The sequence below is a fragment of the Sodaliphilus sp. genome, assembly GCF_045598405.1.
GTDB classification, from domain to species: Bacteria; Bacteroidota; Bacteroidia; order Bacteroidales; family Muribaculaceae; genus Sodaliphilus; species Sodaliphilus limicaballi.
In genome coordinates this window covers 1-54,905 of sequence record NZ_JAZLLZ010000016.1, presented here as the reverse complement: position 1 = coordinate 54,905, position 54,905 = coordinate 1, and the positions used below count along the sequence as shown (strand labels likewise).

Here is a 54,905-nt window from a genome sequence, read left to right as displayed (position 1 = left end):
GTTAAAGGTTAATGAAGTGTATGTTTTGATACTATAGGTTATTAACTTCCCAAATGCTATAATGGTAACATTTCTATAACCAATAAACAATAACCAATAACCTTTCAAATTGAGCAAGTTAGCAACTTGCGAAAGTTGAATAATTTAGTATAACACTATGGCTAAGATTACCAACAAGGAGTATGCAGTGCCGTTCGTGCTGGTTACGACCTTGTTCTTCATGTGGGGTTTTGCCCGCTCAATACTTGATGTGCTCAACAAGCACTTCCAGCAGATACTGGACATCACCATAGCTCAAAGCACGGGAATACAGGTGACGACTTATCTTGCCTATTTCTTGATGGCTATTCCTGCGGGGTTATTCATCAATCGATTTGGTTACAGGCGTGGGGTCGTCTTCGGGCTCTCCTTGTTTGCATTGGGTGCATTCTCGATGGTCGTTGCTAGCGGAATGTGCCGCTTCGAGGTGTTTCTTGCCGCCCTGTTTGTGATAGGGTGTGGCTTGGCATTCCTCGAGACGAGCGCTAATCCTTATAGCACAGAACTTGGACCGCAGGAAACCTCGTCAAGTCGATTGAACTTGTCGCAGGCATTCAACGGACTGGGTAGCAGTCTGGCACCGGCACTTGTGGGCGGATTCCTCTTTGCCGGAGGGTCGGTTGATTTGCCCTACATGGTGATGGGGGCAGTTGTCGTTGTCGCTGCTATTGTGTTCTCAATGGTGAAACTGCCAGAGATAAAGCACGATGACAGTGATGCCGAGAATGAGCAGTCGGGTCTCGGCAACCTTGCCATGCTGATAAAGAACAAGACTTTCATGCTGGGTCTTGTAGCGTTGCTGTCCTATGAAGTAGCCGAGATTTCCATCAACAGCTATTTTGTGCATTTCACCACGGGCATGGGATGGTTTGACAATGGCACCGCATCCACTGTGCTCACTGTGGCGCTGATGTGTTTCATGGTGGGGCGTTTTGTGTGCTCGGGCATCATGCAACGAGTGCGTGCCGAGCGTGTGCTTCTCGTGTGTGCAGTGGGCACAGTGCTTTGCATGGCCATGGTGCTGCTGTGCGGCAACTCCCGCCTAGGACTATATGCGCTCATTGCCAACTATGCTTTTGAATCGATAATGTTCCCCACTATTTTTGCACAGTCGCTCAAAGGTTTAGGGTCACTCACCAAGACGGCCTCATCGATGCTCATGATGACTCCTGTGGGCGGTTGCGCGTTCCTTGTTGTGGGATTGGTGGCCGATGCTGCTGGGTTCATTGCTCCGTTCTTTATCCCGCTAGCTGCATTTATCATAGTTCTCATTTACACACTTACCATTAACAGAAAAAACAATGCGTGACGACATCTGCTGCATAGGCCACATAACTCATGACCGCATCATCACTCCGCGACTCGTGGCCGAACTCCCCGGAGGCTCAACTTACTATTTCTCCCACGGCATCAGTCACCTGCTTGATGAGTGTTCGGGCTTGACCTACAGGCTCGTGGCATCGCTTGCCCAGGAGGATATGCAAGCCGTGGACGACATTCGTGCCCGTGGTATAGAGGTGGAGGTGGTGCCTAGCAGCCACACCGTGTTCTTTGAGAACATATATGGCGATAATGTGAACGACCGCAAGCAGCGAGTGCTTGCCAAGGCCGACCCGTTCACCGTGGAGTCTCTTGCCAGAGTAGATGCCCGTTACATAGTGCTAGGCTCATTGCTTGCCGACGATTTCCCGCTCGACGTGGTGAAGATGCTTGCCGGTCGCGGCACTCTCGTGGTTGATGCCCAGGGGTACTTGCGTGAGGTGCACGGCGACAAGGTGCATGCATGTGACTGGGCCAACAAAGAGGAATTTTTGAAATACATAGACATTCTCAAGGTTAACGAGCATGAGGTGCGCGTGGTGAGCGGCGAGGAAGACCTGCTGCTGGGTGCGCGTCGCCTAGTGGAGTGGGGTGTAAAGGAAGTGCTGCTCACGCTGGGAAGCCTAGGCAGTTATGTGGTGACTGCCGATGAGACAATCGCCATACCTGCGTTTGCCCCGCGTGAAGTGGTTGATGCCACTGGTTGTGGCGACACCTATGTGATGGGCTATTTGTTTAAGCGCGTGCAAGGGTGCGGCATCAAGGAGGCTGCCACATTTGCCGCAGCGGTGAGCACGGTGAAGATTGAGAAAACCGGGCCGTTCACGGGCACACAGGCTCAAGCCCTGGCACGCATCTAGTAATTATTTATCAACACTCAATCATCGAGGGTTGACGCGTAGTAGTGGTAATCGTTGGAAACCACTGATATAAACGTGTAGGGATCCATACCCATGGGATCTATGCCCAGGTGGTTGATGATCTTGTTGGCTAGTTGTCGCACCAGTTCGTCGCGATTCTTGTTCTCGGTGTAATAGGTGCGTGAGATGAGTTCCACTTGATTGAGTGTGAGGTTTGCCGCCTCGGGGTAGGTGGGTTTGTAGCCTTGGGTCACAAAGTGCGTGTCGGTGAGCAAGTAACTGTAGTTGTTGGTCTTATTGATTTTGAGCACTACAGTTCCAGCCGCAAGGTCTCCCATGCGCTGGTTGTTGGTGGTGAAAAGCACGAAAAGCACGCCTATGCCGCTCACGTCAATGAGTGAGAACAGCCACCTCATGGTATATGCGCCTATCGATGGTGTGGTGCCGTCGAGCATTTTCACTTGTATCTTCATGATTTTCTTGCCTAGGCTCTGACCGCGGTTGAAGGTCTCGCACAGCGGGTGGTAGAAGAGGCCGGGAAGCATGATGAACAATACGATTAAAACCAATACGTAGTCTTCAATCCCTAGTCTTTCAACGAGGTCAAGGATTTGGGTCAATATGAAAATATAGGTTATGACACCATAGACAAAACTAAGGAAGACGTAGTCAATAATATATGCTGCAATACGTTCTCCTATGCTGGCAGGGGTTTGACTGATTGACACATATTGTCCTGTAATTATCTGTGAGGTGGCCATGTAAATCAAATTAATCTTAAAAAACACATATTTTATCGCAAAAGTAATGATTTTTTTAGTATATTTGCACAAAATACAACAAAAAAAACACAAAAGCAATTTATCAGCATGAGAGAAGCAGTATTCATCAAGCAGAATCTGCGCAAGTGGAAAGAATATGAACAGGTGATAGATAGTGCCGAGGACGAATCTCCCGACAGACTTGCCGACATATATACCGACTTGACTGCCGACCTGGCATTTGCCCAGACGCAGTATCCCAAATCGCGTGTGACCGAATACCTCAACGGCTTGGCATTGCTGCTGCACAACAGCATCTATGACGGACGCCGCGAGAAGTGGTCGCGCATCAAGGACTTTTGGCTCTATGAGGTGCCTAGGGCCGTGTATGACTCACGCAAGGCATTGTGGATTTCACTCGTTGTGTTCCTTGTGAGCACAGCAATGGGTGTCATCTCTCAACTTGGCGATAGTGATTTTGCCCGAGTGATTCTGGGTGACTATTATGTAGATATGACAATCCGGAACATACAGTCGGGGCATCCCACCGATGTGTATAACACACAGTCGCAGATGCCCATGTTCTTGAGCATAGCCTATAACAACATCATGGTGAGCTTCAACGGTTTTGTCCTGGGTATATTCACAAGCTTGATGCCCGGGTATTACCTATTTGCTAACGGCATCATGTTTGGCTGTTTCTCATTTTTCTTCTATGAGTATGGCGTGTTTGGCGAGAGCTTGCTCACGGTGATGCAGCATGGCACGCTTGAATTGTCGGCCATCGTCATCGCTTGCGGCGCAGGCATCACGATGGGCAACTCATGGCTTTTCCCTGGCACCTATAGCCGCATGAGGGCATTCCTCATGGGAGCGAAACGAGGCATGAAGATAGTGATAGGCCTTGTGCCTGTGTTTCTTGTGGCGGCATTTATCGAGGGATTTTTCACCCGCGAGACAGGATTGCCCATAGCTATACGCATCGCTGTGGTGGTGATCAGCGCGGCTTATATCATTGGATATTTCATCGTGTGGCCCGCAATTTTGCACCGCAGGAGTACTAAAAAGACCGAGCAACTATGAAGAAGCGTGATAAACAACCCGAGAAGATAATGCTATATTCTCAACGCACGTCGGGCGAGAATGTTAACGCTGCCCTCGACTTTGTTAAGGGCAACTGGCGTTGCTGGCTCAAGTATATCACCGTGTTCACGTTGCCGTTCTGCATAATCCTGGGCATGGCTGTTGATATCTACATTGACCAGATGATTAATGACGGTATCCTGGGCGAACTCGATTTCTTCGGCTCTGTGTCGGCGATGAGCATCTATGTCGTTGCCCTGGCAATAGTGTGTGCTGTGACCATTGCGTTGCTCAAGATACATCAGCAGCGGGAAAATGGACTTGACGGCATAACGATCAAGGAATTATGGCCCGTGTTACGTCAATGCCTCATTCGCATCATTCCCAGCGCGCTCTTTGCCTCCGTCGTGATTGTGCCGCTATACATTTTCTTGAATGTGATTTTGCTCTTTGTCTTGCCCGGAATCGGATTGATAGTGTCTTATTGCATGGTGCTCCCAGTTTTGATGATTCCCATCGTTTATCTTTATGAAAGCAAGACGGAGTTTAGAGAATCAATATCAAGAGGATTCAAGCTGGGATTTTCCCAGATCATCAGATTGGGTCTCGTGGGATTTCTCATCTTGATTGTGTCGCTGATGGCAGGAGGCGCCTTGTCGATACTCTATGCGTTGGTAATGGTGATAAAGGAGGAGTTGTTTAATGGCTATGACTTCATGAGCACTCTGATGGACCTCTTTACCCATGTGATGTGTGTGGCCGACACGCTTGTGATGATGCTTGGCGTTTCAATCAACGTCCTAGCTGTTGCATTCCACTATGGCAGTGTTGCCACTGAGAAAGATGACGCCTCGCTTGAGGTGGAAATTAGTAATTTTGAAAAGTTGTAATAAGTTATGAGTACGCAACTTACCGACACGATAATTGCTAACCAAGAAGTTATCGAGGCAATTCGCAACAACTCTGCCTATGCCTACGAGAAGCAGGTCGTTCCGAATAAGAAGTCATTTATCGATCATATTCTAAACGCTATAGGAGACCTGCTGAATTCGCTCATTCCTGATGTGAGTCCAAAAGATCCCGAAAACAACATGTTGTGGATCGTTATCACGCTGGGAGTAATCTTGGTTGTGATATTGCTCGTGGCTCACTTCAAGTTCAACTTGTTCAAGTTTGCAAGGAAAACAAAAGTTGAGAAGGATTATGAAGTGGAACTCGAGGACATCAACACTATTGAGTTTGACACGTCAATCGCCCGTGCACTTGCGGCAGGCGATTATCGCGCAGCATGCCGCTATATCTACCTCAAGACGCTCAAGGCGTTGAGCGACTCGGGTGCAATCGACTGGAAGATATTCAAGACTCCGTTGCAATACACCCGCGAGGTGCGCGACAGTGAGTTCCGCACGCTCACCAATCATTTCTTGCGCATCAGGTATGGCGACTTTGATGCCACCCGCGCTCTCTTCGACGAGATGAGTGCCCTGCACGACGTGATCGTAGAGAAGTATGCGGCAACCGGAGAGCCTGCTGTTACCCAAGCAAGCGATGAGAAAGGAGGAAACGAGGCATGAAAAATACCTATATTTTCATAACAGCGATTGTGCTGTTGTTCGTGGGTGTGCTGTTGCTTGAGAGCGTATTGCCGATGAACTTTGATTGGGGAGAAAATTATGACCATGCTTCCGATCAACCCTTCGGATGCAAACTCTTTGATCAGGTAATGGAGAAATCATTGCCTAAAGGCTATGTAGTGGACGGCCGCACACAAGCCGAGTGGTCGCGCATCGACACAACACGCCTCACGTTTATTGAGGTGGGTGGTTATGTTGACTGCGAGTATGTTGAGACGCTTCTCGACCGCGGTGACAATGTGCTTATTGCTGCTGGTCTTACTTCGACCTGTATTGATTTGGGATTTGATGCTGTGGATTCTTACACTTATCTTAGTTCGCTTAGGCGAAATGAAGCCATGCCCGTGAAATGGTGTGCCGATGGCGTGACATTCCCGCTTAATGGTGCATTTGTGTCGGGTGGTGGTGTGAGCCATGACACAACGTTCACTATTATAGCAGACTACCCGAGGGATGGGTATGGAATACACATAGGTCTGGAAAAGGATTTTCAAGAAAAGAATAAACCATATAACTATGATGATAGCGTTGCCACTAGTGATGACTACGATGAGTATGTTGTTCCTGATGATTACGATGCTGATGATTACGATGCAGAGTACTTGAGGCAGACGCTTGCTGTGATGAAAGACTATGGCAAGGGCAAGGGACGCCTGGTAGTTGTGGGTTGTCCTTACTTGTTCACTAACTATGCTATGCGCGACACTGCCATGCAGATTCTGTCGATGCGATTCATTTCGCTTGTGGCGCAGTACCCGGTGGTGCGCATCGACTCATCGACTAGAATATATGCGGGAGGCGAAGACGAGGAGTATGCCGAGAAGGTGAAGTATTCTTCATTGCGCTACTTCCTCTCGCATGCGCCGCTGCGATGGGCACTGTATCTCTTGCTGTTTACCATCGTTGCCGGCATGGCATTCACCGTGCGCCGACGCCAGCGTGTCATCCCGGTGATTAAACCGCCTGTCAACTACACAATGGCTCTGGTGCACCACTTCGGCTCGCTTTACTTCAACCGGGGCGACCACCACGACCTGGTGTGCAAGAAATATATGTACTTTGCCGACACTTTGCGCCGCGAAGTGATGGTCGATGTCGATGACCTTGACCACCTTGAAGGGGAGGTGGCTATACTCTCGGCCCACACCGGCATTGAAGCAGTGTTGTTGAGGAAACTCCTCGACGAGGTGCACATGAATGTGTATGGCGAGCACAAGTTAAGCGCACGCCAGATGGTGCGCATCATTGACATGATGAACGATATTCAATCTAAAATTTAACTTGATAATAAAAACAAAAATATAAAAGAAGATATGGAACAAATGGAACAACAGCGTCTTGACTTGAGTCAATTCTCGCAACGCGTAGATGAATTGCGTGATCGCATAGGCAAAATCATTGTAGGACAGGAAGAAGTTGTGGACCTTGTGCTGACGGCTATCATTGCCGACGGACATGTGCTGCTTGAGGGTGTGCCTGGTGTGGCCAAGACTCTCATGGCCCGCGTCATTTCGCGTCTGGTTGACTCCGAATTCAGCCGCATACAGTTTACCCCCGACCTGATGCCTAGCGATGTGCTGGGAACCACGGTGTTCAACATGCAGTCGTCGCAGTTTGATTTCCATCCTGGACCCGTGTTCAGCGACATCGTGCTCGTGGATGAGATTAACCGCGCTCCCGCCAAGACACAGGCTGCCCTCTTTGAGGTGATGGCCGAGCGCCAGGTGAGTATCGACGGCACCACACACCGCATGGGTGACCTATATACAATCATTGCAACCGAGAACCCCGTGGAGCAAGAAGGTACCTACCGCCTGCCCGAGGCACAGCTCGACCGCTTCATGATGAAAATCGTGATGGGTTATCCCACTGCCGACGAGGAAGTTGAAGTGCTTAATCGTCACCAGAACAACTCTAAACTGGTGAAACTTGAAGGCATTGAGCCGGTGATCACACGCGCACAGCTGCTTGAGTTGCGTGCCATGATGGACCGTGTGCTGGTTGACCCGTCGCTGTTGCGTTACATCGTCAACATTGTGCAGCAGACCCGCAACAGCCGCACCGTGCTGCTGGGTGCGTCACCGCGTGCGTCGGTGGCTATGCTCCAGGCTTCCAAGGCTTTCGCGCTTTTGCATGGGCGCGACTTCGTGACCCCCGACGACATCAAGGCTGTCACTCCCTCTATCCTGCAGCACCGCATCATGCTCTCGGCCGATGCCGAGATGCAAGGCTACACCGTGGCAAAGGTTGCACAGACCCTCATCGACAAGATTGAAGTACCCAAGTAATCAATACTCTTAACAGTAAACGATGTTTATTCGTGCACGATTTTATTATATAGTCGTTGTCATCATCCTCACGCTTGGTGCAGGTCACTGGTGGTCGCCGCTCTTTGTGGTGGGCAAGGTGATGCTTGCGTTGCTTGCGCTTGTGTTTGTTGCCGACTGCGTGCTGCTGTGGCATCGTCGTGGCATCACTGCTTCGCGTGAGTGCTCCGAGCGTTTCTCCAATGGCGATGAGAACGACGTGCTGCTACACATCGATAGCACCTATGCCATGGGCGTGAAGCTGGACGTGATAGACGAGATTCCTCCGGTGTTCCAGCGTCGCGACATCCAGTTCGCCATGTCGCTGGCAGCTGGGCAGAGCGGCAGCATCACTTACAAGCTGCGTCCCACAGAGCGTGGCGTGTACTCGTTTGGTAAGATAAGGGTGTTTGCAAGGTCGTTCCTGGGGATGGTGATGCGCCGTTACACGTGCGGGGAACCTCTGGACGTGAAAGTTTATCCCAGTTACTTGATGCTCAACCGCTACGAGCTGCTTGCCATGCGCAACAACCTCACCGAGCTGGGCATTAAGCGCATACGCCGCGCAGGCAATAACACCGAGTTTGAACAAATCAAAGACTATGTGCAGGGCGACGATTATCGCACTATCAACTGGAAGGCAAGCGCGCGCCGCCACCAGCTCATGGTCAACGTCTATACCGACGAGCGCTCGCAGCAGATTTATAACGTGATCGACAAAGGCCGCGTCATGCAGCAGGCTTTCGACGGGATGACGCTGCTTGACTACAGCATCAATGCTTCGCTCATGCTTTCATACGTGGCCATTCGCAAGGAAGACAAAGCTGGACTTGTGACTTTCGATGACGAGCTGGATTCTTATATCCCAGCCGACAAGCGTCCTGGCTACATGCAGAACATTCTCGAAGGACTGTATGCACAGGAGACGACATTCGGCGAGAGTGACTACTCATCGCTCTGTGTCAACGTTAACCGCTTGATAAGCAAGCGCAGTCTGCTCGTGCTCTATACCAATTTCTCTGGGGTGGCATCGCTCAACCGCCAGTTGCCTTATCTGCGCCAGCTCAACAAGCGCAACCGTCTGCTTGTGGTGTTCTTTGCCGATGCCGAGCTTGTGGATTATCTCAAGAAACATCCGGCCGACACCGAGGAATACTACCACCACGTCATTGCCGAGAAGATGGCCTACGAGAAGCGTCTCATCGTGAACACGTTGAGGCAGCAAGGCATCTACGCACTGCTCACCACTCCCCAAAATCTCTCTATCGACGTCCTCAACCGTTATCTCGAAATGAAGAGCCGCAACCTCTTCTAGTTTGCACAGCATGGAATCAATTAAATACATATATAAAATAGGTTATGGTCCGTCAAGCAGCCACACGATGGGACCCAAGGCTGCTGCCGAGCGTTTCAAGGCATTGCACCCGGGAGCAGCGTCTTTCACTGTGTATCTCTATGGTTCGCTGGCTGCGACGGGCAAAGGACACATGACCGACAAGGCTATCGTTGACGTGCTTAGCACTGTGGGAAAAACCTCTATCAAATGGGAACCCGCAACCGTGTTGCCTTTTCACACTAACGGAATGAAGTTCACCGCACTCGATGCCCAGGGCACCGTGATGGGCGAGAAAACCTATTACTCGATAGGTGGCGGCGACATCGTGGAGGAAGGGCAAGAAAGGGTAGAGCACCCCGATATTTACAAACTCCACACTATCAAGGACATCAAAGCATGGTGCCAGCGCACTGGACGCACCTATTGGGAATATGTGGATCAGCATGAAGGCAGCGAGATATGGGACTACCTGCATGAAGTGTGGCAGGTGATGAAGGAAAGCATTCAGCGCGGACTCGAAGCCGAGGGCGTGCTGCCAGGCGGACTGGGTGTGCGACGCAAAGCGGTGAGCTACTACGTCAAGTCGTCGGGCTACACCGGCAGCCTCAAGAGCCGTGGCACAGTGTTTTCCTATGCGCTTGCAGTGATTGAGGAAAACGCATCGGGCGGCAAGATTGTCACAGCACCCACATGTGGCTCGTGCGGCGTGCTACCTGCTGTGCTCTATCACTTGCACAAGACCAAAGATTTCTCCGAGCAACGCATTTTGCGTGCTCTGGCCACAGCCGGCATCTTTGGCAACGTGGTCAAGGCCAACGCATCGGTCTCGGGTGCCGAAGTGGGGTGCCAAGGCGAGGTGGGAGTGGCTTGCGCTATGGCTGCCGCTGCTGCCAACCAACTCTTTGGCGGCACTCCGTCGCAAATCGAGTATTCGGCCGAGATGGGGCTTGAACACCACCTCGGGCTCACATGCGACCCTGTGTGCGGACTCGTGCAGATCCCATGCATAGAGCGTAACGCCTATGCCGCTGCCAGAGCACTCGACGCCAACCTGTATTCAACCTTCAGCGACGGCCAGCACTCGGTGAGTTTCGACCGCATTGTCGAGGTCATGAAACAGACCGGCCACGACCTGCCGTCGCTCTACAAGGAAACCTCCCAAGGCGGCCTAGCAGTAATAAAAAAATAAAATCCCAGAGGAACAAGTGTAAGTAGAAGGATAAGTAGAAGACTGTCGCACGAGCCCCTCCAGTCAGTTCTCGCTTTGGCAAGCAAGCCCCCGTGCCAGCAGCGTCAGCTGCTGGTCCCGCTGCTGGTTCCCGCTGCTGGTTCCCGCTGCTGGTCCCGCTATCGGTTCAGTTCAGTTCTCGCTTCGGCAAGCAAGCCCCCGTGCCAGCAGCGTTAGCTGCTGGTCTCGTTGCTGGTTCCGTTGCTGGTCCCCGTTGCTGGTCCCGTTGCTGGTCCCCGCTATCGGTTCAGTTCTCGCGGTTTCTCCCGCGAGCCTTGTGCCATTGAAATTATCCCTTCGAGGTGAGTTCCAGACCCACGATGCCCACGAGGATGAGCAGGGCGAAAAACATTCTGAGCAGCGATGCCGAGTCGTTGAAAAACGCGATGCCCAGCACGAATGTGCCCACGGCACCTATACCCGTCCACACGATGTAAGCCGTGCTCACAGGTATAGTACGCTGCGCCAGGTACAGGAACACACCGCTCAACGCCATACTGACGACGGCGAGCGAGATGTAGGTCCAGAACCGCTCGGGGTGGAGCCCCGAGAGTTTGAACCCCAGCGGCCAGCCCACCTCAAAGACTGCTGCTATTATAAGATATAACCACGCCGACATTATTTTGCTTCGAGATGTTTGAGAATCTGCTCGGCGTGTATTTTGGTCTTGATTTCCTTGGGCGTGAAGATTTTCTCTATAACGCCTTCCTCGTTGACCAGATAGGTGGTGCGCAGGGTGCCCACTGTGCGTCGGCCGCATGCCACCTTCTCGCCCCATGCGCCCAACTGCTGGAGCAAAGTGGTCTCTACATCGGCGATAAGTGGGAATTCAAGCCCTTGTGCGTCGGCAAACTTCTTCTGCAACGCCTGGCGGTCTTTGCTCACGCCTATGATTTCATATCCTGCGGCAGCCAGTTGCTCCTTGTGGGCCTGCAGTGAGCACGCTTCGGCGGTGCAGCCGCTAGTGTTAGCCTTGGGATAAGTGTAAAGCACAATCTTGCGACCACGGTAATCGCTGCTTTTAATCTCACGTCCCTCCTGGTCAATGCCCAGAACTTCAGGAATTTTGTCTCCTACTTGCATTATTCTGTATTGTTATTGTACGTATATGTGTTTCAATAATTAAAATAACGGGAAAGAACCCAAAAAGTCTTTCCCGTTAGATCCTTACTGATTATAGCAATCAGAACTTATAGTTCGCGCCTATGCCGAATACACCCTGGTCAATGTCCTTCATGATTGAGTGACGATACTCAAGAGTCAATCCCACGTGCTCAGTGAGCTTATACTCAGCACCTGCACCAAGGTTCAAGCCAAATGCGTTGTCGTTGAACTTATCCTTGTCGCCTTCAATTCCGTGGTCCTTTAAGAATTTGTCGGCGTCAAACGTCGATCTAGCGTAGCTCAGACCCACGATAGGATAGATGTAGAGCCTCTGCTGGTACAGGTTCACGAGATACTCAGCGTTGAGGTTCATGTCCCACATGTTCACATAGTCCTTCTGGAAGAAGTAGTTCATGCCAAATTCACCACGCACATGGTCGATGGGAGTGTATTGAATACGTGCTCCGACACCGAAATTCTTAATTCCGCTGCCGTAAATGAAATTGGCGCCCACAGCGAAGTCACCCTTATCGACTTGCGCGCTGGCTGCACCCATGCCGAGGATTGCAGCACAAAGGATTGCGATAATTTTCTTCATAATCTTAATGTATTTTAATGTTATCAGTGATGCAAAGTTACAATAAAATTATTGGTTAGTCAAAAAAAAGAACAAAAAATGGCCGAAAAAGTGCAGTAAACTTGTGTGATTGAAAAGTTTTTACTAATTTTGCATTCGATTTCAAGGCAGGCAACAACGCTTTTTCCCGTTAGTCCTGTTCTGTGACCCCTGATCGTTGAAACTTCGATGTTCCTTGTGATGATGCTAAAACCAAGGGCATAAAGCGTAGGACGATATTAAATAGGTTAATCTCACAACCTCTACTCGCAGCGGCTTCTCCCCGGTGCGAATGACTGTGAACGTTAACCCCTGGAATATTGTGCTACAGTGGAGTGCCGAGTAGCTGTCTTGAAATTGAGTTAAATCAAGATTTTAAAACAACATTTGAAGATAACAACGTATGTCTAAAGTTTGTCAAATCACAGGCAAGAAGGCGATTACAGGTAACAACGTATCGCACTCAAAGAGAAGAACCAAACGTAAATTCAACGTTAACGTGTTCAACCGCAAATTCTTCTGGCCCGAGACTGGTCAATGGATCCGCCTCACCGTTTCGGCTGCAGGTTTGCGCAACATCAACCGCATGGGTTTAGATGCAGCTCTCAAGAAAGCAGCTGCTGAGGGTCACTTAACTGAAATTAGAACATTAGAAAAGTAAAAAACTATGGCAAAGAAAGCTAAAGGCGATAGAATTCAAGTCATCCTCGAATGCACTGAACAAAAGGCTAGCGGTGTTCCCGGAATGTCTCGTTACATCACTACAAAGAACCGCAAGAACACAACTGAGCGCTTAGAGCTCAAGAAGTACAATCCGTACCTCAAGAAAGTAACTGTACACAAAGAAATCAAATAATATACTGAATTATGGCAAAGAAAGTAGTTGCAACCCTTCAGACCGGTGAAGGTCGTAATTTCAGCAAGGTTATCAAGATGGTCCGCTCGGCCAAGACTGGTGCCTATGTTTTCGAGGAGAGAATGGTACCCAACGACAAGGTACAAGACGCTCTCAAGTAATTGAACAATCATTCAACCCAATACCAGCCCTGACGCAACCCCGCGCCAGGGCTCTTTTTAGTATATACCCAAACACACCGCGTTGATAAGAAATTATGGATCAGCAGATTTTTCCGGTTGGTGAAGTATAGTGGATCAGCGGTTAATTGACGACGGAGTCGTCACATTGCATCGTAACCGATGGCCGTAGACCGTCGGAGCAAAGGAACAGATAGCAACCGACCTCGAAGGGGTCGCACTTTCCGAAATTATTGTTGTCTGGTAAAAAAAGAAAATATTATATTATGTTATTATTGCTACGCATAGAAAATAGCGGATCAGCTTGCTCCGCAAGCAAAATGGAATTACTTCATAGATAAGTAATATTAATTTGTGGACGGAGTCCACCTATTAAGGGAGCCCTTTTTTTTGCCAATGGACTATATCATATCTGACGGTGTTTGATGATGTTGTAGTAAATGTCGTAACTTTTACTGGACACTAACTAATAAAAAAATTAGCGACTTTTCTGGTGAATAATTGACGACGGAGTCGTCACATTGCATCGTAACCGATGGCCGCAGGCCGTCGGAGCAAAGGAACAGATAGCAACCGACCTCGAAGGGGTCGCACATACTTGCGAAACTTATCACATACCATAAAGGCAAGGTCTGTGTGTGTCACTTATATCCCAACCATATCGTCCTGCACTCGCAGGCCTTCCTTGATTGGTGAGGCAAGAAATGGAAGGGTAGAGTAGGTGAAACATCCCTCTTGGGATGTGATATGGTAGGCAGCCATGCTGGCATGTCATGGGTACGCCTGCATAGCTGTAAAAAATATATCCGTTTTTCTTTGCTATGTCCGATTATTTGTGTAATTTAGCGCAGTAATTAACTAACAAAGGAAAATTGATAGTTATCTGTAATTTTATAAAACAGATGCCTATACCTTTAATTTGATGCTTATGATAAAAGACACTATTATTTCCCATATTAGAGTTGTAGAGAATGATGAGACACGTTGGGCAATACAGACCAATGCTGAACATCTTGAAGGAGTAGCATCACTGGCTGAACTTTATGCCAATGAGTTTGGCATGGGTTCGCTGGGACGAATTATGGGGTTACTACACGACAAAGGCAAAGAAAAGTATGAATTTCAGCAGTATATCCGTGACGTAAACGGTATTCCTGGGTGTAAAAAATATACGCAAGTAGGAAAACGCCACGCCTATGTGGGCGCATTGATTCTTAAGAAATTATACCCAATTCTTGATTCGTTGTGTGTTAATCCTATTATGGGGCATCATGCGGGTTTGTACGATAAAGATGTATTGCAAGAAAATGAGAAACAATTGATACCTGCTGATGTTACTCCTGTCCAAGCAGATGTTAAGGTAGAAATGCCATCATGGTTTAATCCTAACATTTTACGCATTAAAGATGTACATCACATAGTGCGTATGCTGTTCTCTTGCCTTGTTGATGCTGACTTCATCGACACTGAACGTTTTATGAATCCTGCTGCAAGCGAAGCGCGTGGTAATAAAAAAACGTTGACACAGCTCAAATCCTCTTTGGAGCAATTCTTGACCAAACTATCATGTGCGAAAGAAACTCCCGTAAACAAGCTGCGTCAGTCTATTCAAGAGCGTTGCAAGCTGATGGCCGAAGGAGAGAAAGAATTTTACAGTCTAACAGTACCCACTGGAGGAGGAAAAACAATCTCATCGCTAGTGTGGGCTATTAACCATGCGTTGCACAACGGTCAAAAACGCATCATCATTGCTATACCTTATACCAGCATTATCGTTCAAACTGCTGCGGTATTGAAACATATATTTGGCGAAGAAAATGTGCTGGAGCACCACAGCAACACCGACCCCGAGAAGATAAAAGACGACAGCCTGCGCCATAAAATGCGTCTTGCGATGGAGAATTGGGATTATCCCATAATTGTGACTACCAATGTGCAGTTGTTTGAGTCGATGTTTTCAAGTAAACCTTCGTCATGCCGCCGCTTGCACAACATTTGCAACAGTGTTATTATCCTTGACGAGGTGCAGACGTTGCCCACCGATTTCTTGCAACCCATAGTGGACTCGTTGCAAACGTATCACAAAATCTTCGGAGTATCGGTTTTGCTGACGACTGCAAGTCAACCCATATTGAGCGGTGTGATTAAGGGGTGTAACCCTCGTGCACAGTTCACGGCCATTGATGGCATCCGGGAGATTATCCCTGATGAGTTTTGTCTTCATGACAAATTGCGTCGTGTGGATTTGTGTATAGACAATACTAGCAGGACTTATGATGACATTGCAGCCCAACTCACACAACATGACCGAGTGTTGTGCATTGTGAACACTCGCCGTGATGCCAAGGAGATTTATACCCGCTTGCCCCAAGAGGGGATTACTTTGCACATTTCGCGCATGATGTGTCCCCAGCATGTGAGGGCAACTATTGAGCATGTCAAGCAAGCACTTTCTGATGATTCAAATACAATCGTACGCGTGATTGCCACACAACTCATCGAGGCGGGTGTCGACATCGATTTCCCTGTCGTATATCGTCAGGAGAGTGGCCTTGACTCGGTACTCCAGGCGGCAGGACGATGCAATCGCGAGGGACGTATGGATAGAGGAGTTACACATGTGTTTAGCCTCACTGCCGAGCGAGCCTTGCCACGCGGCAGCATGAGCGACGCTAATAATGCACGCCTCGCTATGGGCAACGACCACGACTGGTTCTCGCCGCAAGCAATGACAGAGTATTTCAGACAACTGTATTGCCGCAAAGAATCATTTGACAAAAAGGATATAGCACATTACCTATACAGTCCAAATGCAATGTACATAGCAACTGCGGCTAAGGAGTTTCGCTTGATTGAGGATAACGGATTTACTCTAATCGTCAATTATGGTGATAGTCCGCAACTTGTAGCTCAATTAAAGACTGAAGGTCCCTCTTATCAACTGATGAAGAAACTTTCAATGCTTTCGGTAACGGTTCATGAACGAGACATGAAGAAGATGACCGAAGCTGGTCTTGTGGAAGAAGTGATTGAGGGTGTGTATTTTGTACCCGATAGGGCACAGTATGACGACCATGTAGGTTTGTGCACCGACAGTCACTGGATGGAAGAAATATTAATAGTGTAAACAACAATAAAACTATACATTTTATGGAATATACCGACAAAGAATTTTGCCTGGAGGTGTGGGGCGACATGGCATGCTTCACCCGCCCGGAGCTCAAAGTGGAGCGAGTGAGCTACGATGTTATCACGCCATCGGCAGCGCGAGCTATCTTTGAAGCGATTTTCTGGAAACCCGCCTTCAGGTGGCAGGTAACCAAGATTGAAGTGCTGTCGCCCATCAAGTGGACGTCTATAAGACGCAACGAGGTGGGGGCGCTGGCTAGTAAATCTCCAATTTATATCGAGGACAAGCGTCAGCAGAAGAATTCACTCCTTCTCAAGGATGTGCATTACCGCTTGTGGGCTAAACTTGTTTTCATTCCCCAGCGTGACCGCAAGGAGGAAAAGCGCACTAGCAATGATGAAAATCCCATGAAGTACTACGAGATGTTTGAACGCCGAGCTTCAAAAGGGCAGTGTTTCAACCAACCTTATCTCGGCTGCCGTGAGTTCTCGGCATCATTCCGCTTGGTAAACGCTGGCGAAGCACTTACACCCGCCATCCCCGAGGACCGAGACCTGGGCATAATGCTTTATGATATGGACTTTACTAACCCCAAGGACATACAAGCCATGTTCTACCGCGCCCGCATGGAGCAAGGCGTGATTGTAGTCCCCGACAAAGACAGTGAGGAGGTGCTGAGATGATACTTAAAGCATTATATGACTATTATAATAGGTGTGACAACATGCCTGCCTATGGAATGGAAGAAAAGCAGATTGGTTTTTTATTGGTTATTGACCATAGCGGCAAATTCCTGAGATTTGAGGATTGCCGCATAGATAAAGATACTGCCAAAACATTTCTAGTCAAGAAAATGATAGGTCGCACAAGTGCTGTAGCTCCTAATTATTTGTATGATAACAGTTCCTACGTTTTTGGGTATTCAACCAAAGAAAACGGAAAAGAACAACAATGTTTTGACGCTTTCAAGGCCGAGGTCGAATCAATTGCACAACAATTTCCCGAGAATGACGATTTAAAAGCTTTGTGTCTTTTTTACGAAAAAAGCCGAGATGAAATCCTGAATGAACTTGAGCGAGACACATTATGGAGTGAGGTTATCAAGAATTTAGGAAAGAAATTCTCTTTCTTCTCATTCCGTATTGAAGGCGACACAAAGATAATTGCGCAAAAGCGTGAAATACTGCAGTTAGAAGTCCCTGTTTCCTCTGGTGATGGTACAAGTATTTGCTTGGTGTCAGGCATAAAAGGTGTTCCCGTAGAAACAACCACTGCTACCATGGTCCCTGGTAGCCAAGCAACGGCTAAATTGGTCTCTTTTCAAGTTAGTTCAGGATACGATTCTTACGGGAAAAAGAAAGGCTACAATGCGCCCATCAGTGAGGCGGCCGAGTTTGCTTACACAACGGCACTCAATACTCTTCTAAGCAAGAACTCACGTAATAAGTTCTCGGTGGGCACACGCACCTTTGTGTTCTGGGCCTCATCAAGCGAAAGGGCTGCATTACAAGCCGAAGATGCGCTGTTCTCTATGCTTGGTTTTGTAGAAAACACCGACAACCCGAATGCCAATATTGAAAATGTGCGCAAGGTGTTCAATGGAATTTATTCGGGTTCAATAAAGACATCGCTCGATGATAAATTCTATATCTTGGGACTTGCACCCAATGCTGCACGTATTGCAGTTGCTTATTGGTCGGAGACCACATTGCGCGACTTTGCTGGAATGATTTTGCAGCATTTCGATGATATGGAAGTTATTGACACCCGCAAGGAGAAACGACCATATATGGGATTGAGAGACATTTTAGGAGCAGTTACTTTGAGCAAGAAGCACACCGACGCTACTCCCAACCTGCCTGACGCAGTGGTTAAGAGTATATTCCAAGGTTTGCCTTATCCGTACACACTATTTGCCTCTGCTATACGTCGCATTCGTGCCGAACAAGAAGTGTCGTTCTATGGCGGACCTTGCCGTGTGGCTATCATCAAGGCTTATCTTAACAGATTAAACGATACAAATAACAAAAAATTAGATATTATGTTAGACAAAGAAAACACCAATCAAGGCTACCTGTGTGGTCGCCTGTTTGCAACCCTTGAAAAGATTCAGGAGGATGCCAATCACATGAGCACAATACGCGAGCGTTACATGAACGCCGCCAGCGCTACACCTGCTGCTGTATTTGCGACATTGCTCAACCTTTCGTCGCATCACAGCGAAAAACTCAATGCTGGGGCAAAAATCTACTATGAGAAAATCAAGCAGGAAATCATCGACAAGATTATGTCAGATGGCTTCCCTGCGCACCTCGATCTGCAGGATCAGGGGCGTTTCTTCGTGGGCTACTACCACCAGCGTCAAGACTTTTTCACTAGCAAAAACGTAAACAACGAACAAGAATAATACAAACAATTAAATACCTACAATTATGGCAGAATTAAAAAACAGAATCGATTTTGTTTACATCTTTGATGTACAGGATGGCAACCCCAATGGCGACCCCGATGCAGGCAACTTGCCCCGCGTTGATGCCGAGACTGGCATGGGCCTTGTGACCGACGTGTGCCTCAAGCGCAAGGTGCGCAACTATGTGCAGGTAGCAAAAGAACTTGCCAATGGTTACGATATCTTCGTGAAAGAAAAAGCGGTGCTTAACACCGAGATTGACCGAGCACACGATGATAGCGAGGTAAAAGCTGCCAAAGACAAGACCGAGGCAGCTCGCATGTTCATGTGCAAGAACTATTATGACATTCGCACATTCGGTGCAGTGATGACAACTGGCAAGAATGCAGGCCAGGTGCGTGGTGCTGTTCAGCTAACATTTGCCCGCTCGGTAGATTCAATTGCTGCAATGGAGCACTCAATTACCCGTATGGCAGTTACCACCGAGAAAGAAGCAGAGAAACAAGGTGGCGACAACCGCACTATGGGTCGCAAAGCTACTGTGCCTTACGGACTGTATGTGTGCCATGGCTTTATCTCGGCTAACCTTGCTCAGCAAACTGGCTTTGACGAGGATGACCTCCAACTGTTCTGGGATGCATTGGCTGGCATGTTTGACTGCGACCGCTCGGCTGCTCGCGGCATGATGTCACCGCAGAAACTTATCATCTTCAAGCACGATTCAGTACTAGGCAACGCTCCTGCCAACAAACTATTTGACCTCGTTGAGGTGAAAAAGACCTGCGACGGTGCTCCACGCTCGTTCAAGGACTATGAAGTGACAATAGCACCTTGCCCCTTCGGTGGAGTAACAGTAGAGGAGAAAATCTAAAATGACTTACACTGAGGATGATATGCTCATGTTGTCGGGGATACAGCACTTTGCTTACTGTCCCCGGCAGTGGGCTCTCATCCATATCGCGCAAGAGTGGAGCGACAATAGGCTAACCGTTGAGGGGCAAATCCTGCACACGCATGTTGATGACCCGTTTTATCGCAACAAAGTGGGCGAAGTGATATGCTGGCGTTCCCTTAACATTGCGTCCCGCGAATTGGGACTGTACGGGGTAGCCGATGTTGTTGAGCTTCATCCCACACAAGACAACAAGAACGCAATAGAAATAGCTGATAGCTCGGGCTGGTGGCAGTTTTTTCCTGTAGAGTACAAGCACGGGAAGCCTAAAGCCGATAACATTGACGCTGTGCAGCTGTGCGCCCAAGCAATGTGCCTCGAAGAACAGTATAATGTTGTCATTAACAATGGCGCATTGTACTATGGCGAGACCCGTAGGCGTGAGCCCGTATCCTTTGACAAGGCACTTCGTGCCGAAGTCTTGTCACTGGCCGATGCTATGCATTTAACGTTCAAGGCAGGAAACATCCCGCTGGAAGAGAAAAACGCCAAGTGCCGAAACTGTTCGTTAAAAGACATCTGCATGCCTGGTCTAAAGTCGGCTCGGGCATACCTAAAAACAGAACTGTATGAGGAAACTACTTAACACATTATTCATCACAACGCCCGAATCTTACCTGACTAAAGACGGGCAGAATGTTGTTGTGTCTATAAAGCAACAAGAGGTGTTTCGCATACCTGTGCTCAATATCGAGTCTATAGTCACTTTCGGATATGTTGGCGCAAGTCCTGGGGTAATGAAATTGTGTGCCGACTGCGGCATTGGGCTCACGTTTTTGTCCCCATCGGGTAGCTTTATAGGTCGCATGCAGGGGAAGGTGCGAGGCAACGTGCTGTTGCGCAAGGCACAATATGCACTTGCCGAAGATGCAACACGTTGCACCGAACTTGCCAAGGTGTGCATTGCAGGCAAAATACATAATAGCCGAAGCGTGTTGCGACGCTATATCCGGGACTACGGAGCATGTGGAGACGTGGAGGATGCTATACGGATGCTTGATGTCGCTAAGCGGAATGTACTGAAATCAGACTCTCGTGATTCAATTCGCGGATTAGAAGGCGAGGCTGCCAGCAACTATTTTTCGGTTTTCGGCAACCTCATCATTCACCAAAAGTCCACATTCCCATTTGCCGGGCGAAACAGAAGACCGCCCAAAGACGCAGTTAACGCAATGCTGTCTCTTGCCTACACGTTGCTTACCAGCGATGTGGTTTCGGCGCTTGAAACAGTAGGGCTCGATCCGTATGTTGGATTTCTACACACGATAAGACCGGGCAGAGCCTCGCTCGCATTGGATATGGTGGAGGAATTGCGTGCCTATCTTGGCGACAGATTTGTTTTGTCATTAATTAATCGCAAACAAGTAAGCGAAAAAGATTTCTTAAGGCAGGGAGAAGAAGGAGTTCAATTAACCGACAAAGGACGCAAGGTGTTCTTGACAGCATGGCAGCAACGCAAGAAAGAAGAGATTACTCATCCGTTCCTGTGTGAGAAAATTCCTGTAGGTCTCATCCCTTATGCCCAAGCGATGCTTATGGCGCGATGCGTGAGGGGAGACCTTGATTCTTATCCAGTATTTTTACTAAAATGATAGAACTATGTACATACTAATCACATATGACGTGAATACCGAGTCGAGCGAAGGACGCCGTCGCTTATACAAGGTTGCAAAGCTGTGCAAAGACTATGGGCATAGAGTACAGAACTCGGTTTTTGAGTGCGTACTTACCGAAATGCAGTTAACCGAGTTAAAGCATAAGATAGAGACAGTAATAGATTCTGTTCAAGACAGCATTCGCATATACTACCTGAACAAGAATCAAAACCGCAGGATAATAACGATGGGAAAAGACACATCGATAGATGTCGAAGGAACACTGATAATATAAGTGCGAACCTCTAGCGATGCAAAAAAACCGGGAATATCGCACCTATTGAAACTCAACTGTTTAAATCAAGATTGTAAAACTCAAGGTAAGATACATGGCAGTTTTCGCACATTTATAGCCATAAACATTTGACAAATAAAAACATAACAAATGTGCAGTCGTCGCCCCTCACACCGGGGCGTGGATTGAAACATCTACTTTGTTTTTGGCGCAGTTGAAGACTTTGTCGTCGCCCCTCACACAGGGGCGTGGATTGAAACTCCCTGTCAGTAGCAGCCTTAATCGCATCTTCCTTGTCGTCGCCCCTCACACAGGGGCGTGGATTGAAACGCCCATGAACGGAACAAAATTGCGCCAATGTATGTCGTCGCCCCTCACACAGGGGCGTGGATTGAAACATTAATATTGCATAATATACAAAAATCATACAAAGTCGTCGCCCCTCACACAGGGGCGTGGATTGAAACTGTATCTATGTTTTTGTTATTTGTTTCCATGGAGGTCGTCGCCCCTCACACAGGGGCGTGGATTGAAACTATAGCTTTCACAGCCTCATGCTGTGCTGTGTCTAAGTCGTCGCCCCTCACACAGGGGCGTGGATTGAAACTTTATCTCCGTAGCGGTCATTCCTGCCAGCTCTGTCGTCGCCCCTCACACAGGGGCGTGGATTGAAACACCCCACGATTGAGGGTGCGGTGGTAATGACCACGTCGCCCCTCACACAGGGGCGTGGATTGAAACATCGCTACCATGCAGTGCAAGGTGCTGGGTCTAACGTCGCCCCTCACACAGGGGCGTGGATTGAAACGCTTACCATGACACCGCTGTCGTAGTCCTCATCGGTCGCCCCTCACACAGGGGCGTGGATTGAAACCTTTACAAGATGAAACCACTAACAAAAACATTAGTCGCCCCTCACACAGGGGCGTGGATTGAAACTCCACTTGCAGTGAATCAACCGCACCAGCCAGTGAGTCGCCCCTCACACAGGGGCGTGGATTGAAACTATTGCGGTGAGAACAGACTCCGTGGCATGAGTGTCGCCCCTCACACAGGGGCGTGGATTGAAACTTGAACTGCGCTTCCACGTCCTTTGCAAGGATCTGTCGCCCCTCACACAGGGGCGTGGATTGAAACCCTACACGTTGGCTTAACTCGAGAAGTTTTTGAGTGTCGCCCCTCACACAGGGGCGTGGATTGAAACAAAGAACACAATCACAAAGGTGCTAATCTTTGTGTCGCCCCTCACACAGGGGCGTGGATTGAAACCATTGGCTCCCGAACTTGATGCAGACGGCAATGTAGTCGCCCCTCACACAGGGGCGTGGATTGAAACTTTCAGCCACCGTGCACGGCATCAATGTTGCCGTGTCGCCCCTCACACCGGGGCGACGATGTGGAACTCATTCAGAGCTCTGCTGCATCCTCTCATACTTCATTACCTCCAGGCGGGGGGGACTTGCTCGGTTGATAATGGTTCTAGGTGTGTAACACATTATTTTTGCATTCATGGGAACAACAAATTCTACCCATCGAGTACTACATGACAGTAAACCCGATAAAAGTGATAAAGGCGATAAACCCGATAAAAGCGATAAAAGCGATAAAGGCGATAAAAGCGATAAAAGTGATAAAAGTGATAAAAGTGATAAAAGTGATAAAAGTGATAAAAGTGATAAACCCGATAAACCCGATAAAAAACAATCAGTGTTATCAGTGAGATCTGCGCGGGGATATTACCCAAAATACCATTGCTGAATAGTTACCTTTTGCGCGGTGGTGTGTTAAATGTTGTTGAAGCGTTTGATAGTTTGGGTATTTTTTGTAAATTTGTGAGATGAATGAGCAATTTGAATGGGTATAGTCTATGATTACAGGAGGGGATAGCAGGCAGGTTGTTTCGGCATGTCTTGATGAGATGCTGCGCTGGGATCGCGATGGTGTGGTTCCGGCTGATGCTGCCGGCGCGGTGGAGCGGGTCATCGAGGAGGTCGCTCCCATGGCCGAACGTCTGGGCATGGCTGCCGAGCAGTTTGAGTTGCAAGAACTTGCTGTGAAACTGGGCTACCCCGACGACTATAACACCATAAAGAAGTTGCGGCTGGAGAGCGAGATGACGTGCGAGATGGTGTTCAACACTTTTGCCCTCCCCATACGCGCTATGCTCGACGAACTGGGCATAGACTATGAGATTAAGTACCGCATGAAGTCGATATACAGCATCTGGCGAAAGATGCATCGCGACAATAAGTTCTTCGACGATGTGTATGACCTCTTCGCTACGCGCATTGTGTATCGCCCCAAGGACACTATCGACGCACTGCCCATGACGATGGCCAACGCGCTAGACGTCATGCCCGAGGTGCAGGCGGCACGTGAGGCGGCACTAACCCAACTTGATGTGGAGAAATTCTATTGCTGGCGCATATACACGGTGATTTCGATGCTTTACCGCATCCACCCCGATCGCATACGCAACTGGATCTCTCACCCCAAGCCATCGGGCTACCAGGCGCTGCAATTCACAGTGATGGGGCCTGACTGCAACTGGATCGAGATTCAAATACGCTCTGAACGGATGGACTATGAGGCCGAGCACGGCAAGGCCGCTCACTGGAAATACAAGCAAGAGAACAAAGCAACGACATGACAATGCTTATGGAAGAATCTATTGCAGCTGCTATGGATCACAGCGAACTGCATCTGGTCAATGACCTCGCCCAACTGCCTCTCATGACGCAGTGGGTCGAGGAGATAGGGGAGAGGGCACAGCTTGCTCCCGGTGAGTTGTTTAACCTTACCCTTGCCATTGAGGAGGTTGTGGTGAATGTGATGAATTATGCCTATGGCGACCGCACGGGTATGCCTGTTGACCTGAAGGCTGACTTCACTGCCAGCGGGCTCGTGGTCACGCTGATCGACCATGGCATGCCGTTTGACCCCACCGCGGCCCAGGAACCTGACCTCGATCTGCCTGTCGAGGAACGCCCAATAGGCGGGTTGGGCATTATGCTTGTCAACAAACTCACTCGCAGGGTGGAATATGCCAGGCAGGACGATATGAATGTATTGACGCTTTATTTTTGATTCTTGGAATGAAACTTGACATAAATAACACTCCCGACACCATTTACGCGACCCTCTCGGGACGTCTCGACACCGCTGCATCGTCCGACTTCTCGCGTGACATGATGCCAATGATGGACGATGCCAGCAAGCACATCGTGCTCGACTGCTCCCAGCTCGAGTTCATCTCGTCGTCTGGGCTCAGGTTGCTGCTGATGCTCCGCAAGCAGACCATCGCACAAGGTGGCGATATAACCATCAAGGGCGTGAACGATGCTGTGAAGCAGGTGTTTACCATCACCGGGTTCTATGCCCTGTTTAACTTTGAGTGACCATGACCTTGCTCATTGAGGCACCGGCACGAGTGAACGCCGGCAGCTACATGCGTGTGGCGCTGGGCAAGTGGGCAAGCCGCCATGCCTGGTGGATACTGCTTGTACTGGCCCTATGCACCGTGCTGGCGTGCTATGACGTGAGGTGGTGCGTGGGGGCTATCGTGCTCTATCTCGCGGCCTTGATGATGCTGTTCACCCTGGTCTATTTCAACTATGCTTTCTCGCCGCAGGCGCGGTGGTCGGTGATGGAGAAAACCGTGTCGCTCAGCGAGCAAGGCATCCACATGTCCTTTGCCCATCCACGCATGAACGACCACCACATAGCATGGCGCGAAATCACCCGCGTGCAACTCACCCAGAGCGCAACAGTGCTCAACCTTAATGGCCCCGTCAACTTCGTGATGCTCCCGCCACTCACACCCGAGCAGAAAGAAACATTCAAGTGCCTATACCTCAACACCTCTGTGTAACAAGGAGCAAGCTTTGTGCGTGTCGGCTTTCTGCCTCTCGTTGTTATTTTCAATTATAAAAAAATCAGTGTAATCAGTGAGATCCTCGCGGGGAGTTCCATTAGTAAATAGTCACCTCATTGGTGTATAGTTGCAAAAAGGGGGACGTAAAATCTGGAATTTTTCAATGAAAACGCGTTGCGTCAAGCTGGTGCTAGACGTGGATAGACTGCTGGATGGATTGTAGTGGATTTAGTCACACACCCAGGCGTCGTGGTAACGCTCGGGGAGGGTGTGCTTTACCTTGTAGAGGTTAGTGGGGTTGTTGTCGCGAGCCACGTAGATGCAGAACTTCTTGCCGCGCTTGAGGACTTTCATCTTGCCCTCCATGTCGTGATGCGATCCCAAGTATTCCTTGACTTGCTTCTCGTTGCTCAACGATGAGATGATGAGGTAATACTTGCCGCTTCCGCTAGCTGCCTCAAAGTTGGGCTCGGTTTCGGGCTCTTGCTCCTGCGCTACGGCCTGCGTTGTGGTCTCTTGTGGCAGGGCGACTGCAAGTTCCACTCGGGTTGTGTCCCAGTTGAATGACGCTTTCTCAGGCATCTTCACGCTGGGCAACACCAAGCTGGCTTGCTGGTTGCTGAGGGTGCTCACGATGGGAGTGGTGAGCACAGGCACCAGTGCAAGCAAGAGCAGGATAGATGCTGCGATCTGGAGTGTGCGCAGTGCCACGCTGCGGCCACGGCGGCGTGCGGGGGTGGCTGGCTGAACGACCTCGGTAATGACCTGCTGCACTTGCTGCTCCTGACGTATCTGGTCAAGTGTCTTGAAATTGATGCTGCGCAAGCCGAAGTACTCGTCGTTGCATCTCTCGTGATAGAATGGGATGAAGTCGATGAGGCCGTCGCTCACGTGGAAGAAACCGAGTCGTCCCAGGGACACCTCGTTGCCCTCGTTGAGCTGCTGTTTGAAGGTCGTGACGCTGTCGGCAATGAAACGCACGGCCTCGTCGTAGGTGATGCCTTCACGGCGCACGATAGACTGTGCCAGCAAACCATCGTTGTGGTTGACCGACGCATTAAATCCCACCTTGCGCTGTGGCTTGTTGATGATGCCCGCCTCGCTGTTGTAGAACGAGTCGCTATACTGCGCAATGAGTGCTCCCCATCCGGGAATCACCACGCAGTCGTTGCTCATCATGAGATATTCTATGTGCTCGATTAGTGAAAACATCACACAAAATTAAGCAAGATTTTTCACACGGCAAAATTTTTTCAGTACTATTTTTTGCGTGAAATTGCCAACGTGTTAATAGTCAGGGAGAATTATTTTTTCAGCATAATTCCCGTGAAAGTGCGTCCCGAGTTGATGCCCAGTGCTCGTGCGCTGAAGTATGAGGCCGGGTTGCAGCGAGAGCATTTGCAAGGCGTGAATATGCGGTTTTCTTTTAAGCCTGACTTCTTGAGAATCTGTCTATTAGCGTCTAAAAGATCAAGGTGTGCTTTAAGTGTGCGTGCATCGCGTGTCAAGATGCTATTCATCTCAAAGCCAGCCTTTTCAAATTGCTCCACCACTTCGTCGCCCACCTCGAAGCATGCCTGGCAAATCGCGGGCCCCATGGCTGCGATGATGTTACCTGGCTGTGCGCCTTGCTTGGCCATGGTGTCGATGGCACGTGCTGCAATGCCTGCCACTGTGCCTCGCCATCCAGCATGCACTGCGGCAACGACTCGTGCCTCGGGGTCGGCTAGCAGCAACGGAACGCAGTCGGCAGTGTTGACGCCTATGCACACGTTGTCGAGTCGTGTGACCAGAGCATCGACACCATCAAGAGCGTTCTCTTGCTTGTCAATGTCCAAGCTCATATATCTATTGTCGATCACTGCCACGCGGCAAGAGTGAGTTTGGTGCGGCATGATGAGGCTGTCCATGTCGATGCCTAATTGCATGCACAGCATCATGCGGCTGTCGAGCACGTGCAGAGCATCGTCGCCAGTGTAGTTGCACACGTTAAACTCGCTGTACTTGTTGCGGGTATTCACATTACCGCGTTGTGTGGTGAATGCCAGCACGCCGGGGCAAAGGTCGATGGGTTGTATCATAGCAGGTTTATTTTATTTTGAATGCTCTATTTGCTTGGCTGTCTCTTCGTCCACGCCGTGCTTTATGGCAAGGTTGATGTCGCGCTGCATGTCGCCGAAGTTGAATCGCATTTTGTTGAGCTTGGCGCGTAGCAGGTACAGGAATCCATCGTCGGGGGTCTTCTCCAGGGCCTCCTGTATGTCGGCAGCGGCATTGTTGAGTTGCTTGAGCACTAGGTAGCAGTCGGCGCGGTTGCCCAGCAGGGTGGGGTTGGGGTCTTGCTTTATTGCCTCGCTCAAGTGTGCGGTTGCCTTGGCGTAGTCGCCTTGCTCCTTGTACATCATGCCCAGTCCTTCAAATGCAAGGACCGACTTGGGGTTAGCCTTCCTTATTTCGTTGAAGAGTTTCTCGGCCTCGTCGTAGTCGCCGCGGTCAAGGGCGAGCATACCTAGCGTGTATCGAGACTCGGCCTCGGTCTCATCGAGTTCTCTCACTCGCGTGAAATCGGCGACGGCAGCGTCCATGTCGCCCCGTTGCAAGTGCACAGCCGCACGGTTGAGCAGCAGGGTGACGGCGTTAGGGGTCATATCGAGCGCGAGGGTGTAGTTCTTCACAGCCTCGTTGAGCTTGCCCTGGTAGCGTTGCAGCGTTGCGAGGTTAGAGAGCAGCATCGAGTTGGTGTTGTTCTGCGGCTCGGTGGCGATAGCACGCCTGATGTAGTCCTCGGCGAGTGCCCAGTCCTGCTCCTTGATGCGCATCTGCGCCGAGTCAATGAGCTTGTAGTAAACGGCGCTAGAGTCAAGCTGCACCTCCATGGGTCGTCGCGACAAGCGGTCGTCATCGCTGCCGGGACGCTCGCCCTTTTCAATCTTCATGTTGTCCTTGGCCATCTGTGTGATCACCTGGGAGTTTAATGCGGTGAACATGAGGGTTATGGCAAGGACGATGGTGAATCGTTTCATTGTTTCGTTGTTTAATAACACTGCAAAAATAGCAATAAATTTCCTATTCTTGCTCTACATTCACATAAATTGTATTAATTTCCCCTTGTTAGGGTGTATTGTTCTTGTTCGCAATTTCACACAAAAAAAGATGTGCCGCAGCTATGCGACACATCCAATTATGAAGATTACCTAATGAATTTTATTCTCTTACAGCAACTTTCTTGTTTCCTACGATATAGATACCTTTAGATAGTCCTTCGGTTGCTGTAGCAGCATCAACGTTGCTCTTGACGAGCTGGCCGAATGTGTTGAATACATTAACCTTGCCGTTGTTCACGGTGATGTCATTGATGACGGTAGATGTGTTGTAAACGGTAACTGTGATTTCAGAGTCTGCAGTATTGTGTCCAGTACCATTAGCTTCAACTACGAGGCCTTTCTTGATCTTGATAACATATTCGCCAGCTGCAACATTTTTGTCAACAATTATGCTGATTGTTGCAACTTCACCGTCGTTACCCTTGAAATCTTTGTTGGTTGTAGAAGCACACAGAACTCTTAAGTCACCGTTTTGCAGAATGTTTGTTGAAATGCTGTGGTTCTTATATGAGGTTCTGTTGCCAGTGAGCTCAACTAAAGCTTCATTGTCTTCGTCAACAGCAAAACTAAAGCCCTCGGGCAGCTCGAAGTCGGCCTGCCACAGTGTGAAGAGGTTTTCGTTCAATACGCTGACGGGGATTACAAACGTGCTGTTTGCGTCGGTAGTTACATTGGTTGAGTAAATAGCATAGCTGCTAGTTGTTTCATCTGCGGCAGGAGCGACCTTTCTGGGTGCTGAACTCTGAGCGGCGGGGCGTTCCAGGATTTGGTTAACCTCAAGTACATAGTCAGTACCGTTAACAACACCGTCATAGTTCATGTCGGCAGCTTTTGCGATGGCACCTTCTACAGGGTTCTCAAGGATAATGTTAGAGATGTACACAAGGTCAACGCCGTTGATAGCATCGTCGTTGTTGACGTCACCGAGGGTGTAATCCTTTACGATGATCTTAGTTGCTACATTTTCTACTTTGTAGGTGGTTGCTGTTGCATTGTTCTCAACCATGAGCTGTGAGCGAATCATTAATGAGTATTCGCCATCGGCGATGTCGTTGGGAACGTTTAAGAGGATAGTTGCTACTTCACCATCATTGTCAAGGAATTCCTTGTTTGTTGTTGAAGAGCATAGGATGCGCACGCTGCCGTCTTTCAAGGTGTTTGCAGCAATGTTGTGCTTGCTCTGTGAAGTGCGGTTGCCCGAGATGCTGATTGCCAGTTCGCCTGCCTCATCGGTAGCTACGCTGAAGCCTTCGGGTAAAACCAGGTCGGTTTGCCACAGGCAGACGGGAGTAGCGTTCTTCATGTTGAGTTTCATTTCAACTTGCTGGCCCGGACGGGTCTTGACGTCATTGCAATACAGAGCGTAAGTCATTGACAAGATGTCAGTAGTGTCTTCTTCGGGCTCTGAGCCTGCAGCATCAATGTGTATTATGCAAACTACCTGTTCGCCTTCAGTGGTATAGGAGTTGTCGTCAGACGATGTGTACTTGAGATGTTGGATCTTGAGAGGATAGTCGCCGGGAAGCATGCCTTCGTCGGCAGCGATATTCAGGGTGTAGAACTGAATGGGGTTTGGTTCCTGAGCAGTCTTAGTCATGTTAGCGCCTACTACACGGTGAACTGGATAGAATTCTGCATTGTCAAAATTGTTTTTGAAAATAACTGCTGGTATTTGTGGTTTGCTTACCATAGTTATATCCTGCCCTGCCCAATCATAAACCCCGTCAATCTCAATGGGACGAATTCCCTTTCCGTTCTCATCAACGGGGAAGATAAGGTCGAACTGGATGTTGGTGAAGTCGTTTGAACCATTGTTGCGATGCAGTGTGAAAGGCACGCCGTTAATGCCTGTGGTAGCGCCAGCTTTGATTGTGAAATCGGGAGCGGTAACTACGTCGCCTTTATCGGTGTCGGGTTCTGAGCCTGCAGCTTCAACGTGAATAATGCAAACCACCTGCTCGTTGTCGAAAGTACTTAAGTCGTCGTTGTGAGAGGTGTACTTGAGATTCTTCAACACGATGGGATAGTCGCCGGGAAGCATGCCTTCGTCGGCAGCGATATTCAGGGTGTAGAACTGAATGGGGTTTGGTTCCTGAGCAGTCTTAGTCACGTTAACGCCTACTACACGGTGAACTGGATAGAACTCTGCATTGTCAAAATTGTTGCAGAAAGCCACAGCAGGTCTTTCAGGTGTGCCTGCCATAGTGATGTCCTGTCCTGCCCAATCATAAACTCCATCAATTTCAACAGGACGGAGTCCCTTGCCGTTTTTGTCAACAGGGAACACGATGTCGAACTGGATGTTGGTGAAATCGAGAGAAGTTTTGCGCTCAAGCGTGAGTTTTACTTCAGCGTTTTCTCCTGGCTTGATTGAAAAGTTCTGGGCCGTGACTTTGTCACCGACACCAGTGAATTGCGTTTCGGCAAACATGCTCAAACTAAAGCATGCCAAAACTACGAGAAATAGTGATTTGATTCTCATAATGTGGTTAGTTAAAAGGGTTAATAAAATAGGTGAGTTGTTTTTAAGCTAAATAACTGTCATCAAGCCCCATGGTCCAGTTGCTATTAAAGTATATACACAAAAAAAACGTGGGACTATATCTGCTTATCTGTCCTTAGGTATCGGCAAATACCCCACAAAAAATAAACAGCATCCCACACATTGCCGATATATCTAGTATCCCCATGCTTGGAGATAGATATAGGCATGCGAAGGCGTCTCTTGCTGCTTATCCCTTTTGTGTAAAATTTTGCCGATTTTAAGAACAAGGATAAAGCAAAAACGCTTTCATAATATGTCATCGCTACTTTGGTTACCTCTGTAACTGTGGCGAATCACTGCAAAGTTAATACTATTAATTGAATTACCAAAAAAAAAACTGTTTTTTATGGAAGAAATTGAAATAGTAATGGTAGTAATGGATTTTTTGGCGATAAAGATTATTATTTATTGTTAGATTATGTGTAAATTTGTCCCTTGTTATGACTCGAGAGTTTAGAATAATGCGCATCACGCTCGTTGGTGCTGTGGCCAACTGCCTGCTCACTATCGTCAAGATAGTGGCTGGCTTGATGGGGCATAGTGCCGCGATGATTGCCGACGGCATACACTCGCTCACTGACCTGGTGAGTGATTTTATCGTGATGCTGTTTGTCAAGATTTCGTCGCGCGACAGCGACAGTGACCACGAGTATGGCCACGGCAAGTTCGAGACCCTTGCCACATTGCTCGTGGGAGCTATCCTCATGCTTGTGGCGGTGAAGCTGTTTTACGGCGGCATGACCGATATCATAGCCTATGCTCGTGGCGAGGAACTCCCTGTGCCTGGCATGATTGCCCTTTACATGGCAGGGGTATCGATTGTGGTGAAGGAAGTTCTCTATCAGGTCACAGCCAGGGTGGGGCGTTCGGTAGATAGCCAGGCTGTGCTTGCCAACGCATGGCACCACCGCACCGACGCCATCTCGTCGGTGGGTTCGATGCTGGGCATTGCCGGTGCCATATTCATGGGGCACAGGTGGGTTGTCTTGGATCCGCTTGCCGGCTGTGTGATTAGTTTCTTCATCTTTGCCGTGTCGGTAAAGATGGTGAAAAATGCGGTGGACGAACTAATGGAGGCGTCGTTGCCGCAGGCCGAGCGCGACGAGATAGTCGAGATAATAGGCGGTGTGGCGGGCATAAACAACGTGCACGAGCTCAAGACGCGACGCAACGGGCGTGCTGTGATTATCGACGCGCACGTCGTGGTGAATCCCCACATCACGGTGCTCGAGGCTCACGAGATGACGTGCGTGGCCGAGCACAGGCTCCGGGAGCGGTTCGGAAGCGAGTCACACATATATATACATATAGAGCCGTCGGAAGATTCGCAGTGAACCTATGGGTTAGTGACTCGCGATAAGTGCGGGGCAACCGCATCAAATCAATGGGAAAATCCGGCTTAATCTGTGCTGTGCCCTCTGTGCCTTCGCTAAAAAAACAGATTTTTATATTTTCAGCTTATTTTCAGTGTATTTCAAGCGCAGCGCCACCATCTAAATACAGCCCAAGAGAAAAGGTGCTTCGCTTGAAATCAACTAAAAATTAACAAAAAAATTATTCTTTGTCAACATCCTCATGTTACACATCTTGAGGTGCCCGAGGGTGACAAGAACATCATCTTGAGCTTCCACTTCTACGAGCCCATGGTACTCACCCACAACGGTGCTCCCTGGACTCCCACAGGCAAGTACACGGGCAAGGTGAACTATCCTGGCGTGATCATCAGCCAGGAAGACTTTGACAAGCAGCCCGAGGAAATCAAGGAGCATATCCAGAAGTACACCAAGGAGTGGAACCGCGACACGCTGCTCGCTCTCATGGACGATGCTATCAATGTGGCAAAGAAATATGACCTGCAGCTCTTCTGCGGCGAGTGGGGCGTATATGAACCCGTGGATCGCGAACTTGCCTACACCTGGACACGCGACATGATCTCGGTGTTCAACGAGAACCATGTGGCATGGTGCACATGGTGCTACGACGCCGACTTCGGCTTCTGGGACCAGAAGAAGCACGCCTTCAAGGACGCCAAGCTTGTCGATATCCTCCTGGGCAAGGAGTAAGAACGGCGCCCTTTTAAGGACGGCCTGCGCGCCTATAGGGACGGCCTGCGCGCCTATTTAGGAATAAAGACTGCCCCCTACCAGAGGGAGCAGTCTTAAACTTTTAAACTCTTAAACTCTTAAACTCTTAAACTCTTAACAGTAGCCGGGTTTCTTGAGCAGGGTGAACATGTTGCGCTTGTAGGCCTCCACACCGGGCTGGTTGAAGGGGTTCACGCCGAGCATGTAGCCGCTCACGCCGCAAGCCTTCTCGAAGAAGTAGATTAACTGGCCCAGATAGCGCTCGTTGATGGCGGGGAGGTTGATGGTCATGTTGGGCACTCCGCCGTCGATGTGAGCCATTTTTGTGCCTTCCTGCGCCATGCTGTTGACATATCCCACGCGCTTGCCGGCGATGTAGTTGAGTCCGTCGAGGTCTTCGTCGTCGCTGGGAATCTCAACGGTGTGCTGCTGCTCGCCCACGGTGATCACTGTCTCGAAGATGGTGCGCTCGCCGTCCTGGATCCACTGTCCCATTGAGTGGAGGTCGGTAGTGAAGTCAACCGATGCAGGGAAGATGCCCTTGCCGTCCTTGCCCTCGCTCTCGCCGTAGAGCTGCTTCCACCACTCTGCGAGGAAGTGCAGGCGGGGATCGAAGTTGACAAGGATCTCAATCTTTTTGCCGTCTTGATAGAGCGCGTTGCGGGTGGTGGCATAGGTCATCACGGCGTCGTTGCTGCCCTTTTCCATCTCCACGGCGCCTGCTACGAGTGCACGCACGTCGTAGCCCTCAACGGCGATGGGAAGGAGTCCCACGGGAGTGAGCACCGAGAAGCGTCCACCCACGTTGTCGGGGATGACGTAGGTTGTGTAACCTTCTTGAGTGGCGAGGTTGCGCAGGGCACCGCGTGCTGCGTCGGTGATAGCCACGGTGTGCTCGGCAGCCCACTGCTTGCCCTCTTGCTGTTCAAGCATAGCCTTGAGCAGGCGGAATGCGATGGCAGGCTCGGTGGTTGTGCCGCTCTTTGAGATGACGATGATGCCAAACTTGCGGTCCTTCAAGAGGTCCATGAGGTCGTGGAGATAGTCCTCGCCGATGTTGTTGCCGGCAAAGAGGATGCGTGCTCCACGTGATTTCTTATAGGCTGCGAAGTTGTCGTTGAGCGCTTCGATCACGGCCTTGGCGCCGAGGTAGCTGCCGCCGATGCCTATGGCAACCACAAACTCGCAGTCCTGCTGCAATTTCTTTGCGGTGTTCTCGATGCTTGCGAGCATCTCCTCGTCGATAGACGAAGGCAGATTCACCCAGCCGATGAAGTCGTTGCCGGCACCTGTGCCTTGCTCGAGGGTGTCGAGGGCTGCGGCTGCGACGGGTTTCAATGCGTCGATTTTCTCACTTGCTAAATTTCCTAATACGTCTTTGTTGTCAACTGAAATAAATTTCATAACACTTATAGCTATTTGTTGTTAAATATTATTTTTTCTATATTATCTAGAGTTGCCGGTTGTGATTACTCACCAATAACTTTTTTGCGGAGTCCCCGCGCAGATTTCACTTTATAAGAACTGAAAGAAATTAAAATAATTGTAAGAAATTATTCTTCTGTCCTTCTGTTCTTTTGTCCAAAACCACAGATTATAATTTTTAGAAAGATGAAATTATTTTAATTTCTTTCAACTAAAAATCTGTGAGATCAGCGAGATCCGCGCGAGATAATCACCATTGGTGTTAAATTTCCTTAGTGAAAGCGCGGCGGCGCTTGTGCTGCTTGAAGTCAAAGTATTCCCATTGCTTCTGCACCTTGTCGTTGGTCTCAAGCTCGGGGTTGCTCTCGGCATAGACATAGCCGTTGTCAATGAAGTGGGGGACAAGATCGTTGAATATGAGTGAGTTCACGCCCTTGCTCTGGTACTCGGGCTTGACAGCGATGAGCATGAGATCCACGATGTCGTTCTTGCCCTTGAGTGCCTTGAGGAGGTGGTACCATCCTGTGGGGAACAGGCGTCCGCGGCTCTTGATAAGAGCCTTTGACAGCGACGGTATAGCGATGCCCACGCCTATGAGCTCACCGTCTTCCTTGACCACGAGAGAGAGGTCGTTGAGCGGGAGGAAGGGCAGGTACATGTTGATGTAGTGCTTGATTTGCTTCTCGCTCAATGGCGAGTAGCCGAAGAGAGTGTCGTAGGCCTCGTTGATGAGAGTGAAGATGTCGTGGCCATACTGCTCCTTAATCTGCTTGCGGCTAGTGCAGTGCACGTTGTCGATTTTATAGCGTGTCTTCACAATCTGTGCAATGCGTGACATTTTCTCGGGGGTAGCATCGGGTACCATAACCTTAAACTCAACCCAGTCGGCATCTTTGACAAATCCCAGTCGCTCCATGTGCTTGGGATAGTAAGGATGGTTGTAGATTGTGGCCTGGGTGCCGAGCTGGTCAAATCCCTCGACGAGCATTCCTTCAGGGTCCATATCGGTGAACCCGAGCGGACCGGTGAGGCAGGTCATGCCCTTGGCCTTGACCCACTGTGTTGCCGTGTCGATGAGTGCATCGACCACCTCGTTGTCGTCGATGAAGTCGATGAAGCCGAATCGTCCCTCCTTCTTGCCGTTGCGCTCGTTGACCACGCGGTTGATGATGGCAGCGATGCGCCCCACGGGCTTGCCGTCGCGATAGGCCATGAAATAGGCTGCCTCGCAGAAGTCAAACGCCGGGTTCTTCTTAGGGTCGAAGGTGTCGATGGCGTCCATCACCATGTCGGGGACATAGCACTTGCTGTCCTTGTAGAGCACGTCGATGGGGAAATGTATGAACTTGAGCAGGTTGCTCTTGGTGGGTGTGAGTTGCTTGATTTCTACCATGTGAAATAAAATGCGTGTTACTGGATTGCCTTGAGTTTATTGTTCTTGAGGTCAAACTGATAGCGTCCCTCAGAGGTGCGCATGTTGAGGATGCTGTTGTCGCTGTCGGCCCAGCCGATGTCGGTGGGTGTAGATTCGCTAGACGGCTTGTAGATGACGAAGTACTTGCGCGTGTCGAGGTTGAAGCCATAGACTCCGCCCTTGGTGTCGCTGAACACGGTGTAAGCGCTGTTCTTGATCGACTTGTGCTTGTCGTCGTTGTTGAAGATGGGCTTGTCGTAGGTCTTGGTCTTGGTGGTCACCTCCTGCCCGCTCTTGGCGCTTGTGATGGCCTCGTTGTTATCTACATTCCATTTGGTTGCAGCGTTGTCGGGGTCGTTGAGGGCTTTCTCCTCTTCCTCGGCCTCGCGGGCTTCTTCCTCGGCCTTGATTTCCTCCTCGGTGGGGAAGTAAATCACCTTGATGTTCTCGGCCTCTTGCTTGAGGAATCGTGCGGCGTTAGAGCTGATGGCCTGGAGGGGCTTGCCGTAGATGTACTGGCGTCCGTCGTCGCGGGTCTTGATGGTGCCGTCGTAGTCGATTATGGTGAGGTCCTTGCTGTGGATGTCAAAGAGTCCCAGCGACACGCGTCCTGTGCTGCCCTCGTGTGCGCCCTGTGGCATGTTCTTGTAGGCGAAGTACAGGTAGTCCTTGCCGTCGATCTGCACGGCGCGTGGCACTTGGCTCTCGCCGGCCATGAGCTCGGTGTTGTCAAATGTGAGCGAGCGTCCGTTGAGATACTTGGTGTCCATGAGCTCGAGGTGCCATGAGTTGCCGTTCTGGGTCATGCGGTAGATTTTGTAGAACGAGCGGTTGTTGGGCTCGTTGAGGAATGTGATGCCCATCACAGTGGCCTCTTTGCCGTCGGCAGCGGGAAATCCCACAGCGCAAGCGGTGTGGGCGCCGTCGCCCATGAAACTGCTGCGTCCCATCTCGGCGTTGAACAGTGCGAGGGGGTCCTGGCCGTTGATTGTGAGGCTAGAAGTGGAGTCGTTGGCCAGCGTTGAGGGGCGGTCTCGGTCGCTGCCTCCGTTGCACATGCGCAGGAGGAACAAGAGGATGATGACGCTCACGATGATGCCCACTCCCAGCATGACGTTGCGCTTGAAGTGAGAGTTGTCTTGCGCCTCGTTGTCGTTGTCATTGTCATAGTTGCTGTCGGGCGCGGGAGAGTCCTGTGTTGCTTTCTGCACTTGCCAGGGGTCCTCTACGGGCTTGGGCTGCGGTTGTGGCTGGGGCGGTAGCGGCTGGGCAACGGGACGCGGGGCTGCGGGCTGCTGCACAGCGGTTGCCGCTTCCCTTTCACGGCGCAGGCGGGCCTGGCGGTCGTTGAAGGTTTCGGCTTTCTCCATGTCATTCTTCACCATTTTGCCGCACATGGGGCAGAAAACGGAGTTGGCAGGGATGATGTTGTTGCATGAAGGGCAGTTGATCTCTTGCTTGAGAGGGGTGCCGCACTGGTTGCAGAATAATGAACCGTCAGGGACATTGTTGCCACATTTGGGACATTTCATAGTTGGAAATTATAAATGTTTTTGTGTCTGTTAATTTATCGCTTGAGGTGTAATGTAAAGTCCACACCACCTCTAAAATAACGCAAAGTTATATATTTATTTAATAAAAGACAATTAAAAAGTAATATATCGTGCAAAATCTAGTGCAAAAGTTTGCATTGAAGCAAAAAAATGGCGTAATTTTACAGATTCTATTTAATAACGACAGTAAATTATGAATACAAGAAAACGTGCAATAGTGGTAGGAGCCTCGTCGGGACTGGGCCTTGAGGTGGCAGTGCTGCTGGCTTCGCGAGGCTGGGCTGTGGGCGTGGCTGCACGCAGGCTGGACCGGCTGGAGGAATTGATGGCGCAGTGCGACGGCGTGGAGCAGGTTGCCGCTATCGATGTGACGGGCAGTGACGCGGGCGTGAAGTTAGAAGACCTCATTGAGCGCTTGGGAGGCATGGACTTGCTGTTCTATGCCTCGGGCGTGGGCAATCAGAACCGTGAACTCAAGGAAGAAATAGAACTGCGCACCGTGGACACTAACGCAATGGGGTTCACCCGCGTGGTGGGTGCCGGCTACCGTCACATGGCGAGGCAAGGACATGGTCACATTGCCGTGATCTCGTCCATTGCCGGGACAAAGGGGTTAGGTCCAGCCCCATCCTACTCCGCCACCAAGGCATTCCAGAACTGCTATATCCAGGCCCTAGAACAGCAGGCACGCTCGCGCGGACTAGACATCCGGTTCACCGATGTACGTCCGGGCTTTGTCGATACGGCCCTCTTGAATGACGGCAACCGCTACCCCATGTTGCTCTCCCCCACCCCGGTGGCACGGGAGATTGTGGCTGCGGTAGAAAGGCGTGAGCACGTGAGAGTGATAGACTGGCGTTGGCGCATAGTCACAGCACTGTGGCGCCGCATCCCCCGCTGCCTCTGGCGCCGTATGAAACTCTAAAACTAGATAAAAGGGACGGTTCTTTTTATCTAGTTTTAGTAGGTTTGAATACTTTTATTTTTAAAAATCGTTGCATCTGTGATTGGTATAGAATCATTCAAGATGTCATCTCGCCATTCTATTTCTATACCATTATAGTACATGTGTCTACCGGATATTGCATATCCATTCCTGAGATACCTAAAAGAGTCAGGGCTTGCGGTCTTGATTATGTAGTCATCATAAACGCATCCGCCATTTGATTCTGTATCCATGCATGTGTCACTAATGGGGCCATAAACATGGTTTTTGTCTTTTGCATAACATGTTCCTTGGCAAACCTTAAAAGTGCTCAGATCAACTTCTTTAATATAATATTGGTCGGTTATCTTGGACAGGACTTCATCATAAAAGTCCTTGTTAAATGTGCCCAAATAAACACGCCCGTCCACAATACAATATTCTTCGTTAACTACCTCTTTCAGGGGACTCACGTCAACCCATATCCCGTTATCCTCTATGTTATTGCTGTTGCAAGAACAAAAAAAAGTAATAAATAAAAAAATAATAGATAAATTCCTCATCTTTAAATTTTTGCTGATTTGTAATAATCTGTAAATATCTGCCAAAAACGTAAAAACTAGATAAAAAGAACCGTCCCTTTTATCTAGTTTTAGGCTTTATTTCCTTATGTTCTTGTAGAGTGTGGTGACTTTGTCGTAGAAGTTGTCGTAGTTGAGCTCGCGGTTGAAGTCGTCGTGGGCTTGCTGTCCCATTGCCTTTCTTGACTGGGGCTCGTCGATGAGCATCTTGATGGCTGCTGCGAGTTCATACTGGTTGCCGGGTGTGACGAGGATGCCGTTCTTGCCGTTGATGACATACTCGTGCTGCGCGCCGTTGCTGGTGCCTATGTGGGGCTTGCCTTGCATCATGTATTCAAGATTGGAGATGCCCAGCGCCTCGGGTGCTACCGATGGCAGGACGCCCATGTCGCACTGGCTGATGAACTTGGTGATGTTGTCGCAGAATCCCATGAGCGTGACGTTGCGCACGAGTTGGTTGGCAACGATGAATCCCTTTATCTCGGTTGTGAACTTGCGGCTGCCCTCCCCCATCACTACAAGGCGGTAGGTCTTGGGGTCGAGTTGTGTGATGGCTTTGAGCAGGACGTCGATGCCCTTGTCGTGCGACAGTTTGCCGTGATACATGATGAGCATCTGCTCGGGAGCGATGTTGAGGGTCTGCCTCAAGTCGGGCACCTGCGTGTCTTCGAGCAGCGGGTTGGGGAGCACGCTGTCGCGTATCACGCACGACTTGGTGACGTCGAGCTTGGGCGCGCTGCCTATGAACTCGTTGCGCGAGAGCTCGGAGGTGAAGATGAGGTGGTCTATCGAGTTGTAGATCTTGCGGTAGAGGTAGTTGGTGCGCGGGTGATAGATGCCGTGCACGGTCATGATGATGGTGGTGTTGCGGTTCTCGCTCACACGGCGTGCCCACACGGCGAGGAAGGCGTCGTGGAAGGTGTGCACGTGCACGATGTTGTGTCCCTTGCGCAGCTGGCGGGCGAAGCGCATGGGGCTATCGAGGTCGGTCATGCCCTTGAGGGGAAGGATTGATACGGGCACTTCGAGTTTCCTGAACTGCTCGAGCACTGTTTTGTTTTTCTTGCACACGACTTCCACGTAGAAGCGGTCGTCGTGACGCAGTCTTGAGACGAGGTCGTAGGCATATTGCTCTGCCCCACCCCAGGTTTTGCCTGATACTATATGGAAAACGTTGATCATGTCTAGTTTTTTTTAGGGTAATTGGTTGAGGAGTATGTTGGTGATTAGGTTAATGTCGGTAATGTCGGTGACTTGGTCCCCGTTCACGTCGGTGCTGGCGTTGGTGTAGTAACCGAGGTCGCCATTGAGCGCTGCGTTGACGACGAGGTTGAGATCCTCGATATCGACAATGTGGTCGTTGTTGACGTCACCAAGCAATGGTTGCTGGTAGCGGTTGGCGTCGAGGTAGCTCATGCGTTGCTCTATCCAGCTGGTGGCATATTGCAGTTCGCTGACGATGTTGAGTTCGCGGCCGTTGAGGTCGGAGTCGTGCGACCATCTTGCTTGCTCTCGTGCCACAGCGCCGCAGTCGGTGATTTCCTTGACGGCGGCAGTGTATCGCGCGATGAGGCTTTCGGTGCCGAGCACTCCCTGGCGCAGCTCGTTGTAGCGGGCGAGCGACTGCTTGTAGTAGATCGACGAGGGTCGCATGATGGCGGTGAAGATGGTGTTTCCTCCGCTGAACTTTCGCGTGGGCGACATGGTTGCGGGGTGGAAATCGGCGGGGTTCCAGTTGCCTCCCATGCTGGTGTCGAGGTCCCACACGGCCAGCGAGAGCATGGGCGATGCGGGGGTGTCGTAGGTGTACCAGTAGATGTTCTTGGCATAGTTGTCGATGCCCAGGATGGTCTGCAGGAATATCTCGTAGTCGATCATGACGGGCATGTCGAGGTAGGTGTGTGCCTTGAGGTTGAAGTCGGTCATCGAGGCTGTGTCGCAGAAGAGTATGGTCTGGCCCAGTGCGGTGCCGTAGTCGGTGGGGCTCACCTCGTCCAGTTCGGGGTATTTGGTCTCAAGGCCGTTCCACTCTTCCTGCGTGTTGTCGTAGGGGCTGAAAAGGTGGAACGTGGTGCATCCGGTGAGCGTCGAGGCTTTCCACAGCTGGCCGTGTATCTCGCCGGTGGTTTCGTCAAATTTCTTGAGTTTTAGCGTCTTGCGGTCCATTGCCTCGGTGAGGGCGTAGATGCCGGCATAGTTGCCGTTGAGAATCACCTCCACCTCGTGTCCGTCTACCCATGTCTTGGCCTTGGGCTCTTGGGCGGCGTGGTAGGGCTTTGTGGCAAAGTCTCGCCACAGCTCGGTGGCGACGCGGTTGCGCACACGCAGGAAATCCACTTGGGCGGCGTCCATGATCCAGCTGTTGTCGTTGCGCAGCCCGAAGAACTTGCGGTCTTGCTTCTCGCCGTTGTCATCGATGAACTTGAGGTGGTAGTTGCGCTTGTTCTTGCCGTCAACGTTGGTGGTGCCTCCGCGCCATTTCACGCGTGCGAGCATGGTCTCGTCGCTGTATCTGTCGGGGTCTAGCACCTGGACGGTTCCCTCGGCATAGTCATAGCCGAAGGTGCCGTTCATCACCACCACTGGCAGGTAGGTGAACGCAATCTTGCGTGCGACGGTGGTGCTGTCGTCCTGCATCTCGGTGATGGCCCATTGCTTGCTGCCGCTGATGCCGTCGAAGGCAAACGTGTCGCCGCTTGCGACATCGGTGCCGTCGATGTTGACGGTCTTGCCGCTAGCCAGCGAGTCGATGGTCACGACTGCGTTGAGCGTGTTGCCGAAGTGCGCGCGAGACACAGGGCACAGATAAGTGCCTGTGAGGCTGTCGAGAACTGCGGTGTGCCCGTCTATCAGGAGTTGGGCATGGCTTGCGACAACTCCTAGTGCCATAGCGCACAAGGCTGAGGTCAAGTGTTTATTTATCATTGCTGCTTTCGGTTGTTTGTAAAATTTTATTAATCATCGCGTTCACGTCGGCTATGTCGATGGTGCGGTCGCGCTTGACGTCAAGTTGGTAGTTATACACTTCGGGGAGCAAAGGTTGTCCCATTGTGTGCATGATTACTGCGTTCACGTCGACAACATCAATCGTTCCGTCGTTGTTGGTATCGCCCGCCTTGCGCTCGTTGAAGTAGTTCTTGTCGAGCCAGTTGAGTCGTTTTTCGAGCCAGTCAACCACAAATGGCGTCTCTCGCGCTAGGTCGGGTGTGATTCCCCACAGGTCTTTTGTCTGGTCCCAGCGGGTCATTTCTCTTGAAGCGGCTCCGCTGTCGTCAAGCATCTTCACAAAGTTGCGCACGCGCTGTGTGATGTTGTGTGTGTCGAACACGTTGCCACGCAGCTCGCGGTAGCGTGCGGCGCTTTTCTCGACAATGCTGTCCACGTTCCACATGATGAGTCGCTTGAACGAGTGGTCGAGATTGGGGCTGGAAATGATGTCGCGGTCGGGCGTGAGGTAGGAAGGGTGATACTCGTAGTTTTTCCAGCTCTGCCCCACGCTGGTGTCGAAGTCCCACACTGCAATGGTGAACTTGTTGCTTTCCTGCTTGTCATAGAGTGCCCAATAAGTGTTTTTGCCCAGGTTGTCGTAGGCATAAATCGTTTGCAGGAAGACGATGTAGTCGATTATCACGGGTATGTCAAGACGCTCGGCGGCGTGCTGGGCAAACTCTTCGTCGCTGCTCTCGGCAACGAATTGTATCAAGTCGCGCAGCGGGGCATAGTCGGTGGGGTTGACATCGCTGAAGTCGGGGTATTTCACTTCAAATCCATCCCACGTTTCCTGTGAGTTGTTGAAGGGTTTGACTTCGCGCATGAGTGTGCTGGTGGTGCGCATGTCGGTCTTCCACAGCATGCCGTGCAACTCGCCGGAGTCCTCGTCGGTCTTGGTGAGCTTGAGCTGCTTGCGGTCGATGGGCTCGCACATGTTGTAGTAGCCCTGGTACTCGCCGTTGCGGAACACTTCTACCATCTTGCCTCGCGACGCGTTGAGCGCCTTGGGCTCGATGTCGCAGTAGTAGGGCTTGCGGGCAAAGTCGAGCCACAGGTCGGTGAGGATGCGGTTGCGCACGCGCAGGCGGTCGATGGTGCCGGCGTCGAGCAGCCAGTTGTTGTCGCTGCGCAGGTCGTTGAAGAACTTGTAGTCGGTCTTGTTGCCGTACTCGTCTTCAAACTTGAGGTGGTAGTTGCGCTTGAGGTATTTGTCGGAGTTGGTGAGTCCGCCGCGGAACTTTACCTTGCATGGCGAGACGATGTCCTCGTCGGGCAGCAGCACGCTCACGGTGCCGGTGTTGTAGTTGTCTGTCTCTATCTTGCAGTCAATGACCACGATGGGCAGGAAGGTGAAGGCGATGTCTTGCTGCACGGTGTTGCCCTGCGTGTCGGTTCCGGCGATTTTCCATCGCTTGGTTCCGCTCACGTCCTTGAAGGTATAGGTCTTCCCCACTTCGTTGCCGTCGATGGTGAGGCCGGTAAGTCCGTGGTAGTCCACCGTGGCGGTGAAATCCTGGCCGAAGCGCTCCTCGGGCACCGAGAAGAGCCATGTGGCGGTGAGACTGTCGTTAACAGCTGTGCGGCCGTCGAGCTGCAGCTGTGCATGAGCGGTTGTGCAACCCATGAGGGCTGCGGCAATAATGGCGTATGATTTGTAAGATGCTTTCATTGTCACTTTTTATTTTCCTAAAATTTTATTGATCAGTAGGTTAACATCATTAACATCTACTGACAGGTCTCTCTTGACATCAAGTTTGTAAGTATATATTTCGGGCGCCGCTTGTTTCTTGCCCAGAAGATGCGATATGAGCATGTTGTTGTCCTTGATATCGACCGCTCCGTCGCCGTCGATGTCGCCAGCGGGCTGCTCGTTGTAGTAGTGCTCGTCGAGCCACTGCATGCGTTGTGTGACCCACTGCGTGATGTATTGCAGTTCGGCGTCGAAGTTGATCGATCGCCCGTTCAGGTCGCTGCATCTCACCCATCGCGCTTCCTCGCGCTGCGCGGCTCCGGCATGGCGCAGCATGTCGATGCACGACGCAAAGCGTGAGATGATGCTGTCGGTGCTCAACACGCCCTTGCGCAAGTCCCTGTAACGCTGTGCGGCGAGGGTGCTGAAATCATCTACGTTCCACTTGATGAGGCGCTTGAGGTAAACATCGACATTGCTGGTATAGGTGAACGCGTCGATGTCGGGCTTGAGGTAGGAGGGGTGGTACTCGTTGTTGCGCCAGCTCTGTCCCAGTGAGGTGTCGAGGTCCCACACCGCGGGGGTGATCATGGGGCCGTCGTTGCGGTCGTGCGTTGCCCAGTAGGTGTTTTTGCCCATGTTGTCATAGGCGAAGATCACTTGCAGCAAGATGGCGATGTCGCGCAGCACAGGCTCGTCGAGATATTCATGGGCATGCTTGTCGAACTCGGCGTCGGTGCTGTGTGCCACAAAATCCACCGCGTCGTGGAGCGTTGAGTAGTCGGTAGGGCAGAGGTCGTCGAAGTCGGGGTACTGCGTCTCAAATCCGTCCCACGTCTCCATGAAGTTGTCATACTGTGGCGCTGTGGCCATGCGTGTGGTCGTTGTGCGCTGCCCGGCCTTCCACAGCTGTCCGTGTATCTCACCGGTTTCCTCGTCGGTCTTGGCTAGTTTCATTTGCTTGCGGTCCATGGCTTCGCACATGTTGTAGATGCCCTGGTACTCGCCGTTGCGGAACAGCTCGACCATCTTGCCGCGCGACGCGTTGAGCGCCTTGGGTTCGACGTCGCTGTAATAGGGCTTGCTGGCAAAGTCGAGCCACAGGTCGGTGAGCACGCGGTTGCGCACTCGCATGTGGTCGAGCGTGCCGCCGTCGAGCAGCCAGTTGTTGTCGCTGCGCAGGCCGTTGAAGAGCTTGTAGTCCATCTTGTTGCCTTCCTCGTCCTGGAACTTGATGTGGTAGTTGCGCTTGAGATAGACGTGGCTGTTGGATGCGCTGCCGCGGTACTTGACGCGTGCCGGCGAGACGATGTCCTCGTCGGGCATCAGCACGGTCACGGTGCCGATGTTGTAGATGTTTTTCTCCACCACGCTGTTGATTTCCACGATGGGCAGGAACGTGAACTGGAGTTTGGTGCTTGCCGTCGAGCCGTCGGGCAGGGGAGCGGTGACGGTCCACGTCTTGGTGCCGTCGATTGCACTGAACGTGAAGCCGCTTCTAGCGCTCGCGCCGTTGATTGCTACATTCTCAAGGCCATTGAAATCGACCTGTGACACTGTGAGGTCGTGGCCGAAGCATTCCTCGGGGATAGAGCACAGGTGAGTGTTGGTGAGGCTGTCACGCAGAGTCATGCGTGAGTCCACCGTGAGTTGTGCCATCGAGGCATGGCCGCAGGTGACCAAGAGGGCGGTTGTGAGTATGTAGCGTTTAGGCATTTTCAAAAATTGCGGTCGCGATTAAATAAAATATCACACTATATAACGCACGTGTGCACGAAATATTGTGTAATAAGCTTGGTTTTTTTGCGGTCAAGATGCCAGAGCTGTGTTCTTGTGCGCACATGCGCACGCAGCGCGCCCACGCAACAACTCGGTAGTTATTGTAAAAACACGTAGGTTCTAGTTGTCTTGCTCCTCTCTGCCGCTAGGATAGGGGATTCACCTCGTCTCGCGCCATTTTTCAAGCATAGAAATAGCATAGAGGGGGTATATCTTGACGTGGCGTTCGGTGTCGTTGTCGGCAGTGTCGGTTTGAATGATTTCGCCGAAGTTTTCCAGCGAGCACCGCACAGCACTTGTGAGGTGCTTGTGCTTTCTTGTGTGAAGTTGTTGTCAGTCAAATATATAATTATCTTTTTTGATTTTTTCCAAACAAATAATTCTGCGTTTTTTGACATTTTCCAAAGAAATAAATCGACGTTTTTTGACATTTTCCAAAGAAAAAAGGAGGCCGAAGCCTCCTCTTGGGGTTGCGAAATCGCGATTTCACGTGAAACAATTAGCTCTCTTTGAAGAGGTCTTTGATGCCGCCTATCGAGCCCATGAGGTTTGTTGCCTCGTAGGGCATGTAAACGGTCTTGGTCTTGTCGCCGCTTGCCACTTCCTGGAGCATGTCGATGTACTTCTGTGCAATCAGGTAGTTAGCGGGGTTGGTTGAGCGTCCCACTGCTTCGGTGATCTTGTCGATGGCGATTGCCTCGGCCTCGGCACGGCGAATGCGTGCTTGTGCTTCACCCTCGGCACGTAGGATCTCGGTCTGCTTGTCGGCCTCTGCCTGGTTGATGCGGGCTGTCTTTTGACCCTCCGACTGGAGGATTGCAGCAGCCTTCTGACCCTCGCTGGTGAGGATGGTTGCACGCTTGTTGCGCTCGGCCTGCATCTGCTTCTCCATTGCCTGGAGTACGCTTTGCGGAGGTGTAATATCTTGTAACTCAACACGGTTTACCTTGATGCCCCATTTGTTGGTTGCGTCATCGAGCACTGCGCGCAGCTTGGTGTTGATAGTGTCGCGTGAGGTGAGGGTCTCGTCGAGTTCGAGCTCGCCGATGATGTTACGCAGTGTGGTCTGGGTGAGTTTCTCGATAGCGTTGGGCAGGTTGTTGATTTCATACACGGCCTTGAACGGGTCAACGATTTGGAAGTAGAGCAGTGCGTTGATTTGTGTCTGCACGTTGTCTTTGGTGATCACGTTCTGCTTGTCGAAGTCATATACTTGCTCGCGCAGGTCGATAGAGTTGGTGTAGTGATAGCGTCCGTTGGTCATGGTGATCATTGTCTTCGCGCGATCAACGAAGGGGATTATCACGTTGATGCCGGGCTTGAGTGTTGCGTGGTATTTACCCAGGCGTTCTACAATTTTGGTCTCGGATTGAGCGATGATGACAAGGCTCTTTTTCACGAGAACCAGCACCAGGAGTATGATTACTCCAAGAATGATAAATGTTGCTTCCATAATAATTAAATTGATAGAGGGATATTGTATATTCTTTATTTTTATTTTCTCTTTACTGTGATGATGATGCTGTCGATGCTCACCACTTCTACTAGTGTTCCTTTTTCGATAGCAAGGCCATCGGTTGACAGTGCTTTCCAGTCGTCGCCGTCGATAGCCACTCGGCCGTGGCCGTTTTCCTCGATGGTTTCACTCACTCGACCGGTACGGCCAATGATTGCGTCGGCGTTGCTTGCGCGATCCTCGGTTTTGTGCAGGTATTTCAATGCGACGGGTCGCACGAAGAACAAGCATGCCAGTGAGAGGATGGCGAAGACAATCACCTGGACGGTGAACGAGGTAAAGGGTGAAACGCACGCAACGAAAAATGCTGCGATGGAAAAACACATGATGAAGAAGTCGCCCGAGAAAAGTTCGAGGATGAGACACAACAGGCACACGAGTGCCCACAGTTGCCACATGTTGGAAAGGAAGTAGTCGATCATAGCTGTATGTTTTTTTGAATCTCTAAAATTAGTGTTTTTCTCTTGAATGTGCAAAATCTGTGCCAAAATTCGTGCAAAATTTACGTATAATGGTGCGGTTTGTGTCCAAATATTTAATTCTCAAGCAATGAAATACGGCCTAAACAATTGTTTTTCAGGCAAAAATGGCTTTTTGAAAAATCGTGCTTTTTTCATCAGAAAAATGAATTTTAAAAGTTTTTTGCTGTGAATGTGGAAAATCAAGCGAAAATCACTAACTTTGTATTTCATTGATTGGAAACGATGGTTGAAATAAATTTTATGACTCAAAATGTGCCCATGCCGGCACTTGACCTTGAACTGACCCGGAGATGGTTGGTCGAGGTGACCCGTTGCCATGATAGGGTGGTGGGGCGATTGTCTTATGTCTTCTGTGATGACGAGTACATCCTGGAGACTAATCGCAAATTTCTCAACCATGACTACTTCACCGACATCATCACGTTTGACTACACCAATCGCCGCCGCGTGTCGGGCGACATGGTTATCAGCCTCGACACCGTGAGGACCAATGCCGAGCTTTTCGGGCGTAGCTATGACGAGGAACTGCGTCGCGTGGTAGTGCACGGTGTGCTGCACCTGTGTGGCATCAATGACAAGGGACCCGGAGAGCGTGAAATCATGGAAATGCATGAGAATGAAGCTCTTAAATTGCTTGATGAACTCAATAATAATTGATCATGAGACTTGACTATGATGTGATAGTGATAGGTGCTGGTCATGCTGGTTGCGAGGCAGCAAGTGCTGCTGCGCGGCTCGGTTCACGCACTCTGCTCATTACTATGGATATGAACAAAATTGCCCAGATGAGTTGCAATCCTGCTGTTGGCGGAATTGCCAAAGGGCAGATAGTCAGGGAGATAGATGCGTTGGGCGGTCAAATGGGCATTGTCACCGACCGCAGCAGCATCCAGTTCAGGATGCTCAACCGCAGCAAGGGTCCGGCAATGTGGAGCCCTCGCGCTCAATGCGACCGCATGAAGTTTTCGGCCGAGTGGCGCGAGATATTGGAGAATACTCCTAATCTATATATGTGGCAAGACTCGGTCACTTCGCTCAAGATTGAGGGTGGGGTAGTGCAGGGTGTTGTCACTGCCATGGGTGTTGAATTTGATGCGAAATGCGTTGTGCTCACTGCTGGCACGTTCCTGAACGGACTCATGCACGTGGGCCGTGTGCAGCAGCGTGGAGGGCGCGTTTCGGAGCCCGCATCGCACGGAATAACCGAGCAATTATCGGCACTAGGCTTTGTCACCGACCGCATGAAGACGGGTACACCTGTTCGCCTTGACGAGCGTTCAATCGACTTCACTCACGCCGAGGTGCAGCATGGCGACACCGATTTTCACCATTTCTCTTACCTTCCTGGCGTGAGATCAGAGCTCAAACAGCGCCCTTGCTACATCGTTTACACCAACGAGAAAGTGCACGAAGTGCTGCGAGAAGGTTTGCCGGAATCTCCTCTCTATAACGGTCAAATCCAAAGTATTGGGCCTCGTTATTGCCCTAGTATTGAGACAAAAATCGTTACTTTTGCCGACAAAACCTCGCACCAGCTTTTCATTGAGCCAGAGGGCGAGACCACGCATGAGATGTATCTCAACGGTTTCTCGTCGTCGCTGCCGTGGCGCATACAGTTTGAAGCGCTGTCGCATATCCCTGCTTTCAGGGAAGTGCAGGCTTATAGGCCCGGTTACGCCATAGAATATGACTTCTTCGATCCTACGCAGCTCACTCACACGCTTGAGACAAAACACGTGAAAAACCTGTTTTTTGCCGGTCAGGTTAACGGTACCACCGGATATGAAGAAGCAGCCGGCCAGGGGTTGATTGCGGGTATTAACGCACATCAGAATGCGAGTGGGGGAGAGGCGTTCACCCTTGCCCGTAACGAGGCTTACATAGGCGTTTTAATCGATGATTTGGTGACAAAAGGTGTTGACGAGCCTTATCGCATGTTCACTTCTCGTGCCGAGCATCGCATCTTGTTGCGCCAGGACGACGCCGACATGCGACTCACCGAGCGAAGTTACTGCGTTGGGTTAGCCACGCAAGAACGCTATGACTTGATGTGCCGCAAGCGTGATTCTATCGAGGAAATCATTGCATTTGCGCGAGATTACTCGGTAAAATCGTCGATTATCAATCCTGAGTTTGAAAAACTCGGTCTTGCGCCGCTCAAGCAGGGCGCAAAGTTATATGATTTGATACTGCGTCCGCAGCTTAATATACTGTTGCTTGCTGAACTAATTCCTGATTTGAACGCTAAAATTCAGGCATTGGGAGATGATTTAAGGGATGAAGTTGTGGAGGCTGCCGAGATAAAGGTGAAATATAACGGGTATATCGCCCGTGAGCAAATGATAGCCGAAAAGTTAAATCGACTTGAATCGGTAAAGATAAAAGGCAAGTTTGACTATTCCAAGATACTCCAGATCTCGACCGAGGGACGCCAGAAACTTGAACGCATTAACCCCGAAACAGTGGGCCAAGCGTCGAGAATACCGGGTATTTCTCCAAGCGACATCAATATATTGTTGCTATTATTAGGAAGATAAGTGATAATTGTTTCATGTGGAACATTAAAGAATTATATTATGGACAAAGCGAAAATTGAGAAAGTGAAAAGCATTGTACGCAACGTTCCTGATTTCCCTATCAAGGGTATTCAGTTTAAGGACTTGACCACTGCGTTTAAGGACCCCGAGGCGTTGCGTATCATTTGTGACGAGACCTATGAGCTGTACAAGGACAAAGGTATCACAAAGGTTGTGGGTATCGAGTCGCGCGGTTTTATCATCGGAGCTGCGCTTGCAGTGAGACTTGGCGCTGGTTTTGTTCCCATCCGCAAGCCCGGCAAATTGCCTGCCGACACTATCTCGGTTGACTTCCGCAAGGAGTATGGCACCGACACTATCGAGATTCACAAGGACGCGATTGAGCCCGGCGACGTGGTTCTTATCCATGACGATCTGCTCGCTACCGGAGGCACTATGCTTGGCGCGCTTGAACTTGTTCAGCAGATGAATCCCTCGAAGGTGCACGTCAACTTCATCATTGGTCTTTCAGACCTTGGCGGCCGCGACCTTTTCCCCAAGGAAGTTGAGCTTACCACTTTGTTTGACTTTTAAATTTTATAATCAATATCAGGCGTGGGTGCCAACGGCATCTGCGCCTTTTTGCTATATCTAGTATTTTAACAAATCTAGAATATCTAGATTCCAATCCTATGACCGACGAACTGAAGTTAAAAATAAGCCTTCTCCCGGAGTGCCCTGGGGTGTATCGCTATTTCAACAGAGATGGCGTGATAATCTATGTGGGAAAAGCCAAGAACTTAAAACGTCGTGTCAATTCTTATTTCAACCGCGAGCACCAGGTGTATCGTACTAGTGTCCTGGTGAAGCACATCGTTGACTTGCAGTACACGGTTGTCAACACCGAGGAAGAAGCTCTGGATTTGGAGAACAGCCTTATCAAGGAATTTCAGCCTCACTACAATGTGCTGCTCAAGGACGACAAGAGTTACCCGTGGATATGCGTGACCAAGGAACTCTACCCGCGGGTCTATATCACACGCGACAAACTGAAAAGAGGGGCGAAGTATTACGGGCCATACCCAAAGACCGAAGTTGCCAAAGCGCTCGTGGATACCTTGCGCAAATTGTTTCCCTTGCGCACGTGCCAGCACAATGTTTCACGTGAAACGATTGACGGGCTGAAACACCGCTTGTGCTTGCAGTATCACATCAAGAACTGCGAGGGTTGCTGCCGCGGACTTGTGTCGCCCGAGAAGTATGGCGCTTATATAGATGAGGTGAGGCAAATCCTCAATGGCGATACCAAACAAGTGAGCGACTACCTGGTGGAACAGATGACATCGCTGGCGTCCCAATTAAAATTTGAAGAGGCTAACGAGTTGAAACGTAAGTATTTGCTCATGGAAAACTACCGTTCTCGCTCGGTTGTGGTGAGTCCCACGATACACAATGTGGACGCATTCAGCCTGCTGCGTGACGATAATTCGGTGTTTGTGAATTATATGCACGTGCGTAATGGTTCTGTGGTTCAGAGTCTTACGCTTGAATATAAACTGCAAGGCGCCGACGTTGATGCTGCCGACGAGTCGCTCATGGCGATGGCGGTGAGCGAAATCAGGACACGCTTTGCCGAGACCTACGAACGCGACCGCGTGCGCGAGATTCTGGTCAACGTGGTGCCCGATGTGGACTTTGCCGGAGTGGAGTTTGTTGTCCCGCAGAAGGGCGACAAGCGCAAACTCCTGGCCATCTCGATGAAGAATGCCGAGCAGTACAAGACCGACAAACTCAAAATGATGGAGAAACTCAACCCCGAGCAACGCGTCACGCGCACTCTCACCACGCTGCAACGCGATTTCCACCTCACGGCGTTACCTCACCACATCGAGTGCTTCGACAACTCCAACATCAGCGGGTCGTCGCCCGTGGCGTCGTGCGTGGTGTTCCGTGACGGCAAACCGTTCAAGAAAGACTATCGCCATTTCAACATCAAGACCGTTGAGGGACCCGATGATTTCGCCTCGATGCGCGAGGTGCTCATGCGCCGCTACACACGCTTGGTGGAGGAAGGCAAGGACTTGCCCCAGCTTGTGGTGCTTGATGGCGGCAAAGGCCAGTTGAGCGCCGCTGTGGAGGCTCTCGATGCCATCGGTCTGCGTGGCAAGATCTCGCTCATAGGCATTGCCAAGCGCCTTGACGAGATATATTTCCCCGGCGACAGCGTGCCGCTCTACATCGACAAGAACAGCGAGTCGCTCAAGGTGGTGCAGCGCCTGCGCGACGAGGCGCATCGCTTTGCCATCACCTTCCACCGCAAGCAGCGCAGCAAGTCGCAGATTCATAGCGAACTTGACGATATTAAAGGTGTGGGCGATGTTACTAAGAAGTTGTTGCTCAAGCAGTTCAAGAGCGTGAAACGTCTGCGCGAGGCTACGCTCGAAGACGTTGCCGCAGTAGTGGGCCCCGCCAAGGCGAAACTGGTGGTAGATGCGCTTGCCGAGGCCAAAGGATAAATTCCAGAGAATTATGAGATTAGTAATACAACGAGTCAAGCAGGCGTCGGTCACGATAGACGGCGTGCTGCACAGTGAGATAGGGGAGGGGCTTATGGTCCTTGTGGGTGTTGCCGAGGGCGACACTGCCGACGATGTGAAATGGCTGGCGGCCAAGACTGCCGCTATGCGCATCTTTAATGATGATGCGGGCGTGATGAACCGCAGCGTGGTCGATGTTGGCGGCGAGGTGCTTGCTGTGAGCCAGTTCACGCTCACCGCTAGCACGCGCAAAGGCAACCGTCCGTCGTATATCCGTGCGGCAGGACACGAGCTTGCGGTGCCACTCTACGAGGCCTATTGCGAGCAGGTGCAGGCACTGGTGGGTCGAGAGGTGAAGCGTGGCATCTTCGGCGCCGACATGCAGGTAGCGCTCATCAACGACGGACCGGTGACCATCATCATCGACTCCCGCCTGCGCGAGTAACCTCCCGCATCTCCCATAACTCCCACAGAGATTGTTCCTTTTACTGAAAGAAATTATCCAGAATAAAAAGAAATTATTTTTTCTCCTCTCTGTGCTTTTTATAGGAAAGGAGCTAAAAAACAAGAAAAACCGTTTTGCGAGCAATGTGTCTCTACGAGCCACTGATGCTTGTTGCGGCCTTGGCCTTATGAGAACAAGTTCTCAACGCCCAGTCCCGCAACAATCATCACCCTGCGGGATTGCTTGCTCGCAAAACCAAAAAACACCGCTTCGCTGAAAAACAGATTATTTTTATATTTTCAGCTTATTTTCAGTGTATTTCAAGCGCAGCGCCACCGCCTAAATACAACCTAAGAGAAAAGGCGCTGCGCTTGAAATCAACTAAAAATTAACAAAAAATTATTCTTCGTCAACATCCTCATGTTACACAAAAATGCTCGCAACACTATTCCTAGTGATGTCGTTTTTTGTCCTTTTCCCCCTCAATTTAGGCATAAAACCCTAATCCAATACTTCGTGAGAGATAAAAAATTTCTTCTAATTTCGGATAATTTCTTTCAGTAAAAAACCTCTGTGACCTCTGCGCCTTTGTGGGAGATAGAAAATTTCTTTTAATTTTGAATGATTTCTTTCAGTATAAGAAAATGAAGAGAGAGACACGCCGGCAGGACATGTCTCTCTCGGGATTTCGTAATATGCAATTACCGCATCACTTCACAATGATTTTCTTGCCGTTGTGGATGTATATGCCCTGCGTGGGGTTGCTCACAGGCTGGCCCTGCAGGTTGTAGTAGCGGTCATTGCCCTGCTTGCCGTCGGCCTTCACGTCGGTTATGGCTGAGACAATGTTGGACTTATATAATACGTTTCCGTTCAAGTCTGTTAAGCAATCAAGATAGTATATGATTTCGAATTCACAAGTACAGCGGCCCATCAAAGGATACAACAAGTCTCCGTGACAAGACAAATAATCGTAATCGACACCCACACCCTCAACGAATTTAAACACCTTGTCATGATACGTCGTGAATTGGTAACGTTTACAATCGACGCCTTGAATATCAATGTTCTCAAGGGCATGATAATCTATGAAATAGTGTTCCCAATTATTGATATACAGTTCTGAAGTATTGAAATCGTATATCAATTTAGCTTCATCATCATCACCCACATATTTGCGATAAACCTTCCTGTCCTCTTCACGCATCAATGCTACAAGTCCAGACTCTCCGGGTTCGGGAGATGACATATAACACTTCTTGAATGTTTTCCCATCCACAATAGTATCTCCCCTGAATTCGTAATAATAAGAAACATTCGGTTGTAGTTCCTCTAAACCATAATATTGCTTTACATAGTGCCATCTCACCCCCTCACGAACCAAGGGCAGATATCCTCCGCTCTGCGCCTGCGCTGCAATGCAAGTCGCCAGCAGTACCATTGCTGATAATAATAACTTTTTAATAATCAACAGATTAAATAAAATATCCATTAATATTATCACATCACTTCACAATGATTTTCTTGCCGTTGTGGATGTATATGCCCTGCGTGGGGTTGCTCACAGGCTGGCCCTGCAGGTTATAGTAGCGGTTGTCAGCTTTCTCGCTCTCAGCCTTCAAGTCTTTTATAGCAGCAAAAGGAGGTTCTGGGCGATAATCTTCTGATTTGAAAATCACGTTGCCATCCTTGTCAAGCACATGACTTAATGCAGAATAGTTATATATACTACATGTAGGC

General features: G+C 50.2%; 53 protein-coding genes, 1 pseudogene and 1 CRISPR repeat array. Of the genes and pseudogenes, 33 read left to right on the top strand and 21 right to left on the bottom strand.

Annotated features, from left to right (window positions below):
* The first annotated feature begins 157 nt into the window (after positions 1 to 157).
* A complete protein-coding gene (locus ACKI3C_RS01870) occupies positions 158 to 1,348 on the top strand; it encodes an MFS transporter (RefSeq protein ID WP_407401469.1) in 1,191 nt (396 codons plus the stop codon).
* A complete protein-coding gene (locus tag ACKI3C_RS01865; protein WP_407401467.1) occupies positions 1,341 to 2,219 on the top strand; it encodes a PfkB family carbohydrate kinase in 879 nt (292 codons plus the stop codon). Before ACKI3C_RS01870 ends, ACKI3C_RS01865 begins: the two co-directional genes overlap by 8 nt.
* A 17-nt stretch (positions 2,220 to 2,236) precedes the next feature.
* Here ACKI3C_RS01865 and ACKI3C_RS01860 read toward each other — a convergent pair whose 3' ends face one another.
* Positions 2,237 to 2,947, bottom strand: a complete 711-nt coding sequence (locus tag ACKI3C_RS01860; protein WP_407401465.1) for an RDD family protein — start codon at positions 2,945 to 2,947, stop codon at positions 2,237 to 2,239.
* 141 nt (positions 2,948 to 3,088) lie between these two features.
* On the opposite strand from ACKI3C_RS01860, the gene ACKI3C_RS01855 reads away from it, so the two are divergent.
* The 8 genes from ACKI3C_RS01855 to ACKI3C_RS01820 all read left to right on the top strand — a co-directional run bounded on the left by ACKI3C_RS01855 (position 3,089) and on the right by ACKI3C_RS01820 (position 10,854).
* Entirely contained in the window at positions 3,089 to 4,063 is a 975-nt protein-coding gene (locus ACKI3C_RS01855) for a stage II sporulation protein M (protein WP_407401463.1), read from the top strand.
* Positions 4,060 to 4,953 carry a hypothetical protein gene (locus ACKI3C_RS01850; protein ID WP_407401461.1) on the top strand — a complete coding sequence of 298 codons (894 nt, stop codon included), beginning with the start codon at positions 4,060 to 4,062 and terminating at the stop codon, positions 4,951 to 4,953. The genes ACKI3C_RS01855 and ACKI3C_RS01850 overlap by 4 nt, the downstream gene beginning before the upstream one ends.
* A gap of 6 nt (positions 4,954 to 4,959) precedes the next feature.
* On the top strand, positions 4,960 to 5,637 hold the full coding sequence (locus tag ACKI3C_RS01845) for a DUF4129 domain-containing protein (RefSeq protein ID WP_407401459.1): 678 nt from the start codon (positions 4,960 to 4,962) through the stop codon (positions 5,635 to 5,637).
* Complete coding sequence (locus ACKI3C_RS01840) at positions 5,634 to 6,977, top strand: hypothetical protein (RefSeq protein WP_407401458.1); 1,344 nt, start codon at positions 5,634 to 5,636, stop codon at positions 6,975 to 6,977. The genes ACKI3C_RS01845 and ACKI3C_RS01840 overlap by 4 nt, the downstream gene beginning before the upstream one ends.
* 33 nt (positions 6,978 to 7,010) lie before the next feature.
* Positions 7,011 to 7,985 carry an AAA family ATPase gene (locus tag ACKI3C_RS01835; RefSeq protein WP_407401456.1) on the top strand — a complete coding sequence of 325 codons (975 nt, stop codon included), beginning with the start codon at positions 7,011 to 7,013 and terminating at the stop codon, positions 7,983 to 7,985.
* A 22-nt stretch (positions 7,986 to 8,007) separates the two neighbouring features.
* The gene (locus ACKI3C_RS01830; RefSeq protein ID WP_407401454.1) at positions 8,008 to 9,318 is read left to right on the top strand and encodes a DUF58 domain-containing protein; all 1,311 of its coding nucleotides are present in this window, start codon (positions 8,008 to 8,010) and stop codon (positions 9,316 to 9,318) included.
* 10 nt (positions 9,319 to 9,328) lie between these two features.
* On the top strand, positions 9,329 to 10,528 hold the full coding sequence (locus tag ACKI3C_RS01825; protein WP_407401452.1) for an L-serine ammonia-lyase: 1,200 nt from the start codon (positions 9,329 to 9,331) through the stop codon (positions 10,526 to 10,528).
* Positions 10,529 to 10,620: 92 nt separating this feature from the next.
* On the top strand, positions 10,621 to 10,854 hold the full coding sequence (locus ACKI3C_RS01820) for a hypothetical protein (protein ID WP_407401450.1): 234 nt from the start codon (positions 10,621 to 10,623) through the stop codon (positions 10,852 to 10,854).
* A 2-nt stretch (positions 10,855 to 10,856) separates the two neighbouring features.
* Here the strand turns inward: ACKI3C_RS01820 and ACKI3C_RS01815 are convergent, their stop codons facing one another.
* From ACKI3C_RS01815 to ACKI3C_RS01805, 3 genes are all read right to left on the bottom strand, one after another.
* Complete coding sequence (locus ACKI3C_RS01815) at positions 10,857 to 11,186, bottom strand: DMT family transporter (RefSeq protein ID WP_407401448.1); 330 nt, start codon at positions 11,184 to 11,186, stop codon at positions 10,857 to 10,859.
* Entirely contained in the window at positions 11,186 to 11,650 is a 465-nt protein-coding gene (locus ACKI3C_RS01810; RefSeq protein WP_407401446.1) for a peroxiredoxin, read from the bottom strand. The genes ACKI3C_RS01815 and ACKI3C_RS01810 overlap by 1 nt, the downstream gene beginning before the upstream one ends.
* Before the next feature lie 100 nt (positions 11,651 to 11,750).
* Positions 11,751 to 12,269: a porin family protein gene (locus tag ACKI3C_RS01805; RefSeq protein WP_407401444.1), complete on the bottom strand. Its 519-nt coding sequence runs from the start codon at positions 12,267 to 12,269 to the stop codon at positions 11,751 to 11,753.
* Between the two features lie 421 nt (positions 12,270 to 12,690).
* Here ACKI3C_RS01805 and rpmB point away from each other — a divergent pair, with 421 nt between their 5' ends.
* The 15 genes from rpmB (at position 12,691) to ACKI3C_RS01730 (ending at position 25,575) form a co-directional block, all read left to right on the top strand.
* Complete coding sequence (rpmB, locus tag ACKI3C_RS01800; protein WP_407401442.1) at positions 12,691 to 12,948, top strand: 50S ribosomal protein L28; 258 nt, start codon at positions 12,691 to 12,693, stop codon at positions 12,946 to 12,948.
* A 6-nt stretch (positions 12,949 to 12,954) separates the two neighbouring features.
* Complete coding sequence (gene rpmG / locus ACKI3C_RS01795) at positions 12,955 to 13,143, top strand: 50S ribosomal protein L33 (protein WP_407401440.1); 189 nt, start codon at positions 12,955 to 12,957, stop codon at positions 13,141 to 13,143.
* 11 nt (positions 13,144 to 13,154) lie between these two features.
* Positions 13,155 to 13,304 carry a DUF4295 domain-containing protein gene (locus ACKI3C_RS01790; protein ID WP_407401438.1) on the top strand — a complete coding sequence of 50 codons (150 nt, stop codon included), beginning with the start codon at positions 13,155 to 13,157 and terminating at the stop codon, positions 13,302 to 13,304.
* Positions 13,305 to 14,250: 946 nt separating this feature from the next.
* The gene (cas3, locus tag ACKI3C_RS01785) at positions 14,251 to 16,449 is read left to right on the top strand and encodes a CRISPR-associated helicase Cas3' (RefSeq protein ID WP_407401436.1); all 2,199 of its coding nucleotides are present in this window, start codon (positions 14,251 to 14,253) and stop codon (positions 16,447 to 16,449) included.
* A 23-nt stretch (positions 16,450 to 16,472) separates the two neighbouring features.
* The gene (gene cas5c / locus ACKI3C_RS01780; RefSeq protein ID WP_407401434.1) at positions 16,473 to 17,135 is read left to right on the top strand and encodes a type I-C CRISPR-associated protein Cas5c; all 663 of its coding nucleotides are present in this window, start codon (positions 16,473 to 16,475) and stop codon (positions 17,133 to 17,135) included.
* Positions 17,132 to 18,859 carry a type I-C CRISPR-associated protein Cas8c/Csd1 gene (gene cas8c, locus ACKI3C_RS01775; RefSeq protein ID WP_407401432.1) on the top strand — a complete coding sequence of 576 codons (1,728 nt, stop codon included), beginning with the start codon at positions 17,132 to 17,134 and terminating at the stop codon, positions 18,857 to 18,859. The genes cas5c and cas8c overlap by 4 nt, the downstream gene beginning before the upstream one ends.
* Positions 18,860 to 18,884: 25 nt before the next feature.
* Positions 18,885 to 19,733: a type I-C CRISPR-associated protein Cas7/Csd2 gene (cas7c, locus tag ACKI3C_RS01770; RefSeq protein WP_407401430.1), complete on the top strand. Its 849-nt coding sequence runs from the start codon at positions 18,885 to 18,887 to the stop codon at positions 19,731 to 19,733.
* 1 nt (position 19,734) lies between these two features.
* Positions 19,735 to 20,400: a CRISPR-associated protein Cas4 gene (gene cas4, locus ACKI3C_RS01765; RefSeq protein ID WP_407401428.1), complete on the top strand. Its 666-nt coding sequence runs from the start codon at positions 19,735 to 19,737 to the stop codon at positions 20,398 to 20,400.
* Positions 20,384 to 21,406: a type I-C CRISPR-associated endonuclease Cas1c gene (gene cas1c / locus ACKI3C_RS01760; protein WP_407401426.1), complete on the top strand. Its 1,023-nt coding sequence runs from the start codon at positions 20,384 to 20,386 to the stop codon at positions 21,404 to 21,406. The genes cas4 and cas1c overlap by 17 nt, the downstream gene beginning before the upstream one ends.
* A gap of 7 nt (positions 21,407 to 21,413) precedes the next feature.
* Positions 21,414 to 21,704: a CRISPR-associated endonuclease Cas2 gene (gene cas2 / locus ACKI3C_RS01755; RefSeq protein ID WP_407401424.1), complete on the top strand. Its 291-nt coding sequence runs from the start codon at positions 21,414 to 21,416 to the stop codon at positions 21,702 to 21,704.
* 160 nt (positions 21,705 to 21,864) lie between these two features.
* Positions 21,865 to 23,040: a CRISPR direct-repeat array (repeat unit 32 nt; unit sequence GTCGCCCCTCACACAGGGGCGTGGATTGAAAC).
* Between the two features lie 173 nt (positions 23,041 to 23,213).
* Complete coding sequence (locus ACKI3C_RS01750; protein ID WP_407401422.1) at positions 23,214 to 23,462, top strand: hypothetical protein; 249 nt, start codon at positions 23,214 to 23,216, stop codon at positions 23,460 to 23,462.
* 109 nt (positions 23,463 to 23,571) lie between these two features.
* Positions 23,572 to 24,354, top strand: coding sequence for a hypothetical protein (locus ACKI3C_RS01745; protein ID WP_407401420.1), 783 nt, complete (start codon positions 23,572 to 23,574; stop codon positions 24,352 to 24,354).
* A gap of 8 nt (positions 24,355 to 24,362) precedes the next feature.
* Complete coding sequence (locus ACKI3C_RS01740) at positions 24,363 to 24,791, top strand: ATP-binding protein (protein ID WP_407401418.1); 429 nt, start codon at positions 24,363 to 24,365, stop codon at positions 24,789 to 24,791.
* A gap of 8 nt (positions 24,792 to 24,799) precedes the next feature.
* Entirely contained in the window at positions 24,800 to 25,102 is a 303-nt protein-coding gene (locus ACKI3C_RS01735; protein WP_407401416.1) for an STAS domain-containing protein, read from the top strand.
* Positions 25,103 to 25,104: 2 nt separating this feature from the next.
* The gene (locus ACKI3C_RS01730) at positions 25,105 to 25,575 is read left to right on the top strand and encodes a hypothetical protein (RefSeq protein ID WP_407401414.1); all 471 of its coding nucleotides are present in this window, start codon (positions 25,105 to 25,107) and stop codon (positions 25,573 to 25,575) included.
* 231 nt (positions 25,576 to 25,806) lie between these two features.
* On the opposite strand, the gene ACKI3C_RS01725 is transcribed toward ACKI3C_RS01730, so the two are convergent.
* The 4 genes from ACKI3C_RS01725 to ACKI3C_RS01710 form a co-directional block, all read right to left on the bottom strand.
* Positions 25,807 to 26,790: a hypothetical protein gene (locus tag ACKI3C_RS01725; RefSeq protein ID WP_407401473.1), complete on the bottom strand. Its 984-nt coding sequence runs from the start codon at positions 26,788 to 26,790 to the stop codon at positions 25,807 to 25,809.
* 92 nt (positions 26,791 to 26,882) lie between these two features.
* The gene (pgeF, locus tag ACKI3C_RS01720) at positions 26,883 to 27,659 is read right to left on the bottom strand and encodes a peptidoglycan editing factor PgeF (protein WP_407401412.1); all 777 of its coding nucleotides are present in this window, start codon (positions 27,657 to 27,659) and stop codon (positions 26,883 to 26,885) included.
* A gap of 12 nt (positions 27,660 to 27,671) precedes the next feature.
* Complete coding sequence (locus ACKI3C_RS01715; protein WP_407401410.1) at positions 27,672 to 28,601, bottom strand: tetratricopeptide repeat protein; 930 nt, start codon at positions 28,599 to 28,601, stop codon at positions 27,672 to 27,674.
* A gap of 181 nt (positions 28,602 to 28,782) precedes the next feature.
* Positions 28,783 to 31,164 (bottom strand): dockerin type I repeat-containing protein, encoded by a 2,382-nt coding sequence (locus tag ACKI3C_RS01710; protein WP_407401409.1) that lies wholly within the window; start codon positions 31,162 to 31,164, stop codon positions 28,783 to 28,785.
* Positions 31,165 to 31,667: 503 nt separating this feature from the next.
* Here ACKI3C_RS01710 and ACKI3C_RS01705 point away from each other — a divergent pair.
* Together ACKI3C_RS01705 and ACKI3C_RS01700 are read left to right on the top strand one after the other, a co-directional pair.
* The gene (locus tag ACKI3C_RS01705; RefSeq protein WP_407401407.1) at positions 31,668 to 32,561 is read left to right on the top strand and encodes a cation diffusion facilitator family transporter; all 894 of its coding nucleotides are present in this window, start codon (positions 31,668 to 31,670) and stop codon (positions 32,559 to 32,561) included.
* 207 nt (positions 32,562 to 32,768) lie between these two features.
* Positions 32,769 to 33,290 (top strand): cellulase family glycosylhydrolase, encoded by a 522-nt coding sequence (locus ACKI3C_RS01700; protein WP_407401471.1) that lies wholly within the window; start codon positions 32,769 to 32,771, stop codon positions 33,288 to 33,290.
* Between the two features lie 135 nt (positions 33,291 to 33,425).
* Here ACKI3C_RS01700 and ACKI3C_RS01695 read toward each other — a convergent pair whose 3' ends face one another.
* From ACKI3C_RS01695 to ACKI3C_RS01685, 3 genes are all read right to left on the bottom strand, one after another.
* On the bottom strand, positions 33,426 to 34,715 hold the full coding sequence (locus ACKI3C_RS01695) for a glucose-6-phosphate isomerase (protein WP_407401405.1): 1,290 nt from the start codon (positions 34,713 to 34,715) through the stop codon (positions 33,426 to 33,428).
* 283 nt (positions 34,716 to 34,998) lie between these two features.
* On the bottom strand, positions 34,999 to 36,129 hold the full coding sequence (locus ACKI3C_RS01690; RefSeq protein ID WP_407401403.1) for an N-acetyltransferase: 1,131 nt from the start codon (positions 36,127 to 36,129) through the stop codon (positions 34,999 to 35,001).
* 17 nt (positions 36,130 to 36,146) lie between these two features.
* Positions 36,147 to 37,682: a zinc ribbon domain-containing protein gene (locus tag ACKI3C_RS01685; protein WP_407401401.1), complete on the bottom strand. Its 1,536-nt coding sequence runs from the start codon at positions 37,680 to 37,682 to the stop codon at positions 36,147 to 36,149.
* Between the two features lie 214 nt (positions 37,683 to 37,896).
* Here ACKI3C_RS01685 and ACKI3C_RS01680 point away from each other — a divergent pair, with 214 nt between their 5' ends.
* A complete protein-coding gene (locus ACKI3C_RS01680; RefSeq protein WP_407401399.1) occupies positions 37,897 to 38,628 on the top strand; it encodes an SDR family NAD(P)-dependent oxidoreductase in 732 nt (243 codons plus the stop codon).
* Between the two features lie 35 nt (positions 38,629 to 38,663).
* On the opposite strand, the gene ACKI3C_RS01675 is transcribed toward ACKI3C_RS01680, so the two are convergent.
* The 8 genes from ACKI3C_RS01675 to ACKI3C_RS01640 form a co-directional block, all read right to left on the bottom strand.
* Positions 38,664 to 39,236 (bottom strand): DKNYY domain-containing protein, encoded by a 573-nt coding sequence (locus ACKI3C_RS01675; protein WP_407401397.1) that lies wholly within the window; start codon positions 39,234 to 39,236, stop codon positions 38,664 to 38,666.
* Positions 39,237 to 39,287: 51 nt separating this feature from the next.
* Entirely contained in the window at positions 39,288 to 40,391 is a 1,104-nt protein-coding gene (locus ACKI3C_RS01670; protein WP_407401395.1) for a glycosyltransferase family 4 protein, read from the bottom strand.
* A 12-nt stretch (positions 40,392 to 40,403) separates the two neighbouring features.
* Positions 40,404 to 42,098, bottom strand: coding sequence for a CotH kinase family protein (locus tag ACKI3C_RS01665; RefSeq protein ID WP_407401393.1), 1,695 nt, complete (start codon positions 42,096 to 42,098; stop codon positions 40,404 to 40,406).
* Between the two features lie 25 nt (positions 42,099 to 42,123).
* A complete protein-coding gene (locus ACKI3C_RS01660) occupies positions 42,124 to 43,869 on the bottom strand; it encodes a CotH kinase family protein (RefSeq protein ID WP_407401391.1) in 1,746 nt (581 codons plus the stop codon).
* 9 nt (positions 43,870 to 43,878) lie between these two features.
* Entirely contained in the window at positions 43,879 to 45,606 is a 1,728-nt protein-coding gene (locus ACKI3C_RS01655; protein WP_407401389.1) for a CotH kinase family protein, read from the bottom strand.
* Positions 45,607 to 45,828: 222 nt separating this feature from the next.
* Positions 45,829 to 45,960, bottom strand: coding sequence for a hypothetical protein (locus ACKI3C_RS01650; RefSeq protein ID WP_407401387.1), 132 nt, complete (start codon positions 45,958 to 45,960; stop codon positions 45,829 to 45,831).
* Positions 45,961 to 46,168: 208 nt separating this feature from the next.
* On the bottom strand, positions 46,169 to 47,122 hold the full coding sequence (locus ACKI3C_RS01645; RefSeq protein WP_407401385.1) for an SPFH domain-containing protein: 954 nt from the start codon (positions 47,120 to 47,122) through the stop codon (positions 46,169 to 46,171).
* Positions 47,123 to 47,163: 41 nt separating this feature from the next.
* Positions 47,164 to 47,607 carry an NfeD family protein gene (locus ACKI3C_RS01640; protein ID WP_407401383.1) on the bottom strand — a complete coding sequence of 148 codons (444 nt, stop codon included), beginning with the start codon at positions 47,605 to 47,607 and terminating at the stop codon, positions 47,164 to 47,166.
* Between the two features lie 282 nt (positions 47,608 to 47,889).
* On the opposite strand from ACKI3C_RS01640, the gene ybeY reads away from it, so the two are divergent.
* The 5 genes from ybeY (at position 47,890) to dtd (ending at position 53,165) form a co-directional block, all read left to right on the top strand.
* A complete protein-coding gene (ybeY, locus tag ACKI3C_RS01635; RefSeq protein WP_407401381.1) occupies positions 47,890 to 48,324 on the top strand; it encodes an rRNA maturation RNase YbeY in 435 nt (144 codons plus the stop codon).
* 2 nt (positions 48,325 to 48,326) lie between these two features.
* Positions 48,327 to 50,204, top strand: coding sequence for a tRNA uridine-5-carboxymethylaminomethyl(34) synthesis enzyme MnmG (mnmG, locus tag ACKI3C_RS01630; RefSeq protein WP_407401379.1), 1,878 nt, complete (start codon positions 48,327 to 48,329; stop codon positions 50,202 to 50,204).
* 39 nt (positions 50,205 to 50,243) lie between these two features.
* A complete protein-coding gene (locus tag ACKI3C_RS01625; RefSeq protein ID WP_407401377.1) occupies positions 50,244 to 50,777 on the top strand; it encodes an adenine phosphoribosyltransferase in 534 nt (177 codons plus the stop codon).
* A gap of 98 nt (positions 50,778 to 50,875) precedes the next feature.
* A complete protein-coding gene (gene uvrC, locus ACKI3C_RS01620; protein ID WP_407401375.1) occupies positions 50,876 to 52,699 on the top strand; it encodes an excinuclease ABC subunit UvrC in 1,824 nt (607 codons plus the stop codon).
* Positions 52,700 to 52,712: 13 nt separating this feature from the next.
* Complete coding sequence (dtd, locus tag ACKI3C_RS01615; RefSeq protein ID WP_407401373.1) at positions 52,713 to 53,165, top strand: D-aminoacyl-tRNA deacylase; 453 nt, start codon at positions 52,713 to 52,715, stop codon at positions 53,163 to 53,165.
* 709 nt (positions 53,166 to 53,874) lie between these two features.
* Here dtd and ACKI3C_RS01610 read toward each other — a convergent pair.
* A complete protein-coding gene (locus ACKI3C_RS01610; RefSeq protein WP_407401371.1) occupies positions 53,875 to 54,414 on the bottom strand; it encodes a hypothetical protein in 540 nt (179 codons plus the stop codon).
* Positions 54,415 to 54,670: 256 nt separating this feature from the next.
* Positions 54,671 to 54,905, bottom strand: a pseudogene (locus ACKI3C_RS01605) (hypothetical protein); the annotation flags it as partial.

What these genes read in the sequence shown, in the direction of transcription:
- ACKI3C_RS01870 (WP_407401469.1), top strand. Translation starts at nt 158, where the DNA reads ATGGCTAAGATTACCAACAAGGAGTATGCAGTGCCGTTCGTGCTGGTT.
- ACKI3C_RS01865 (WP_407401467.1), top strand. Translation starts at nt 1,341, where the DNA reads ATGCGTGACGACATCTGCTGCATAGGCCACATAACTCATGACCGCATC.
- ACKI3C_RS01855 (WP_407401463.1), top strand. Translation starts at nt 3,089, where the DNA reads ATGAGAGAAGCAGTATTCATCAAGCAGAATCTGCGCAAGTGGAAAGAA.
- ACKI3C_RS01850 (WP_407401461.1), top strand. Translation starts at nt 4,060, where the DNA reads ATGAAGAAGCGTGATAAACAACCCGAGAAGATAATGCTATATTCTCAA.
- ACKI3C_RS01845 (WP_407401459.1), top strand. Translation starts at nt 4,960, where the DNA reads ATGAGTACGCAACTTACCGACACGATAATTGCTAACCAAGAAGTTATC.
- ACKI3C_RS01840 (WP_407401458.1), top strand. Translation starts at nt 5,634, where the DNA reads ATGAAAAATACCTATATTTTCATAACAGCGATTGTGCTGTTGTTCGTG.
- ACKI3C_RS01835 (WP_407401456.1), top strand. Translation starts at nt 7,011, where the DNA reads ATGGAACAAATGGAACAACAGCGTCTTGACTTGAGTCAATTCTCGCAA.
- ACKI3C_RS01830 (WP_407401454.1), top strand. Translation starts at nt 8,008, where the DNA reads ATGTTTATTCGTGCACGATTTTATTATATAGTCGTTGTCATCATCCTC.
- ACKI3C_RS01825 (WP_407401452.1), top strand. Translation starts at nt 9,329, where the DNA reads ATGGAATCAATTAAATACATATATAAAATAGGTTATGGTCCGTCAAGC.
- ACKI3C_RS01815 (WP_407401448.1), bottom strand. Translation starts at nt 11,186, where the DNA reads ATGTCGGCGTGGTTATATCTTATAATAGCAGCAGTCTTTGAGGTGGGC.
- ACKI3C_RS01810 (WP_407401446.1), bottom strand. Translation starts at nt 11,650, where the DNA reads ATGCAAGTAGGAGACAAAATTCCTGAAGTTCTGGGCATTGACCAGGAG.
- ACKI3C_RS01805 (WP_407401444.1), bottom strand. Translation starts at nt 12,269, where the DNA reads ATGAAGAAAATTATCGCAATCCTTTGTGCTGCAATCCTCGGCATGGGT.
- rpmB (WP_407401442.1), top strand. Translation starts at nt 12,691, where the DNA reads ATGTCTAAAGTTTGTCAAATCACAGGCAAGAAGGCGATTACAGGTAAC.
- rpmG (WP_407401440.1), top strand. Translation starts at nt 12,955, where the DNA reads ATGGCAAAGAAAGCTAAAGGCGATAGAATTCAAGTCATCCTCGAATGC.
- ACKI3C_RS01790 (WP_407401438.1), top strand. Translation starts at nt 13,155, where the DNA reads ATGGCAAAGAAAGTAGTTGCAACCCTTCAGACCGGTGAAGGTCGTAAT.
- cas3 (WP_407401436.1), top strand. Translation starts at nt 14,251, where the DNA reads ATGATAAAAGACACTATTATTTCCCATATTAGAGTTGTAGAGAATGAT.
- cas5c (WP_407401434.1), top strand. Translation starts at nt 16,473, where the DNA reads ATGGAATATACCGACAAAGAATTTTGCCTGGAGGTGTGGGGCGACATG.
- cas8c (WP_407401432.1), top strand. Translation starts at nt 17,132, where the DNA reads ATGATACTTAAAGCATTATATGACTATTATAATAGGTGTGACAACATG.
- cas7c (WP_407401430.1), top strand. Translation starts at nt 18,885, where the DNA reads ATGGCAGAATTAAAAAACAGAATCGATTTTGTTTACATCTTTGATGTA.
- cas4 (WP_407401428.1), top strand. Translation starts at nt 19,735, where the DNA reads ATGACTTACACTGAGGATGATATGCTCATGTTGTCGGGGATACAGCAC.
- cas1c (WP_407401426.1), top strand. Translation starts at nt 20,384, where the DNA reads ATGAGGAAACTACTTAACACATTATTCATCACAACGCCCGAATCTTAC.
- cas2 (WP_407401424.1), top strand. Translation starts at nt 21,414, where the DNA reads ATGTACATACTAATCACATATGACGTGAATACCGAGTCGAGCGAAGGA.
- ACKI3C_RS01750 (WP_407401422.1), top strand. Translation starts at nt 23,214, where the DNA reads ATGGGAACAACAAATTCTACCCATCGAGTACTACATGACAGTAAACCC.
- ACKI3C_RS01745 (WP_407401420.1), top strand. Translation starts at nt 23,572, where the DNA reads ATGATTACAGGAGGGGATAGCAGGCAGGTTGTTTCGGCATGTCTTGAT.
- ACKI3C_RS01740 (WP_407401418.1), top strand. Translation starts at nt 24,363, where the DNA reads ATGGAAGAATCTATTGCAGCTGCTATGGATCACAGCGAACTGCATCTG.
- ACKI3C_RS01735 (WP_407401416.1), top strand. Translation starts at nt 24,800, where the DNA reads ATGAAACTTGACATAAATAACACTCCCGACACCATTTACGCGACCCTC.
- ACKI3C_RS01730 (WP_407401414.1), top strand. Translation starts at nt 25,105, where the DNA reads ATGACCTTGCTCATTGAGGCACCGGCACGAGTGAACGCCGGCAGCTAC.
- ACKI3C_RS01725 (WP_407401473.1), bottom strand. Translation starts at nt 26,790, where the DNA reads ATGTTTTCACTAATCGAGCACATAGAATATCTCATGATGAGCAACGAC.
- pgeF (WP_407401412.1), bottom strand. Translation starts at nt 27,659, where the DNA reads ATGATACAACCCATCGACCTTTGCCCCGGCGTGCTGGCATTCACCACA.
- ACKI3C_RS01715 (WP_407401410.1), bottom strand. Translation starts at nt 28,601, where the DNA reads ATGAAACGATTCACCATCGTCCTTGCCATAACCCTCATGTTCACCGCA.
- ACKI3C_RS01710 (WP_407401409.1), bottom strand. Translation starts at nt 31,164, where the DNA reads ATGAGAATCAAATCACTATTTCTCGTAGTTTTGGCATGCTTTAGTTTG.
- ACKI3C_RS01705 (WP_407401407.1), top strand. Translation starts at nt 31,668, where the DNA reads ATGACTCGAGAGTTTAGAATAATGCGCATCACGCTCGTTGGTGCTGTG.
- ACKI3C_RS01695 (WP_407401405.1), bottom strand. Translation starts at nt 34,715, where the DNA reads ATGAAATTTATTTCAGTTGACAACAAAGACGTATTAGGAAATTTAGCA.
- ACKI3C_RS01690 (WP_407401403.1), bottom strand. Translation starts at nt 36,129, where the DNA reads ATGGTAGAAATCAAGCAACTCACACCCACCAAGAGCAACCTGCTCAAG.
- ACKI3C_RS01685 (WP_407401401.1), bottom strand. Translation starts at nt 37,682, where the DNA reads ATGAAATGTCCCAAATGTGGCAACAATGTCCCTGACGGTTCATTATTC.
- ACKI3C_RS01680 (WP_407401399.1), top strand. Translation starts at nt 37,897, where the DNA reads ATGAATACAAGAAAACGTGCAATAGTGGTAGGAGCCTCGTCGGGACTG.
- ACKI3C_RS01670 (WP_407401395.1), bottom strand. Translation starts at nt 40,391, where the DNA reads ATGATCAACGTTTTCCATATAGTATCAGGCAAAACCTGGGGTGGGGCA.
- ACKI3C_RS01665 (WP_407401393.1), bottom strand. Translation starts at nt 42,098, where the DNA reads ATGGCACTAGGAGTTGTCGCAAGCCATGCCCAACTCCTGATAGACGGG.
- ACKI3C_RS01660 (WP_407401391.1), bottom strand. Translation starts at nt 43,869, where the DNA reads ATGAAAGCATCTTACAAATCATACGCCATTATTGCCGCAGCCCTCATG.
- ACKI3C_RS01655 (WP_407401389.1), bottom strand. Translation starts at nt 45,606, where the DNA reads ATGCCTAAACGCTACATACTCACAACCGCCCTCTTGGTCACCTGCGGC.
- ACKI3C_RS01645 (WP_407401385.1), bottom strand. Translation starts at nt 47,122, where the DNA reads ATGGAAGCAACATTTATCATTCTTGGAGTAATCATACTCCTGGTGCTG.
- ACKI3C_RS01640 (WP_407401383.1), bottom strand. Translation starts at nt 47,607, where the DNA reads ATGATCGACTACTTCCTTTCCAACATGTGGCAACTGTGGGCACTCGTG.
- ybeY (WP_407401381.1), top strand. Translation starts at nt 47,890, where the DNA reads ATGGTTGAAATAAATTTTATGACTCAAAATGTGCCCATGCCGGCACTT.
- mnmG (WP_407401379.1), top strand. Translation starts at nt 48,327, where the DNA reads ATGAGACTTGACTATGATGTGATAGTGATAGGTGCTGGTCATGCTGGT.
- ACKI3C_RS01625 (WP_407401377.1), top strand. Translation starts at nt 50,244, where the DNA reads ATGGACAAAGCGAAAATTGAGAAAGTGAAAAGCATTGTACGCAACGTT.
- uvrC (WP_407401375.1), top strand. Translation starts at nt 50,876, where the DNA reads ATGACCGACGAACTGAAGTTAAAAATAAGCCTTCTCCCGGAGTGCCCT.
- dtd (WP_407401373.1), top strand. Translation starts at nt 52,713, where the DNA reads ATGAGATTAGTAATACAACGAGTCAAGCAGGCGTCGGTCACGATAGAC.
- ACKI3C_RS01610 (WP_407401371.1), bottom strand. Translation starts at nt 54,414, where the DNA reads ATGTCATCTCCCGAACCCGGAGAGTCTGGACTTGTAGCATTGATGCGT.